Source organism: Pseudoalteromonas sp. AWH4_217, from assembly GCF_056161105.1.
Genome location: NZ_JBSWYM010000020.1, coordinates 1 through 57671 on the forward strand (window position 1 = coordinate 1; position 57671 = coordinate 57671).

General features: G+C 47.4%; 40 protein-coding genes, 1 tRNA gene and 2 pseudogenes (1 of these 43 running past the window's edge). 18 read left to right on the plus strand and 25 right to left on the minus strand.

Annotated elements, in window-relative coordinates; all coding sequences use genetic code 11:
- Window positions 1-197 precede the first annotated feature (197 nt).
- The 4 genes from ACXAH1_RS20385 (at window position 198) to ACXAH1_RS20400 (ending at window position 4459) form a co-directional block, all read left to right on the plus strand.
- A tRNA-OTHER gene (locus ACXAH1_RS20385) sits at window positions 198-283 on the plus strand.
- Between the two features lie 186 nt (window positions 284-469).
- Window positions 470-1666 carry a sugar ABC transporter substrate-binding protein gene (locus ACXAH1_RS20390; protein ID WP_475199159.1) on the plus strand — a complete coding sequence of 399 codons (1197 nt, stop codon included), beginning with the start codon at window positions 470-472 and terminating at the stop codon, window positions 1664-1666.
- Window positions 1638-3866 carry an ATP-binding protein gene (locus ACXAH1_RS20395; RefSeq protein ID WP_475199162.1) on the plus strand — a complete coding sequence of 743 codons (2229 nt, stop codon included), beginning with the start codon at window positions 1638-1640 and terminating at the stop codon, window positions 3864-3866. Before ACXAH1_RS20390 ends, ACXAH1_RS20395 begins: the two co-directional genes overlap by 29 nt.
- Window positions 3867-3889: 23 nt before the next feature.
- Window positions 3890-4459 (plus strand): GNAT family N-acetyltransferase, encoded by a 570-nt coding sequence (locus ACXAH1_RS20400; protein ID WP_475199164.1) that lies wholly within the window; start codon window positions 3890-3892, stop codon window positions 4457-4459.
- Here the strand turns inward: ACXAH1_RS20400 and ACXAH1_RS20405 are convergent.
- Window positions 4422-5165, minus strand: a complete 744-nt coding sequence (locus tag ACXAH1_RS20405; protein ID WP_475199168.1) for a type 1 glutamine amidotransferase domain-containing protein — start codon at window positions 5163-5165, stop codon at window positions 4422-4424. The two genes, ACXAH1_RS20400 and ACXAH1_RS20405, sit on opposite strands and share 38 nt — an antisense overlap.
- Window positions 5166-5458: 293 nt before the next feature.
- Between ACXAH1_RS20405 and ACXAH1_RS20410 the strand changes: the two genes are divergently transcribed.
- The 4 genes from ACXAH1_RS20410 (at window position 5459) to ACXAH1_RS20425 (ending at window position 12142) form a co-directional block, all read left to right on the plus strand.
- A complete protein-coding gene (locus ACXAH1_RS20410) occupies window positions 5459-7537 on the plus strand; it encodes a winged helix-turn-helix domain-containing protein (protein WP_475199172.1) in 2079 nt (692 codons plus the stop codon).
- Between the two features lie 197 nt (window positions 7538-7734).
- Window positions 7735-9006 carry an efflux RND transporter periplasmic adaptor subunit gene (locus ACXAH1_RS20415; protein WP_475199176.1) on the plus strand — a complete coding sequence of 424 codons (1272 nt, stop codon included), beginning with the start codon at window positions 7735-7737 and terminating at the stop codon, window positions 9004-9006.
- 12 nt (window positions 9007-9018) lie between these two features.
- Window positions 9019-9735: an ABC transporter ATP-binding protein gene (locus ACXAH1_RS20420; protein WP_475199178.1), complete on the plus strand. Its 717-nt coding sequence runs from the start codon at window positions 9019-9021 to the stop codon at window positions 9733-9735.
- Window positions 9728-12142, plus strand: a complete 2415-nt coding sequence (locus ACXAH1_RS20425; protein ID WP_475199180.1) for an ABC transporter permease — start codon at window positions 9728-9730, stop codon at window positions 12140-12142. Before ACXAH1_RS20420 ends, ACXAH1_RS20425 begins: the two co-directional genes overlap by 8 nt.
- Window positions 12143-12192: 50 nt before the next feature.
- Here ACXAH1_RS20425 and ACXAH1_RS20430 read toward each other — a convergent pair whose 3' ends face one another.
- The 4 genes from ACXAH1_RS20430 to ACXAH1_RS20445 form a co-directional block, all read right to left on the minus strand.
- The gene (locus ACXAH1_RS20430) at window positions 12193-13749 is read right to left on the minus strand and encodes a SulP family inorganic anion transporter (protein WP_054017654.1); all 1557 of its coding nucleotides are present in this window, start codon (window positions 13747-13749) and stop codon (window positions 12193-12195) included.
- 112 nt (window positions 13750-13861) lie between these two features.
- The gene (locus ACXAH1_RS20435) at window positions 13862-14320 is read right to left on the minus strand and encodes an Lrp/AsnC family transcriptional regulator (protein ID WP_046004338.1); all 459 of its coding nucleotides are present in this window, start codon (window positions 14318-14320) and stop codon (window positions 13862-13864) included.
- A 54-nt stretch (window positions 14321-14374) separates the two neighbouring features.
- Complete coding sequence (locus ACXAH1_RS20440) at window positions 14375-15016, minus strand: MBL fold metallo-hydrolase (RefSeq protein ID WP_475199182.1); 642 nt, start codon at window positions 15014-15016, stop codon at window positions 14375-14377.
- Window positions 15017-16807: a M14 family metallopeptidase gene (locus tag ACXAH1_RS20445; protein ID WP_475199183.1), complete on the minus strand. Its 1791-nt coding sequence runs from the start codon at window positions 16805-16807 to the stop codon at window positions 15017-15019.
- 141 nt (window positions 16808-16948) lie between these two features.
- Between ACXAH1_RS20445 and ACXAH1_RS20450 the strand changes: the two genes are divergently transcribed.
- Window positions 16949-17779 carry an SDR family oxidoreductase gene (locus tag ACXAH1_RS20450; protein WP_475199185.1) on the plus strand — a complete coding sequence of 277 codons (831 nt, stop codon included), beginning with the start codon at window positions 16949-16951 and terminating at the stop codon, window positions 17777-17779.
- Between the two features lie 80 nt (window positions 17780-17859).
- On the opposite strand, the gene rplT is transcribed toward ACXAH1_RS20450, so the two are convergent.
- The 4 genes from rplT to thrS form a co-directional block, all read right to left on the minus strand.
- Window positions 17860-18219, minus strand: coding sequence for a 50S ribosomal protein L20 (rplT, locus tag ACXAH1_RS20455; protein WP_010387194.1), 360 nt, complete (start codon window positions 18217-18219; stop codon window positions 17860-17862).
- A 15-nt stretch (window positions 18220-18234) separates the two neighbouring features.
- Window positions 18235-18435, minus strand: coding sequence for a 50S ribosomal protein L35 (gene rpmI / locus ACXAH1_RS20460; RefSeq protein ID WP_010387195.1), 201 nt, complete (start codon window positions 18433-18435; stop codon window positions 18235-18237).
- 204 nt (window positions 18436-18639) lie between these two features.
- Window positions 18640-19203 (minus strand): translation initiation factor IF-3, encoded by a 564-nt coding sequence (infC, locus tag ACXAH1_RS20465; RefSeq protein ID WP_239397356.1) that lies wholly within the window; start codon window positions 19201-19203, stop codon window positions 18640-18642.
- 70 nt (window positions 19204-19273) lie between these two features.
- Window positions 19274-21184 carry a threonine--tRNA ligase gene (gene thrS / locus ACXAH1_RS20470; RefSeq protein WP_475199187.1) on the minus strand — a complete coding sequence of 637 codons (1911 nt, stop codon included), beginning with the start codon at window positions 21182-21184 and terminating at the stop codon, window positions 19274-19276.
- A gap of 235 nt (window positions 21185-21419) precedes the next feature.
- On the opposite strand from thrS, the gene ACXAH1_RS20475 reads away from it, so the two are divergent.
- From ACXAH1_RS20475 to ACXAH1_RS20485, 3 genes are all read left to right on the plus strand, one after another.
- Complete coding sequence (locus tag ACXAH1_RS20475) at window positions 21420-22424, plus strand: endonuclease/exonuclease/phosphatase family protein (RefSeq protein ID WP_475199189.1); 1005 nt, start codon at window positions 21420-21422, stop codon at window positions 22422-22424.
- A 75-nt stretch (window positions 22425-22499) separates the two neighbouring features.
- Complete coding sequence (locus ACXAH1_RS20480; protein ID WP_475199191.1) at window positions 22500-22961, plus strand: DUF3010 family protein; 462 nt, start codon at window positions 22500-22502, stop codon at window positions 22959-22961.
- Between the two features lie 215 nt (window positions 22962-23176).
- Window positions 23177-25021, plus strand: coding sequence for an ABC transporter ATP-binding protein (locus ACXAH1_RS20485; protein ID WP_475199195.1), 1845 nt, complete (start codon window positions 23177-23179; stop codon window positions 25019-25021).
- Between the two features lie 15 nt (window positions 25022-25036).
- Here ACXAH1_RS20485 and ACXAH1_RS20490 read toward each other — a convergent pair whose 3' ends face one another.
- Entirely contained in the window at window positions 25037-25651 is a 615-nt protein-coding gene (locus tag ACXAH1_RS20490) for a TetR/AcrR family transcriptional regulator (protein ID WP_475199197.1), read from the minus strand.
- A 461-nt stretch (window positions 25652-26112) separates the two neighbouring features.
- Here ACXAH1_RS20490 and ACXAH1_RS20495 point away from each other — a divergent pair, with 461 nt between their 5' ends.
- Together ACXAH1_RS20495 and ACXAH1_RS20500 are read left to right on the plus strand one after the other, a co-directional pair.
- Window positions 26113-27288 (plus strand): efflux RND transporter periplasmic adaptor subunit, encoded by a 1176-nt coding sequence (locus ACXAH1_RS20495; protein ID WP_475199200.1) that lies wholly within the window; start codon window positions 26113-26115, stop codon window positions 27286-27288.
- 4 nt (window positions 27289-27292) lie between these two features.
- Window positions 27293-30466 (plus strand): efflux RND transporter permease subunit, encoded by a 3174-nt coding sequence (locus ACXAH1_RS20500; protein ID WP_475199202.1) that lies wholly within the window; start codon window positions 27293-27295, stop codon window positions 30464-30466.
- 70 nt (window positions 30467-30536) lie between these two features.
- Here ACXAH1_RS20500 and ACXAH1_RS20505 read toward each other — a convergent pair whose 3' ends face one another.
- Genes ACXAH1_RS20505 through ACXAH1_RS20515 form a run of 3 tightly spaced genes read right to left on the minus strand, consistent with a single transcriptional unit; the run spans window position 30537 to window position 35262 of the window.
- Window positions 30537-31451 carry a DUF4340 domain-containing protein gene (locus tag ACXAH1_RS20505; protein WP_475199204.1) on the minus strand — a complete coding sequence of 305 codons (915 nt, stop codon included), beginning with the start codon at window positions 31449-31451 and terminating at the stop codon, window positions 30537-30539.
- Window positions 31452-34331: a Gldg family protein gene (locus ACXAH1_RS20510; protein WP_475199205.1), complete on the minus strand. Its 2880-nt coding sequence runs from the start codon at window positions 34329-34331 to the stop codon at window positions 31452-31454.
- A complete protein-coding gene (locus ACXAH1_RS20515; protein WP_475199207.1) occupies window positions 34321-35262 on the minus strand; it encodes an ABC transporter ATP-binding protein in 942 nt (313 codons plus the stop codon). Before ACXAH1_RS20515 ends, ACXAH1_RS20510 begins: the two co-directional genes overlap by 11 nt.
- 327 nt (window positions 35263-35589) lie before the next feature.
- Between ACXAH1_RS20515 and ACXAH1_RS20520 the strand changes: the two genes are divergently transcribed.
- On the plus strand, window positions 35590-37293 hold the full coding sequence (locus ACXAH1_RS20520; RefSeq protein ID WP_475199209.1) for an AMP-binding protein: 1704 nt from the start codon (window positions 35590-35592) through the stop codon (window positions 37291-37293).
- A gap of 280 nt (window positions 37294-37573) precedes the next feature.
- The gene (locus ACXAH1_RS20525) at window positions 37574-41668 is read left to right on the plus strand and encodes a two-component regulator propeller domain-containing protein (protein ID WP_475199210.1); all 4095 of its coding nucleotides are present in this window, start codon (window positions 37574-37576) and stop codon (window positions 41666-41668) included.
- Between the two features lie 163 nt (window positions 41669-41831).
- Here the strand turns inward: ACXAH1_RS20525 and ACXAH1_RS20530 are convergent, their stop codons facing one another.
- The 3 genes and pseudogenes from ACXAH1_RS20530 to ACXAH1_RS20540 all read right to left on the minus strand — a co-directional run.
- Window positions 41832-42359 carry a tellurite resistance TerB family protein gene (locus tag ACXAH1_RS20530; RefSeq protein ID WP_054017669.1) on the minus strand — a complete coding sequence of 176 codons (528 nt, stop codon included), beginning with the start codon at window positions 42357-42359 and terminating at the stop codon, window positions 41832-41834.
- Between the two features lie 350 nt (window positions 42360-42709).
- Window positions 42710-43327: a hypothetical protein gene (locus tag ACXAH1_RS20535; protein ID WP_475199211.1), complete on the minus strand. Its 618-nt coding sequence runs from the start codon at window positions 43325-43327 to the stop codon at window positions 42710-42712.
- A 300-nt stretch (window positions 43328-43627) separates the two neighbouring features.
- Window positions 43628-43885 (minus strand): annotated as a pseudogene (locus ACXAH1_RS20540) (hypothetical protein); the annotation flags it as partial.
- Window positions 43886-43945: 60 nt separating this feature from the next.
- On the opposite strand from ACXAH1_RS20540, the pseudogene ACXAH1_RS20545 reads away from it, so the two are divergent.
- Window positions 43946-44716 (plus strand): annotated as a pseudogene (locus ACXAH1_RS20545) (IS110 family RNA-guided transposase); the annotation flags it as partial.
- Between the two features lie 28 nt (window positions 44717-44744).
- On the opposite strand, the gene ACXAH1_RS20550 reads toward ACXAH1_RS20545, so the two are convergent.
- The 5 genes from ACXAH1_RS20550 to ACXAH1_RS20570 form a co-directional block, all read right to left on the minus strand.
- The gene (locus ACXAH1_RS20550; RefSeq protein ID WP_475199212.1) at window positions 44745-45242 is read right to left on the minus strand and encodes a hypothetical protein; all 498 of its coding nucleotides are present in this window, start codon (window positions 45240-45242) and stop codon (window positions 44745-44747) included.
- A gap of 345 nt (window positions 45243-45587) precedes the next feature.
- On the minus strand, window positions 45588-48398 hold the full coding sequence (locus ACXAH1_RS20555; RefSeq protein WP_475199214.1) for a bifunctional aconitate hydratase 2/2-methylisocitrate dehydratase: 2811 nt from the start codon (window positions 48396-48398) through the stop codon (window positions 45588-45590).
- A gap of 314 nt (window positions 48399-48712) precedes the next feature.
- Window positions 48713-49768, minus strand: a complete 1056-nt coding sequence (locus tag ACXAH1_RS20560) for a succinylglutamate desuccinylase/aspartoacylase family protein (RefSeq protein WP_054017605.1) — start codon at window positions 49766-49768, stop codon at window positions 48713-48715.
- The gene (gene rimK / locus ACXAH1_RS20565; RefSeq protein ID WP_125717642.1) at window positions 49755-50660 is read right to left on the minus strand and encodes a 30S ribosomal protein S6--L-glutamate ligase; all 906 of its coding nucleotides are present in this window, start codon (window positions 50658-50660) and stop codon (window positions 49755-49757) included. The genes ACXAH1_RS20560 and rimK overlap by 14 nt, the downstream gene beginning before the upstream one ends.
- Before the next feature lies 1 nt (window position 50661).
- Entirely contained in the window at window positions 50662-51108 is a 447-nt protein-coding gene (locus ACXAH1_RS20570) for an ATP-dependent zinc protease family protein (RefSeq protein ID WP_125717643.1), read from the minus strand.
- A gap of 343 nt (window positions 51109-51451) precedes the next feature.
- On the opposite strand from ACXAH1_RS20570, the gene ACXAH1_RS20575 reads away from it, so the two are divergent.
- The gene (locus tag ACXAH1_RS20575) at window positions 51452-53971 is read left to right on the plus strand and encodes a TonB-dependent receptor plug domain-containing protein (protein WP_475199218.1); all 2520 of its coding nucleotides are present in this window, start codon (window positions 51452-51454) and stop codon (window positions 53969-53971) included.
- A gap of 48 nt (window positions 53972-54019) precedes the next feature.
- Here ACXAH1_RS20575 and ACXAH1_RS20580 read toward each other — a convergent pair whose 3' ends face one another.
- The 4 genes from ACXAH1_RS20580 to ACXAH1_RS20595 all read right to left on the minus strand — a co-directional run.
- The gene (locus ACXAH1_RS20580; protein ID WP_475199219.1) at window positions 54020-55372 is read right to left on the minus strand and encodes a M24 family metallopeptidase; all 1353 of its coding nucleotides are present in this window, start codon (window positions 55370-55372) and stop codon (window positions 54020-54022) included.
- Between the two features lie 243 nt (window positions 55373-55615).
- Window positions 55616-56323, minus strand: coding sequence for a hypothetical protein (locus tag ACXAH1_RS20585; protein ID WP_475199221.1), 708 nt, complete (start codon window positions 56321-56323; stop codon window positions 55616-55618).
- 278 nt (window positions 56324-56601) lie between these two features.
- Entirely contained in the window at window positions 56602-57096 is a 495-nt protein-coding gene (locus ACXAH1_RS20590) for a hypothetical protein (protein WP_475199222.1), read from the minus strand.
- 197 nt (window positions 57097-57293) lie between these two features.
- A protein-coding gene (locus ACXAH1_RS20595; protein ID WP_475199224.1) for an FHA domain-containing protein crosses the window boundary here: on the minus strand, window positions 57294-57671 show its final stretch. Its footprint extends 624 nt past the window's final position; only the last 378 of its 1002 coding nucleotides appear in the window; its start codon lies off the right edge, out of view — the gene reads right to left on this strand; the stop codon is at window positions 57294-57296.

A 57671-nucleotide genomic window follows, 5' to 3' on the forward strand; every position in this document is an offset into this window, starting at 1 on the left:
AGCTCAGTTGGTTAGAGCACCACCTTGACATGGTGGGGGTCGGTGGTTCGAATCCACTCGGTCGTACCAACTTATTTGATAAGTCACAATGAATACCTCTGTACACCACCGCTCTCTATGACCCGGGCCAATGGTCGGTGGTTCGGATCCACTCGGTCGTACCAACTTATTTGATAAGTCACAATACACACCTCTGTACGACCGTAGCTCAGTTGGTTAGAGCACCACCACTCTCTATGACCCGGTCCAATGGTCGGTGGTTCGGATCCACTCGGTCGTACCAGCTCCCGTTATTAACCTCCCATCGCGACTCTTAAATACCTCTTATTGTTTACACCTCAACAGCCTGTAAAAATTCGCATTTCGCCTTTAGTAAGAGTCATGTTTATGCGAGAGTTTATTGCACGGGTTTGCTCTGACCTGATAATTTGCTATAAATTAGTTAGCAAATCCCATTCTAAGGAAGGTCATGCCTGGCAGGTTATCTATCACGTTCTTGTTCATGTTGATAACAAGCCTGTGCAGCTGTATAGCACATGCTAAGCCGCCACCACCTCATTCTTTGACCATTGCCATTGGTTTGGAAAATTATGACTTCAATCCTCTGTTTACAGAATTCACCAGAAAAACCGGTATTCGGGTTAAAGTCGTTGAATTCGAGAACAACTCCTTAAAATCTGAGCTACTTTTAAGGGCCAGTAATAACGCCTTACCTGACGGTATCATAGTACCCGCAGACTATATGGGGCTGACAGCGCTCAACTTGTCCGAAGTGCCAGATCACTGGCTGTCAACGCATTTGATTGATCAGGTCCGTTTGAACATCAAAGCCAATGGCACCACGCTTGGGGTACCGATCGTATTTGGTAACCAGCTGATGCTGTACTACAACCGTGCAGTTGTCAGCGATCCCGCAAAGAGCTGGCAGCAACTTCGCGCACAACAAAAGAAGCAGGCGCTTAAAATCAATTGGAACTATTATGAAATGTACTGGTATAGAGCGTTTTTAGGTACTTTCGGAACATCACTGATTGTAAATGGCAACGCTAACTTAGATACACCCGCCATGGTAAGCGCACTGCGTTGGTATAAGTCTCTTAAAAACGAGGCGTGGCTGGATGTAGAATGTGACTACGATTGCACCGTGGAACAATTTTTAACCGGTGAAGTAGCCTACACCATCAATGGTTCCTGGATGTTTCAACGTTTCTCAGAACATTTTGGTGATAAGCTCGGTGTTGCACAGTTACCGAGCCTCCATGGTGAACCTATGCGCTCATACTTTTCGTCTCATGTAATTGCGTTTCCTGACAACGCCTTAACTGGAACCAAAAGAGCCGAGCTCAGAACACTATCCGAATTTTTGCAATCTCTGCCAGTACAAACTAATTTATGGTCTTCAATAAATGCGCTACCAGTCGACAAACGCGCATTAGAAATGCTCAAGATACAAGGAATTGCGCAAGTAGAAGCACTCATATCGACGCTGGAGTACGCTCAGCCTATGCCTAACGAAGCGCAAATGGCCTTTGTCTGGGAGGCGATGTTAAAGGGCCTGACACGTCATCTGGCAGGTGTGCTGGACGAACATCAAGCCGCCCATTTTATGCAACACATTGTTGAAAAGTCGATTAGCTATGAGCAAGAAAAAAAGCCTGGTCAGTGAATTACAGCTTAAAGTCGGTGCAATGGTTCTGGCCCTGCTGACCATTGCCCTCGCTCACTTTGCTTACAGTGCCTGGACACAAGCCAATAAAATTGCCGCAGACACGGTGGCACAACGCGCTACCAGTTTGTCGTTAGATATCAAAAACAGGCTCGCCGAGTTTACTTTTCAGGTCGCTCATTATAGTGACCACCGGATCCTGGCGGAACTCCCACTCAACCTTTTGTATACGCAATACGCGCTCAAGGAAATGCGCGATCTGGTCTACACATCCCCTTTGGTTAAAAGTGTGATGATCAGCGACGGCTCCCCTTATATTGTCGAAGGCTATCCGCTTTATACCCTGCACTGGGCCACCCCTTCCATCATCGAGCATGCAAATGCTGTGATTAATGCCAATGCACGAGAACTAATGGTGCGCAAGCTGCTGATCAGCAACCAGGAACTGGGAATTACCGACACAAATGGCGGGACATTATTTATTGCCGTGCCACTGCGCCAAACACTGCCTTCTCTTATCGACCCTTTTCGCTACACCAGCGTGTTATTTTTCGAACTGGATGTGAGCCAGCTCGCCATTGAGCTGGCTGATTATGAATCTTTGCGTATCTTTTCAGATCAACAACTTTGGTTTGATGAGGGAAACGTATTTGAGGGAGGTCTTAATGCAACCTACCCGATTTACGAGCGCGGTGACGAAGGCTTGAGCTTGTCTCTCTCGCTTTCTCACCAGCACAGCGCTTATACGCAAGAGATCTTGTATGCCATTATCAGAAGCGCACTACTTGCACTGGGTGTATTAATCATACTCTTTTGGTATCTGGCCTATGTGAGCCGTAAGGTAACAAGCCCGATGAAGCAGCTTGAAAAATACTGCACATCGCTGACTTCAGGTAATTATCAACAAAATAATGCTAACCTGGAATACGAAGAGCTCAAAACACTACAAAAGACGCTTAACGAACTGGTGAGTACCGTCAATACTCAAGTGACACAGCTAAAACAAGAGAAAGTACGCGCAGAGCAATCAGAGCTGGCTAAAGCGCAGTTTCTAGCCACTATGAGCCATGAGATCCGCACACCCATGAACGCGATTCTGGGGGTGTTCCAGCTACTAAGACAACACAATCATGATCAAGAAGAACACTCGCTCGTCGAGCAAGGCTACACCTCCTCACAGACCCTGCTTGCTCTGGTTAATGACATACTCGACTTTTCGAAAATGGAGGCTGGTAAACTTAACCTTGAAGTGCTTGCGGTAGACATATTAAAACTGTGCCGGGAAGTGGTTCAGGAATACCAACATCTGGCACGTGATAAACAAGTCGTGCTAGAACTCACTTCAGAACTAAAGCCACACCTGTCTGTCAGGCTTGCCGATCCGCTGCGACTTAAACAAATATTGCGTAACTTGTTGTCAAATGCGATTAAATTTACCGAACAAGGTCAGGTGAGGTTGAACGTGCAGGGAAACAAAGAGCGGCTGGTCATTGAGGTCTGTGATACTGGGATCGGCATGACGCCAACTCAGGTCGCCAGCCTGTTCAAACACTTTCACCAAGCTGACAGCTCAACCACACGTAAATACGGGGGGTCAGGGCTCGGACTGGCAATAGTCAAACAACTGGTCGAACTTATGCAGGGTGAAGTTATAGTTAGCAGTGTGGCGGGTGAAGGTAGCCAGTTTAGAGTTAACCTGCCTCTGTTAAGTGCCAAGCCGACATCGCAACGCTTATCCACTGAAGCGAAACCGGAAACCCCGGATTTGCGCGGCGTAAATGTCTTACTTGCCGAGGATAACCTGATTAATCAGCAAATATTTGCAGCAATGATGAAAAAGACCCACGCTAATCTTACCCTGGCCAACAACGGTCAGCTGGCCATGGATTGTTTTTATGACACACAGCCCGACTTGTTCTTTGTTGACATTCAAATGCCGGTAATGGATGGCATAGAAGTTTGCCAACAGGTAAAAAATACCGACTACAGCAAGCCTCTCATCGCTATCACAGCCAATGTACTTCCGGAGGATGTCAGCCGGTATCTGTCACTCGGATTTGACGATTTTGTCGCCAAACCAATTGATATGCAGGCACTGTTTGATACTGTTACTCGAGTTATGGATAAGCAAGCACAAAAAAATGCCACTAAGTCAGATGCGTCAACACTAGATAGCAATGACCAACTAATACGGCGCTAAGCCATCAGGGAGCGTTTATAAACATGGTATGCGGTGACGACACTCTATTCCTTCGACCTTTTGAAGAGTCAGATCTCAAGGACTTTGTCCGATACAGAGCTAATCCAGAGGTTGCACGATTTCAAAGCTGGGATGAAAACTATACGCTAAAAGATGCCAGTGCACTTTTCCAGGCGATGGACTATAGCCGTTTCGCAGAGCCTGGATTGTGGTTTCAGGTTGCTATCGTTCGGCGCGTTTCAGCAGAGCTGCTTGGCGATCTGGCATTGCACTTTTTACCACAACAGCAGGTTGAGATTGGTTTTACGCTGGCGCCTGAATCACAGCGTAAAGGAGTAGCTAGACATGCACTTCGGTTATTACTACCCCATTTGTTTTCGAAATACGACATTCACCGCGTGAGCGCACTCACTGATACCCGAAACTTACCTGCTCAAAAGTTGTTGGAGGCACTATATTTTCGATGTGAAGGCCATTATATAAAAAGCCTCTATTTCAAGGGAAGCTGGGTAGATGAATACAGCTATGCACTGCTACGCGAAGAGTACCATCAGCTCACCTCTTCAATGCAACCAATAGTGCCTCAGCCATAGGTATTGCCGACACCGGATTCTGTCCTGTGACAAACTGGCCATCTACAACAACATTCACCTGACCTTTTTTTGCAGCAACAAATATTGCGCCAAGCCTTGTTGCCTCATCTTCAATCAAAAATGGATAATGTGTGCGAGCAAACCATCCTTCTTCGCTGTTCGCTTTGCCGGTAATACGCTTGTTTAAGATCAGCCGGTGACCACTTTCATCCTGTAAGTTCAATAAGGCGACAGTGCCGTGACAATCCGCAGCAATAATACCGCCCGCTTTATATATGGCTTCTGTAAGCTTCTTTGCTGAGGCATGTGCCGTCAGATCAAACATTGGTCCAGCCCCGCCTGCGTAGTAAATAGCTAGATAGTCACGACTATCGCGTGTTTCTAAATCATTTGGTTCACTAAGCTGTTGCTTAAGAGGCGAATTATCCAGCCAACGTCTTTGTGCCTCTGCCAGTCGCCCTCTAGGGTATCCTGGCTTACCGGTACTGCTGACAAGCTCGATCTCGAACCCAGCGTCGTACAACACCCGGTATGGACCCACAACTTCAGGTAGCCAAAAGCCATGCTTATCCCCTGAGATAACAAAAAGAATTTTACCTTTGCGCGCGTCAGCAGATAAGGCGGGCATTGAAGAAGTCATAATCAAGGCAAAGAAAACAAGCATTTTAACTAATACCTGAAAATGAGCACGATGGAATCTATACATAATAAAAGTCCTTATTTGGGTTTAATGTCTGCTCACCTTATCGGCTTGTACTCAATGACACATGAAGTAACGCTGATTTATTCAGGAATTCTCAGGACGAGTCTGTGACTCCACTGTGACCAGGATTTTATTTCTTTATATTTTAAAGGGTTAAAATTACACAATTGAGGAGGATGAAAGTATCCGGATTTACGTCAACCTATAAACTAGCGTACTATCTGAATGTTCCAACTCATAGGTTGGCGTGTACAAAGATAACAATAATACCATTGTGTGCCAGGCAGGAGCCTATTTTGAGATACCTGAGATTTGAAAACCTAATCATAGATACCCATAACCAGATACTGATCCGTGATGGAGTCTCAGTGACGCTGGCACCAAAGGTATTCGATTTGCTCTACTACCTGGCGTGCAATCAACAGCGCGTGATCAGCAAAGATGAACTAATGGACACAGTGTGGCAAGGCACACTAGTAACAGACAATGCCATTAGCCGCACCCTGGTCAAGGTGCGCAAAGCACTGGGCGATGATCCCAAGTCCCCCAATTTTATTTTGACCGTGCCGCGCAAGGGATATCGAATGATCACTTCATTTCATGAAACAGATCAGGTGCCCATACAAACACAACCCTTCTCTGCCCATGCAAGCAGACATCAGCCTCTATCCAGCATAATCAGAATTAAGCGGCCCATTTTATCTTCTATTGCCTTGTGTGCTGCTGCCATTTTCGTGACAGGAATGTTCCTGTACTATCCTTATTCGTCACCTGGGCTGAGTAAAAACAAACAAGTTACACCCTATACGCGAGCACAGGGCGAAGAGTTATACCCCAGTCTGTCGCCAGATCTCAAAGCGCTCGCATATGTCAAAAAGATGAACCAGCTGAATGTGCTCATCGTCGAGAATGTCAGTACACATTCCCAGCAGCAGCTGTCAACCCCGCTTGCGCGGTTTAGTCGACCAACTTGGTCACCTGATAGTGAGCAGCTTGCATTTGTTATGCATACACCGCAAACATGTGGTATTTACCTGACTCGTGTGACGCACTTACGTACGCAATCACAATGGCAAAAACTCAGCACATGTGGCAACGAAAGTAAGCCCGACCTCGCGTTTTCAATAGATGGAACGAAACTCTACTTCAATGATCGCACATCTGAAGAGTTCGGCTATCAAGTTTTCCAGATTGATTTAACTCAGAGGCAAAAGTCGATCGTGAATCAGCCTATTACCAATGGCCGTGGAAACTACGCCTTTGACCTTTCACCTGACGGACGTTCGTTGGTGATGTTAAACAGTGAATTTGGCCCAAAAACACGTATTTACACGCTCGAGCTATCCTCGTCAAAGCTCACCCAAACCGCACAACTTGACTATCTGATGCGTTCAGTCATCTGGCATCATGACAGTCAAAGTTTGATCCACCCTGCCCCACATCCGGCTTATGAGTTATGGCAAAGTACTGTGCATGGCGATAAATTGGCAACCGTTGTGAGCAATACGGCGCGCGTAAAACATCCGGTCCGAATAAACAATGGCACAGACTTTACCTTCGTGTCTTACCTCCTGGACCGAGATATCTATTTGCAGCGCAGTACAGACAATCAAACACTACCCCTGGCAAACTCGTCGGTCATGGACTACCTTCCGACAATAGCAAATACGTCATCACATTATGCCTTTGTGTCAAAGCGCTCAACACACGCACAAGTGTATCTGGGTGATATCACGCAGCCGCTGGCGGAGCCTGTCCCATTGACCTCAGGCAAAACTCCTCATCGATTTTACCAACTCGCATTCTCTCCCGATGGACGTCAATTGCTCAGTCTGGCTGACAATCAGCTTCTCCTCACAAATATCACAACACAGGAAACGACCCCTCTGCTAGGCACCGATATGGCGGTCAGAGGCGTCAGTTGGCATTCTAACAATCAATTGCTATTTTCCACTACCAGAAACAATCGCTGGCAGCTGATACGTTTCGATCTGACAACGCATGAATCCGAGCTTATTTTCCCTGAGTTTATGGGTGGGATCTACAGCAAACACGATGACGCTTTTTACCTGATACACCGTAAAACAGGTCAGGTATTCAAGCACGCAGTATCAAGTAAAGAGACCTCTGCGTTACCACTGTATTGTACAACGCACCTGCCTAACCGGCGGCTTACTCTGCAACGTGGAATCAATGGCTTACATTGTCTGAAGGACGACCAAAGTCATACACACTTGCCTATGACATCCACGGATAAAATCACCTGGCCACAACAGATTGATAATGCAGATTATCACCTTTCGACACATGGGATAATCTATACCCGCCTGCAACGTACTACAGCAGATATCATGAGAACACTCGATGTACAGTAAAGTATTTTCTCAAGGTGATACAGTCTCTGTATCTCACTTCAATCTAAGCTGTTAATTTTATTACTTTTAGTTGTGACCACTTGTTGTGGTCATTACTTTTCCGTAAGCCATCACACCTTTTCCCTGTTTGTTCCTGAATCCTCTTTTCGATTTAGCAATACTGACCTGCGTTTTCATTCACAGGATCAGGAGACAACATGGATAAACCCATCCAACCCAAATTATTGAGTAGACGACGCGTCGTTATTACTTCGCTTGTCGTTGCTTTCACTGCGGTATCAGCCACAAGTATTCAGGTGTTCAGTAGCCACTTTCAGACGTCAGGGAAAACCTATGACATCAGTCAGAGCACACTTGAATTCAGTACCGCACATCGCGCCAACTTTACCCACTACCTGCCGTTACGCGGTGTTGTCGAGCCACGAGATACCATCTTTATAGATGCCATTGATGGCGGACGTGTAGACGCCTTATATGTCCAGGAGGGGGAGCAGGTGCGTCAAGGTCAGGCACTACTCAAGCTCAGCAATACAGATCTGCAGCTTAGGGTGTTGGCTCGCGAAGCAGAAATATCAGAGCAGATTAACGACATGCGCAACACACGCCTGGCCGTTGAGCAAAACCAACTTGCGCTGGCACGTGACATCATCGAGCTCGATTTTACCATTCTCAAACTGGAAAAAGATTTGGCGCGTCAACAAAAGCTATATGAACAAGCCTTAGTGCCACAACGAACAGTAGAGATACTCAGAGATGAGCTTAATTACCAAGTGACATACCGTGAAACGGTAAAACAAAGCCAGCAAAAAGAGGCATTATTACAACAGCAACAGCTCACCCAGCTTTCTCAAAGTATTGCTACCTTACAATCTAACCTCAAGATATCGCAATCCAGTCTGGACAAGCTTACTATCCGTGCCCCTCGCGATGGGCAACTGACATTTATGAACGCCCGGGTTGGTGAATCTAAAGCGCCTGGTGAGCGACTTGGTCAAGTCGATGTAATAGACAAATTCAAAATCAGTGCCCACATTGATGAATTCTATATAGACCAGATCTCAATGGCGCACACCGCCGCGATGAAACTTGGGCAAACAACAATTACGCTCACCATGGCCAGAATTTACCCGGGTATAGAGAATGGCCGATTTAAAGTGGACTTTCATGTCCAAACCCCCAACGGACTGCCCACATTGAGACTAGGACAGAGTTTGCCACTGGAGTTAAACCTGAGCTCCGAGACAGCTCAGCTGGTCGTTGATAATGGTGCATTTATACAGTCCACAGCTGGAGCCTGGGCGTTTGTAGTGAGTGAAGATGGGCGCAGTGCACACAAGCGCAAAGTCACCCTTGGACGCCGGAACCCCACTCAAGTGGAGGTCGTATCAGGGATCAGCGTCAATGAGCGACTGATCACGTCTTCATACAACCGCTTTGCCGACGCAGAGCACCTTTCTCTTATCCCATAAGGTAGAACAATCATGATCAAACTAAATAATGTCAGCCGCTCATTTATTGCGGAACATATCGAAACCGTCGCCCTGGACAAGCTCTCCTTGTCGGTCAGCCAAGGCGAATTTATCTCTATTTTGGGGCCGTCAGGCTGTGGTAAGTCATCTTTGCTCAATATTCTGGGCATGCTGGATGACATCGATGAAGGCAGCTTTGTGTTTAATGACACTGAGCTTGCCACTGCATCTTCATTAGCAAAGGCACAATTGAGGAAAAAACACATTGGATTTATTTTTCAGAATTTTAATCTGATAGACGAACTCAACGTAGAGCAAAATATCGCACTGCCACTGCACTATCAGCAGCTCAATAAAGCACAACGAGCCGCTCGGGTTGAAGAGGCTCTTCATCGCCTGGATATTGCTCATCGTCGCACTCACTTACCAGCAAAGCTCTCAGGAGGGCAACAACAACGGGTTGCGATTGCACGTGCGATAGTCACTCAACCAGATTTGATCCTGGCCGATGAACCGACAGGTAACCTGGACTCCCAAAACTCAACACAAGTCATGGAGATACTTCGCCAGCTCAACATGATGGGAACAACCATCATAATGGTGACGCATGCGCAGGAACAAGTTCAATACGGCACTCGGGTTATTCGACTTATGGACGGCAAAATACACCAAGACAGTCCGGTTTCTGCTCAGCGTACAGTGAACAAGCTGGAGGTATTAAGTGATTAGCCTTTTGCTCACCATGACATGGCGCAATATGTTGCGCAGCAAACGCACCGCGGTCATTCAGTTACTCAGTTTAGTCATCGGCCTGACCTGTTTTATGTTGATCCAACTGTATGTCTCCCATCAACACAACTTTAATGCGCACTTCAAAAATGCAGAGAATATCTACCGAATTAACCTGATTAGAGATGACAATCGTCCACAAACGCTCACTCCTCTTCGGCTCGCCGAGGAGCTTACCAGTAACTTCCCGGAAGTCACTGAGGCAACTCGCATTTCAGTCAGCACTATATCTATCAGGAATGCTTCTGGTGTATTTGCTGAACGTGCGCTATTCGTTGACGAGAACTTTTTCTCATTCTTTGACTACACCCTGATTGAGGGAGATGTTCACACGGCACTGCAGGCTCCTGATAAAGTGGTCATGCACGAAGCACAAGCGCTGAAGTACTTTTCGCGCAGTACTCAGGTAATTGGCGAACAGCTTAACATTAACGGTAAACCCTACCAGGTATCCGCTGTAATAAGATACTCAGGTGCCCCATCCACCATCCCGAATGAGATAATTCTGCCGATCCAGAACTATTTTCAGCAGTTGCCAAATGAACGCTGGCAAACATTGTGGAATTTCAACGCGACCATCACATTTGCAAAAATCACGCAAGCAACCGCAATACCGTCACTGACTGCAAATATCAGTGACTATTACCAGCAACGCGTTGAAGGGTTATCGTCTTATAAGCGCTACCGAGTCATGTTCGAACCTTTATTGGATGTCTATCTAAATGCTACAGCAACCCGTAGCTTGATCCCACCCGGCAGCAAAGAAATGGTAAACACCTTTGTGCTGGTATCTTTTATGTTATTAGCTCTGGCCTGTATCAATTTCACCAATTTGGCCACTGCCGCTTCTTTGCGACGAGCAAGAGAAGTAGGAGTTAAAAAAGCACTAGGGGCAAGTCCAAACCAGCTAGCTTTACATTATCTGATTGAGTCTTTATTTATAACGCTGTTGGCTCTGGGAGCTGCACTCGCTTTAACGGCTCTGCTATTGGGCGCATTTAATCAATTGATGGGGGCACAAATCACGCTTTCCCTTACCTTCGAGCATGCTTTTACGCTGATACTCACCTTGCTTTGCGTTACCCTTCTTGCGGGAGGCTACCCAGCTTTGTTTCTTAGTCGCATGAACGCTGCACTTGTATTGAAGGGAGTAGTAGATACAGGTCACGGAGCAACATTCTTTCGCCGTATACTCATGGTCATTCAGTTTATCATAGCAACATTGCTACTGATCGCCAGCACAGTGGTGAGTCAACAGATGGATCATCTTAGTACAATGGCGCAAGGCTATGACAGAGAAAATGTCCTCATCATCAACCGCGGTGCTACCGTTTATCAGGATTTCAAGCGTCAGGTATCTAAGTATGACGATGTCGTTTCCCTGAGTATGTCACACACGATCCCTACCAAAGCGACGCGTACATCAGCGATTGTGCGAACTCATGAAGCGCCTGGTAATGAGATATGGGTTGGCAATAACCCGGTTAGCTATGACTATTTCAGGACTATGGGTATAGCGCTTCTGAGCGGTCGGGCTTTTACGCGCCAGTCTCCCGGAGATCCATACTTTGAAGATGAACAGAATACCGCGAATACTCGCGGGAATCTGATAATCAATGCAACATTGGCGGCCAGATTGAATGCTGACCCCAATGACGTAATAGGTCGCTATTTGACACTCGGCAGTGTTAGCGAAGGATTGCATCGTCATCAGATTATCGGTGTGGTCGAAGATACACATCACGTTGATGCGAGTCAGCATGTTCCGCCTATGGTTTATGTTTTGTCTGAGAAACCCGAAGATCTGGCACTTAGGTGGATGGCAATCAGACTGAAAGCAGGGTTTAATCCAGATGTGCTGCAACAGCTAGAGCAGACCTGGCTTGAATTAGACAGCAGCAAAGCATTTAAGTATGAGTGGCTGGCAAGTTTATTCGACGCACAATACCACAACCAGACACAGCACCTGCAATTGCTAAAGCTATTTACACTCATCGCAATGGTCATGTCTGTTACCGGATTGTACGCAGTGGCTTCGTTTACCCTGTTACAAAGCCTGAAGGAAATAGCAATACGCCAGATTATGGGCGCAAAAAACTGGCAAATTTATGGGTTGTTTCAATTACGCTTTGGCGTTCTAGTGCTGCTTGCAACTCTTATCGCTTTGCCCATAGCGTTTATTTTGCTCACCGACTGGCTCAATCAATATGTCTATCGAATTGAGCTACCTGTTAGTGTATTTGCAGTCAGTTCGTTTGCCTGTTTGGCGCTGGCGGGTATAACAGTTCAGATGGTTGCTTTCAATGCAGTGCGAAGCCGTCCTGTTGAGATACTAAAGCGTGACTAGCTCAATTAAAGAAATGAGAAGCCCCTTGTAAGGGGCTTCTTTCAATCAGGTTACGCTAATTTGTCTGACGCAACTTTATACTTTGGATCTTCTATCACATTCACTTCCACCAGATCTGCCGCTTTTGCCAGCAACTGCTGGCAATCCTGACTTAAGTGACGTAAGTGTAACTTTTTACCCGCCTTAGTGTATTTTTCTGCAAGTGCATCTATCGCTTCAATTGCACTGTGGTCAGCAACGCGGCTATGCTTAAACTCGATGATCACATCCGCAGGGTCATTCGCGACATCAAACAATTCAGCAAAGTTTTTAACGGAGCCAAAGAACAGTGGGCCATGCAACTCGTAGACTTTTGAGCCCTGCTCATCAATGTAGTTGCTGGTATAGATGTGCTTTGCATGTTCCCAGGCGAACACGAGTGCCGACACAATCACACCAACACATACTGCAATAGCAAGGTCGGTCACCACTGTGACACCAGAAACAAGGACAATTACAAACGCATCACTCTTTGGAATGCGCTTCATCAGGCGGAAGCTTGACCATTCAAACGTCCCCAGTACAACCATAAACATCACACCGACTAACGCAGCCAGTGGGATCATTTCAATTAAACTTGCCGCAAACAGAATAAAGGCAAGCAATAAGACAGCAGCAGTAATACCAGAAAGACGACTGCGACCACCTGAGTTAATGTTGATCATGGACTGACCAATCATCGCACATCCGCCCATAGCACCAAACACACCACAGGTCATATTTGCAGCGCCCTGACCTATACACTCCTTATTAGAGTGGCCACGCGTTTCCGTGATCTCATCAATCAGGGTCAGTGTTAAGAGTGATTCAATCAGACCAATTGCCGCAAGGATAAGCGCATACGGGAAAATAATCGTAAACGTTTCCCAGGTCCAGGGAACCTGAGGAATATGAAACTCAGGGAAGCCACCAGCAATGGTTGCATTCACGTTACCGCTCATATCTTTAAGATAATCTAGTACGTTTCGTGTATCCAGATCAAGGCCAATCACCAAGCCTGTCACCACCAAAATTGCCGCCAGGCTTGAAGGCACTGCGGTTGTTAGTTTTGGCAGAAAATGGATGATTGCCATAGTCAGTGCAACCAGGCCAGCCATAATGTAAAGCTGCTGCCCTTGCATCCATTGCAATGTGCCAGACTCATCCATAATCTTAAACTGGCCGAGCTGAGCCAAAAAGATGACGATGGCCAGACCGTTCACAAAACCCAGCATTACGGGGTGCGGTACCATGCGAATAAACTTACCGAGCTTAAACACACCCGCAAGGATCTGTAAAACCCCCATAAGCAGTACGGTTGCAAACAGGTATTCGACACCATGTTCAATCACCAGGCTAACCATAACCACAGCAAGCGCACCGGTTGCACCAGATATCATGCCCGGACGACCACCAAAAATAGAGGTGATTAAACCCACGATGAATGCAGCGTATAAGCCAACTAATGGGTCGACATGCGCGACAAACGCAAATGCGACAGCTTCAGGTACCAACGCCAGAGCGACGGTCAATCCTGACAGTATGTCGTTCTTAGCAGAGCTGGGCGCTTTGCCTATTAGATTAAACATTTAAATCCCCAAGATTATTACTACGACAGAAAAGCGCTGGATCCTAGCAAAATCCAGCGCTTTTAACAAATGTGATACATTATAGTTGAGTTTCAGGTCTGATGTATGACAATCAGATTGGCAGGGCTGTGGTCCGCTTGACACACGTCATCGTGACGTTTGAATGTACTTCCTGAACATATTCAAGATTAAGCAGGTTATCTCTGACAAATTGCTCATAGCCTTCTATACCACGAGAAATAATACGCAGCATAAAGTCCATAGTACCAGCCATGGTATAGCACTCAGTGACTTCATCGTAACTCATGATCAGTTTTTCAAACTCAGAAAGGTTATTTCGGCCATGATTGGACAATTTTACGTGAGCATAAACAAGCATATCAAAACCGAGCTGTTTCTCATCGAGTAAAGCAACTTTACCTTTGATGTATCCATCTTGCTCCAGTTTGGCAATTCGGCGCCAGCAAGGTGATTGCGATAACCCGACTTTATCGGCAATCTCTGCCGTAGATAAACTTGCATCTTGCTGTAGCAACGCTAGTATTTGACGATCAACCTGATTTAATGACATATTTTTCTTAATTTTTAATTAGTTAAATGAATACAGTGCTGATAGCCTCAGTTATCAGCCAAACCGCCCGCTCATAAAAGGATTATGGCGCTGTTCATAGCCTACCGAGGTGTCTTCCCCGTGACCGCTCATTACCCGCGTCGCCTCTGGCAAAGTGAATAACTGAGTTTCTATTGACTGTTTTAATAGCGCGGCATCTCCTTTCGGAAAATCCGTTCTACCTACAGATCCTTTAAATAATACATCCCCAACCAGCACAGAAGCGCTTTGGGGCTCATAAAACACCACATGGCCAGGTGTATGTCCCGGGCAATGGCGAACTTCCAGTTTTAGCTGGCCGAGCTCAACACATTCACCATGTTCAAGCCAACGCGCAGGAAAAAACGTCGCGTGTGGTGCAAAACCAAACATCTGAGCTTGCATAGGTAATGCGTCAAACCAAAACTTATCATCGCGCTGTGGTCCAACAATTTCAACCCCCAATGCATTTGATAATGTTTCGCTCGCACCAACATGATCCAAATGGCCATGAGTAAGCAAAATCATTTCAACATTGAGTTTGCGTTCCTCTATAGCAGACAATATTTTATCAACATCGCCTCCCGGGTCAACCACTGCACACATACCTGTGTCAGGGCAACAAATGATACGGCAATTTTGCATAAATGGTGTGACGGGTATCGTAATTACCTGCATCTACTTTTCCTTAAAGGACATGAGGATCGGGTACTTTAGGTATGCCTGATCATAATAAGGTGTGCGCTTGTAGAGCCACTCCATTCTGGCTTTAGGATCACCTGCAAAGGCTTTATCCTCGCTGATTTTTTTATCAAACGCCAGCGCCATAGCTGGGTTGTCTTTTAACATTTTCCGAGCAAATGGTTCAAGTGCATAATTTTCAACGTACTCAGTACGCTGGAATACCCCTGGAAAGTCGCCCCAGACGAACAATGAATCTGGCGCTTCTGGGTGCAATAAATGCGTTGCCAACTCTCCACTGTCCTGCTGTGTAGACACTTTGTACCAACCAGACAGACTCAGAGACGATGATACGGCTTGCTGTTCAAACTGGGCGCTGACACGAAAACGGCCTTCAAATGGTGACTTAGCAAATTCATATGACGTAATGGAGAATTGGACCAGCTCGTCTGCCAGTACATCTGTATTCAACTGCTCAACAGCAATACCATGCAGTTTGAGTTTGTCGACTGTACCGGTATACGCTGGTGGGATATAAAATGCACTTGGCACTTTTACTTTGCGCTTTTCTACTTTCTGCCAGTATACGGGTAACTGCTCATAAAACTCAGGCTTCCCGAGATACTTTGCCTCCATTTGACCGGACAGCGCACTTTCAAAGCGTTTATAGCTGATACCTTTAAAGGTGATCAAATCCGGCTTTTCGCTATAACCTCGCTCTACTACCAACTCATCAGGCACAAAATGTTTCTCTGTCTCGACAGCCTTAGCCAATGCTTGTTGATGTTCTGTCAAAGCATCAATCACGCCATCAACAAATACATAGGTGCCCAGCACACGCTGTTTGTAAGGTTTGAGGGAGTGATTCTCTAGTAAAATGCTGGGTAAAGCCTTAATGTCTGCCCATCCATTAGAAAAACGGGGGCTGGCAACCCAGCCAGCCAGCCCTTGTTTGAAGTCCCGCTTATCCATCACAAACACCAACGGTCCGGGCTCGTGGCCTTGCTGACGTAACTTTTCATCAATCATCGGCGTAAAGTGCTGCTCCAACACTTTTGCAACTGCTGGAGATTCACTGGCGAAACTCGGATTAAAGCCATAGGTAATGTCATACTGATAATCAGCGCCGTCCGTTACATGCAAATCTAAATACATTGCGGGTTGATACTGATTAATGACATTCATGACAGCCCGTACGCCTGGCGTGTCGAGCTTGGTATAGTCACGATTTAAGTTTAAGTTCAGCCCATTCGTACGGTATCCCATCTCTTTTGGCCCGCGCTGATTAATGCGGTTGTAGGCATTGCGTCGTTCATGTCCGTCCACGTTAAGGATAGGAATAAACAGAATATTGACTTTGTTCAAAATATCGCGACGTTTACCTGTGGCAATATCCCGAAGCAACATAAACATGGCATCTTTGCCATCTATTTCGCCCGCATGAATCCCAGCCTGGATCAACAAAGTCGGCTTGTTATTATTTTTTAACATCGCAGGACTGAACTGATTAACCTGCGAGGCAACCAGCATTTTTATATCTCGGCCAGCATTACTTTTGCCTATCGTTACCGCTTTAAACTGGGTTGGATTAGCGGCAACCAAACGGTCTACAAATGCCATCGTTTTTGCATAATCAGGACTTTCCAAGCCCTTGCTCAGTTCAAAATCTGTGGTAAGCGGCCCCTGCTCTTGCATAAGACTAACGCTTTTTCCTTGCCAGTCTTGAAGCGGCGGTAAATGACTATTCAGATTTACTGTTGCACTTAGCAAAACAATGCCTAAATTCATAAACAATCTTTATTTCTATCTATCGATATGATGATTATATCAATATTTAAATTAACAACTTACAATGTGCGGTGATTCTACAAAAATTCACAGTTAATCGCGAACTGACTTTTGGTCAAGCGACAAAACATGGATAAACACATGACAAAATCGATTTTAATCACCGGATGCTCAACCGGGATCGGCTTTTACTGCGCCCAAGCACTCCATACAGCTGGGTTTCGTGTCGTCGCATCGGTGCGTAATCCTCAACACTTGGAGCGCTTTCGGGAAAGCGGGATCCCCTGTGTCATTTTAGACCTGGCTGATGAATCCTCTATCAAAACAGGATTTGATGAAGCCGTGGCATTATGCGACGGTCAGTTAGACGCGCTATTCAACAATGGGGCATATGGTCAGCCCGGTGCCGTTGAAGATTTACCTACCGATGTATTGCGCGCTCAGTTTGAAACTAATTTATTTGGCTGGCACACACTGACACGCTTGGCTGTTGCCCATATGAGACAGCACGGAGGTGACAGTCGAGTAATTCAGAACTCTTCAGTTCTGGGGCTGGTAGCCTTACCTTACCGCGGTGCTTACAATGCAAGTAAATTCGCACTGGAGGGGTTAACCGATACACTCCGTATGGAACTAAGCGGGTCAAATATTCAGGTCAGTCTGATTGAGCCTGGTCCAATTCTGTCCGAGTTTCGTCGTAATGCGCGCATTGCATTTGAGCAACACATTGAAATAGGTAACAGCGCGCACAAGGCCGAATATGACGCTCAGTTAACTCGTCTGAATGCACAATCTGCACCTCAAAAATTCACGCTGGGGCCAGAGGCTGTCTATGACAAATTACTGCATGCCCTTAGCGCTAAACGCGCCAAGCCAAGATACTATGTGACCTTCCCGACTTATCTGATGGGGTATCTAAAACGTCTGCTCAGCTCAGCCTGGCTGGATAAAATTTTGCTGAAAAATAGATAATATCACTGCATACAGTAGTGACTGGATCAAAAAAAGGAGCCATTGGCTCCTTTTCTTTTCAATCGCTTAGCTTAAGAGAATTAAGCTGCAAGACCTTCTTTTGCTTTAGCAACTAGTGCTGCGAAAGCTACTTGGTCGTATACTGCGATATCAGCTAGGATCTTACGATCGATTTCAACAGATGACTTTTTAAGGCCATTGATGAAACGGCTGTAAGAAAGGCCGTTTTGACGTGCAGCAGCGTTGATACGTGCAATCCATAGTTGACGGAAAGTACGTTTCTTAGCGCGACGGTCACGGTAAGCGTATTGACCTGCTTTAGTTACTGCCTGGAAAGCTACGCGATAAACACGTGAACGTGCTCCGTAGTAACCTTTAGCTTGCTTTAATACTTTTTTGTGACGTGCACGTGCGATAACACCGCGTTTAACTCTTGCCATTTCTGATATCCTCTATTAAGCGAATGGTAACATACGATTGATAAGACCCAGGTCATTCTTATGAACCATAGTCTTATTACGTAGGTGAAGCTTACGCTTAGAAGATTTCTTAGTCAGAATGTGACGAAGATGCGACTGTTTACGCTTGAAACCGCCAGAAGCAGTCTTTTTGAAGCGCTTAGCAGCACCTCTGTGTGTCTTTAGTTTGTAAGACATTGCAATAACTCCAAATGATATTGCGTTAACATTATGCAAGCAGGCGGATGATAAACATCACTTTATTGGCCTGGTATGCACCCTAATTCCGGTGAAAAGCCACACGTGACCTTTACTTAGGTACCGGTTAACTCAGGTGGCTTACGCACTTGAAACCTGAGTTAAATTCTGTCGATCGTTAAATCGGCGCGTATTATGCCTTGATTAAGACTTTTTCGCAATAGGTGCCATCATCATAATCATTTGACGGCCTTCCACCCGGTTCGGGAATGACTCAACCTGAGCCACCTCTTCCAGGTCCGCTTTCAAACGATTAAGCATTTCAATGGCAATTTCCTGGTGGGCCATTTCACGGCCTCGGAAACGAATGGTAATTTTCGCTTTGTCGCCCGCTTCAAGGAATTTGCGAAGGTTACGCAGTTTGACCTGATAATCGCCTTCGTCCGTGCCAGGACGGAATTTGATTTCTTTAACCTGGATCTGTTTTTGCTTTTTCTTTTGTTCTTTTTGTAGTTTTGCTTTTTCAAAAAGGAACTTACCGTAGTCCATTACTTTACAGACTGGTGGCTCTGCATTCGGACTGATCTCAACCAGGTCCAGGCCGGCTTCTTCCGCAAGCGTTCTTGCTTCTCTAATTGAAACTACGCCTGCCTGTTCGCCTTCAGCGTCAATTAAGCGAACTTCTTTCGCTGTGATTTCTTCATTGATACGATTTTTCTGAGCAGTAGTTTGCCCTTTTTTGCCGCCTCTAATGGTACGTTCCTCCAAAAAGTCAAAAATATATTGTGCGAAAAGCGTTTTATGTTAGTTGATAAGCCCTTCGCACAGGTTTGTTAAATTAACGTCTGTCTTTAATTTCTTCGCTGATCTTAGCAATGAAGTCATCAACAGAGAACTTGCCCAAGTCTTCACCTTTGCGTGTTCTTACCGCAACTTCTTGTTGTTCTACTTCTTTGTCACCAACAACAAGCAGATACGGGATACGTTTTAAAGTATGCTCGCGGATTTTAAAGCCAATCTTTTCATTTCTCAAGTCAGCACCGGCTCTTATTCCAAGTTTATTCAGTTTTTGTACAACTTCGTGCACATAGTCCGCCTGTTTGTCGGTGATATTCATAATCACCACTTGCTTAGGTGCAAGCCAGGTCGGGAATAAACCCGCATACTCTTCTGTCAGGATGCCAATGAAACGCTCCAGTGAGCCAAGAACAGCACGGTGGATCATCACTGGTGTTTTACGTTCATTGTTTTCCGCCACATATGTCGCGCCTAAGCGGCCCGGTAAAGCAAAGTCTAGCTGTACTGTGCCACATTGCCAAGCACGCTCAAGACAGTCGTACAAGGTAAACTCGATCTTAGGGCCGTAAAACGCGCCCTCGCCCGGCAGGTAGTCGAACTCAATGTCATTCGCTTTAAGTGCATCAGCCAGCGCTTCTTCTGCTTTGTCCCACATTTCGTCGTCGCCGATGCGCTTTTCAGGGCGCGTAGACAGTTTTACGACAATTTTTTCAAAGCCGAACGTTGAATATGTATCATAGATCATATTAATACAAGCTGATACTTCATCCATGATCTGTTCTTCAGTACAGAAGATATGCGCATCATCCTGAGTAAAACCACGAACACGCATCAGACCGTGCAGTGCGCCCGAAGGCTCATTACGGTGACAACAGCCAAATTCGGCCATACGCAGTGGTAAGTCACGGTACGACTTCAAGCCCTGGTTGAAGATTTGCACGTGACCCGGACAGTTCATCGGCTTGATGGCATATTCACGCTTTTCAGACTCTGTGGTGAACATCGCATCAGCGTACTTGTCCCAGTGGCCTGATTTTTCCCACAGACCACGGTCCATCATCAGCGGGCCTTTAACTTCTTCGTAAGCATACTCACGCAGCTTCTCACGCACGAAGTCTTCAAGCTCACGGTAGATGCTCCAACCGTCGTTATGCCAGAAAACCATGCCCGGCGCTTCTTCCTGCCAGTGCCACAGATCCAGTGCTTTACCAATTTTACGGTGATCGCGTTTCTCAGCTTCTTCCAGACGCTTCAGGTAAGCCTTAAGCTGCTTCTTATCTGCCCACGCAGTACCATAGATACGCTGAAGCATTTTATTTTCTGCATTACCACGCCAGTATGCACCAGCCACTTTCATAATTTTGAAGTGTTGGCAGAATTTCATGTTTGGCACGTGCGGACCACGACACATGTCCACATACTCTTCGTGGTGGTAAAGGCCTGGACGGTCATCTTTGTCGATGTTTTCATCCAGGATCTCCATCTTGTAGGTTTCGCCACGCGCTTCAAATGCGTCGCGTGCCTCTTGCCAGCTTACTTTCTTCTTAATAACGTCATAGTTAGTTTTAGCAAGTTCAAGCATGCGCTTTTCGATGGCATCGAGGTCTTCCTGAGTCAGCGAGTGCTCCATGTCGATGTCGTAGTAGAAACCATTGTCAATGGTCGGACCGATTGCCATTTTGGCTTCAGGGAAAAGCTGCTTAACCGCGTGGCCAATCAGGTGCGCACACGAGTGACGGATGATCTCTAAACCATCTTCATCTTTTGCGGTGATGATCTCAAGCTGCGCGTCCTGTTCAATCAGGTCGCATGCATCAACACGCACACCGTTAACACGACCTGCGATGGTGGCTTTCGCCAGGCCTGGGCCGATGTCTTGAGCGACTTCTAAAGTAGTGACCGGGTTTTCGAAAATACGCTGACTGCCGTCAGGGAGAGTAATTACTGGCATGATAATTCCTATTTACAGTGGTGACACCTACAACGCATCACATGTATTAGTTAAGTTAATTCTTTTAAATTTGATGCCCATCAACGCTTTTACGAATAAGCATTGATTGAACAGTGATATACTGTCAGTGTCTGGGGGCTTTCAAACGCGGCGACCATTGTGACCGCTCACGTGACGAGTTGCAAGGAAAAGACTAAGATTAAGCAGGGATTTGGGTAAAATGACGAGGAAAACCATGGCACAGAAACACATATACAAGTTTGCATCCTTTAATTTGCTGAACTTTGCTGCGCCCCCTTATTCTTTTTACCAGCTCGATGAATCCTACAATGACACTCAGTGGCTCACCAAAACCCAGTTTATCACGGGTCTAATCCAACATATGGACCCAAGCGTCATTGTGTTTCAGGAAGTGTTTAGCCCCGAAACGCTGGCTACCTTATGTGAAGATTTAGGTCTACCGTATTTTGCAACCGTAGACACGCCTAAACCGGATTTAGTCTATCCCAATGTGCTGTTTAATCCCATTGTCGCCATTGCCAGCAAATTCCCCTTCAAAAGTTTTACCCCGCTGGAGCCTTGCCCCGAGTTACTGGAGTACCTCAATAACCAGCACCAATTTAAGTTCAACCGAACGCCTATCAAGTGCAGTTTTGAACTGCCGGACTTTGGCCTGACAACCGTCTATGCGGTTCATTTTAAATCCCAACGCGTCCATTCGATGGCCCACATGCTGGGCAATGCTTCAGTTGAAGATCCCCTGCTCACGTTGTTACATCAGACCGTGGGCACCATGCAATCACAAATCTCCCGTTCACTGGAGGCCTCTATTGTTTACTACGATGCCCTCAAAACACAGCGCGAGAAAGGCGCCGCAACACTCGTCATGGGTGATTTCAACGACCATATTGCCAGTCCGGCCCTGTCTTTTATGACTCAGCAGTTTCCGACCAGTGCTATCCATCAGGACTTTAACAGCGTCGGACTATTTGATAGTTTTTGCCTGGCGGACAATCAACTCAGCTTTGGTCAGAAGCCACCTACTCACTATTATCAGGGTACAGGTAACACGCTCGACTATATTTTAGCCTCTAAAGAGTTCAACCCGAACCATCAACACAGCAAGGTCAGGCGCCTCACCTATCACAATTATGCGTCGCACCTGGACCCCAAACGGGATGAAGAAGACATTCGCTATTCCGATCATGCCGCCATTGCCATAGAAATGATGCTGCAATAAGTTCTCGGCTTTCGCGAGCTGTGGTATGATCTTTATCTGTAACGATTTATTTGACCAGTTAATGGGAAACCAACAATGAGAACACTCGGTGTAGAGATTACCGGCAGCGAGGCCCTGCTGTGCCTGTTGAGCAAAGAAGAAGACGTTTTTGATATCCGCGACATTCGCCAGACGCGCTTCACACTTGGTAATATTGGCCAGGACACAGATGCGATGCGCAAATTCCACTTCGATTTTGCCAAGCTGGTAGAAGATTACAAAATTGACTCGATTGCCATTCGTCAGCGTGCCCATAAAGGCAAGTTCGCGGGCAGCGCGGCCGGCTTTAAAATGGAAACAGCGATGCAGCTTATCGAAGGCACAGACGTTAGGTTATTGTCTTCTACCGAAGTCAAAGAGCAGCTGAAGCGTAATCCGGTGCCGGTCGATTTCGCCGATACCGGCTTAAAAAAATATCAGGAACAAGCGTTTCACAACGCCTACGTATACATCATGCGTAAAACCTATGGTCATGAAGAAGCCGAACAGGCAGAATAGCCATCTCGCCCGGCTCACATGCCGGGCTTTTTGATCCCACTACACACAGCTAACACTTTCTCTTATTTCACTTTTTTCAATTTGTCACTTGGTTTTCATCCGTGTTCTGCGTTATAAGTACGCTAGGCGTGTGCGCTTTTTCTGAGCAAACTGACGAACACACCCCACATCAACGTGCAGGGTCGATTCGGCACTGTTATCATGCAGGAGGCAATATGCTTAAGTTTTTCGAACGATTCACCAACCCATTCCCAGCGCGACCAGCGACACAGCCACCACAAGGCTTACTGGCATTTTGCCGGTTTTATACCAAAGGGATGGAGTTGCCACTGCTGCTAATGTCACTGACAGCCGCCATCCTTGCCACGCTTGAGGTGATGTTGTTCGGCTTTATGGGCACGCTGGTTGACTGGATGCAGGCGTACACGCCTGCTGAGTTGTTCGAAGTTAAGCGCCAGGAGCTCACCATGATGGCCTTGATCACTTTGGTCGGCCTACCCTGTTTGGTATTTTTCCATAGTGCCGTTTTACATCAGAGCTTGCTGGGTAATTACCCCATGGCTATCCGATGGCTGGCACATCGTTATTTGCTTAAACAAAGTATCTCTTTTTATCAGGATGAATTTGCCGGGCGAATTGCCACCAAAGTGATGCAAACAGCATTGGCCATCCGAGAAGCGGTAATGAAACTGCTGGATGTGCTGGTTTATGTCATTGTGTACTTTGGCGCTATGCTAGCTCTGGTGAGTGACAGTGACAAGAGACTGATGATCCCTTTGCTGATTTGGCTGGCCTTGTATATAGGAATGCAGTTCTATTTTGTTCCCCGACTCAAAGAGGTCGCCAGCAAACAAGCCGATGCCCGCTCTCAGATGACAGGTCGCGTAGTTGACAGCTATACCAATATCACCACGGTCAAGCTGTTCTCGTATAATAAGCGAGAGGAAATCTACGCTCGGGAAAGTATGGATCTGTTTATCCAACCCGTCTATGCGCAGATGCGGCTGGCAACCCAGTTGAATGTCAGTATTCAGACACTGAATTTCCTGCTGGTGTTCAGTGTCGCGGCTGGTTCACTTTACCTTTGGTCACTCAGCGCCATCACCAGTGGTGCGATTGCAATCACGATTGCTCTGGCTTTGCGCCTTAACGGCATGTCGCAGTGGATCATGTGGGAAGTGTCCAGCCTGTTTGAAAACATCGGCACGGCCATTGACGGTAAAAATACCTTAGCCAGGCCGTTAGACGTGCAGGATCTGCCCAATGCGCCGGCATTAAAAGTCACCAAAGGCGAAATAAAATTTACCGACCTGCATTTTGCCTACAAACGGCAAAAACACGCCGATCAGCAAGCTGTCATTCAGGGGCTTAACCTGACAATCGCCCCAGGCGAAAAAATCGGTATTGTCGGTCGCTCCGGCGCGGGAAAATCGACCCTGGTCAATCTGCTGCTGCGTTTTTACGATGTTCAGCAAGGCAGCATTGTAATTGATGGGCAAAACATTGCTCAGGTTGACCAGGAAAGCTTACGCGCAAATATCGCCATGGTGACACAAGATACTGCACTGCTTCACCGCAGTGTTCGTGATAATGTGCTGTACGGCAGGCCCGACGCAAGTGAAACAGAGCTGCTGGATGCCATTAATAAGGCCGAAGCGAGTCAGTTTATCGAAGGACTTGAAGACAGTCAGGGGAATACCGGACTGGATGCCCAGGTGGGTGAGCGCGGTGTTAAGCTTTCAGGCGGACAACGCCAGCGTATTGCCATAGCACGGGTATTACTAAAGAATGCCCCTATTCTGATTTTGGATGAAGCAACCGCGGCTCTGGACTCTGAAGTAGAAGCGGCGATTCAGGATAGTTTAGACAGTCTGATGACAGGTAAAACCGTGATTGCGATTGCACACCGCTTATCGACCATTGCACAAATGGACCGGCTGATAGTGATGGATCAGGGTCAGATTGTCGAACAAGGCACACACGATGCCCTGCTGAAACAAGATGGTATTTATGCGAAATTGTGGACACATCAAACGGGCGGTTTTATTGGTGTTGAATAGTCGCAGCCATGTGGCTCAGGTCGGTTGTTGCGTTGCGTATTTTATGCCCCCACAAAACAACTGGCAGGCCTGATCCACAAAAGCATCCAGGTCCGCTTCAGTAAGAGGGGCCTGCCAGCGGATAGCCTGATCCCAAAACGTCAGCCTTTTCAACGCCCCCCAAAAAAACGCTGCAGCAAATGGCGCAGAGAAAGTTCCCAGACATCCAGCTCTGTAAGCCTCTTCAAACCACAGGCTCATTGCAGCTTCGCACTGGCTAAACTTACTATTAAGCCTGTCAGCCTGGGCCTGACAGCGCATGGACTCGATCATAACGATGCGTGACAGCTTGATGTAGTCTTCATCCGCCAGCAGGGAAACAGCGCTGTCGGCAAGGTGACGCAGCTGAATTTCAAAATCGTAGTTTGGGATAAACTGAATGGTCGTAATTGGTTGTATTCTTTCAATTAACGAAACAACTACTGCATCAAACAAAGCTTCTTTTGTTGCGTAATGCTTGTACAATGTACGTTTGGATACCCCTGCTGCACTACAAATTGCCTCCATAGTGGTGGCCTGCAGCCCCCGCTGAGCAAACTCTTCTACCGCTGCGCTTAATATTGCTTGTTGTTTTTCAGTAAGCTGGGTCATCGACTCGAACATCTGTGTGAAATTAACAGTAGTTTAACTTAAAAAGGCCCAATGTGAAAGTAAACGCTTTCGTATACTAATTTATCAAAAAAGTACACTACACCGTTTACCCAATAAAAAATTAGGTATACACTTGCGTATACTTGCAACATTGTCGACTCATCCAAGCACATTACAACTGACTAAAAACCCCTTTGGGTAAGCAGCAGTCGGTTGCTTTAATGCTGACGCGGTTTGCGCTGTTTTGGTGTAGGCAGCGCGCCGCAAGACAATCTGTTCACTGGTTTCAGGACCAGATCTACAGTAATTAAATCGGCACACGCAATTACAAAAGCAGTGCTACACTTACTTGATTGGTTTGTGAACACGTCAGCGAATAATTGCAAAAGTAAACCCAAGAATTAAGAGTCCAGTTCGTCTCTTTCAGGAATAAAAAATTTTAATCAGGATTTGGAGTATACATGTATCCAGCCAACAAAAGCAGTCGTGTAGTACACCTGGCAACAGCGGTATTGTCTGCACTCGTAATTTCCGCCTGCTCCGAGGCGCCACAAGGCCAGGGTGGTCCGTCTATGCCACCCGCACAGGTTAGTATCAACAAAGTCACGACCCAAAGTGTACCATTCAATATCGAGCTGCCAGCGACATTGGCTGGCGATAAAGAGGTGGAGATCCGGGCCCGCGTGTCGGGGCTTATTGAGTCCCGAAACTTTGAAGAAGGCCAATATGTTAAAGCCGGACGTTCTTTGTTTACCATTGAGCTTCGTCCATTGCAGCTGGAGCTTGAAAAAGCCGAAGCGGAACTCAATGCAGCCAAAGCCAATGTGGCGCAGGCAAAGCGCGAAAGAGACCGGCTTGAGCGCCTGAAAGACGAACGTTCAGTGTCGAAGCGGGATTTCGATAATGCCGTATCAGCCTACGAAGTGGCCATTGCAAATCTGGACTCTGCCAAAGTAGCGCTCAGTGAAGCACAGCTTGATCTTGAGTATGCTCAGGTAAAAGCGCCTGTTTCAGGCATCATGGGCCGGGAATTTGTCTCGCAGGGGAGCTATGTCTCTGGCCCGACCGTACTACTGAGTGAATTAACCGACACTGGCATGATGCGCGCCCGCTTTGGCTTTTCTGAGCGAGAGCAACTGGCCATGCGTAAGGACGTCGAAAACGGCACGCTCAGCCTGCCCAAAAATAACGAGTTCAATGCCACCCTGATACTGCAGGACGGCTCTGTCTATGCGCACTCCGGCAAAGTTGACTTCTCGGATGTGCGAGTCAACCGTTTTACAGGTACCAGTGAGCTCCAAGCCCGCATCAATAACCCCGACGGTGAACTACGCCCGGGTCAGTTTGTCCGCGTTCGCCTGTCAGGCGCGGTACGCAATAACGCTATCGTATTGCCACAGCGTGCGGTATTGGATAACGGCACAGGTAAGTTTGTCTATATTGCAACAGAGAACGAGCAAGGTATGACGGTAGCTTTGCCCGCCCCTGTCGAGGTGGGTGAATGGGTGAATTTAGATGGTAAAAATATGTGGGTGATACGACAAGGCCTGACACCCGGCCAGCCCGTGATCGTTGAAGGCATGGCGCGGATCTTCTTCCCGGGAATGCCAGTCTCCGTGAGCGGTGAAGGAGAATAATTGTATGTTCTCTAAGTATTTTATCGATCGCCCGATATTTGCATTTGTGATCTCCATTGTCATTGTACTGGCAGGTCTGGCAGCAATGCGCACCCTGCCTATTGCACAGTACCCAGAGATTGCCCCTCCTCAGGTTCAGGTAACCGCCTTTTACCCGGGCGCGTCTGCCGATGTCTTGGAACAAACGGTTGCAGCACCGATAGAAAATGCCATCACCGGGGTTGAAGGCATGATGTATATGGAGTCAACCAGTACCAGCTCCGGCACAACCACTATCACTGTCACCTTCGAAATTGGCACCGATATTGATCAGGCCGCGGTCGACGTCAACAATCGGGTCAAACAGGTTGAAGCGCGTTTGCCTGAAGAGACACGCCGCCAGGGCGTTGTGGTTGCTAAGGGCTCATCCAGTTTCTTACAGGTTCATGCGTTTTATTCGCCTGACGGTACGCGTTCCAGTCTGTGGACGTCAAACTACGTGACTATGAATATTCTTGACCGCATCAAGCGTATTCCCGGTACTACCAGTGTACAAATTTTCGGTGCCAAAGATTACGCCATGCGTGTGTGGATCCGCCCTGACTTAATGAGTCAGCTGGGTGTAACCGTCGAGGAGATCACAGCAGCTATCCGTGAGCAAAACTCACAGTATGCAGCGGGAACTATCGGTGCCACGCCAACCGGCAGCCAGCCGCAGGAACTGGTGTACAGTGTGACAGCCAAAGGTCGTTTGTCTACACCTGAAGAATTTGAGGCGATTATCATCCGCGCCAACCCGGATGGCTCAACCCTGCGCCTTAAAGATGTTGCGCGTGTCGAGCTGGGCTCAAAAGATTACAACTTTGCCGGTACTTTTAACGGTAAAGAAGCGGTATTACTGGGTGTTTTCCTGCAACCAGGTGCCAATGCACTGGATGTAGCGAACGAAGTAGAATCAGTGATTGCTGAGCTACGTCAGCAATTTCCAGTTGGACTCGACCACGGTATTCCATACGATACAACCCGCTTTGTTGAGGTTTCTATTCGTGAAGTACTGATCACCCTAGTTGAAGCCATGGTGCTGGTATTTTTAGTGGTATACCTGTTCTTGCAAAACTGGCGTGCGACTTTAATCCCGACTCTGGCCGTCCCCGTTTCTTTACTGGGTACTTTTGCCGGCCTGTACATGCTTGGTTACTCCATCAACACCCTGACACTCTTTGGTATGGTGCTGTCTATTGGTATCGTGGTCGATGATGCCATCGTTGTTTTAGAGAACGTTGAACGGATCATGCACGAGCAACACCTGAATGCCCGTGAAGCAGCTATTAAAGCAATGCAGGAAGTAAGCGGCCCGGTGGTCGCAATTGTATTGGTATTGTGCTCGGTGTTCGTCCCCATCGCATTCCTGGGTGGATTAACCGGTGAGTTATTCCGACAATTCGCCATCACCATCTCGATTTCGGTGAGCCTGTCGGGTGTAGTCGCACTGACCATGACACCAGCGCTGTGCGTAATGATCCTCAAACATGAACACAAGCAGACCGCAGGGTTCTTCTTGTGGTTCAATAACTGGTTCCAGCGCGTCACCGGCCGTTATGTTGGCTCTGTCAGCTTTATGATCCGCCGCGGCCTGCTTGGCCTGGTACTCATGGCCTCCATGGTTGGCGCAACTGTGTTTATCTGGCAAAAAACCCCGGGATCTTTGGTTCCGGATGAAGATCAGGGCTTTTACATTGCCGCAGTGTTCCTGCCAGATGGCTCTTCACTGGAGCGTACCGCTGCAGTCGTGGAAGAAGTAGTTGCAGCGGCGCAGTCTAACCCGGCTAATGAAAACGTGGTGGCCTTTACCGGCTTTGACTTTATCGGTGGCGGTTACAAAAACAGTGCAGCGACCCTGTTCATTACTCAGAAACACTGGGATGAGCGCGAAATTGATACTAAATCTCTGGTTGGTGAGCTGTTTATGAAGACCGCTGGGATCAACGAAGCGCTGGTACTGGCCTTCAACCCCCCTGCCATCTTTGGCCTGGGTACCACCGGTGGTTTCGAGGTATACCTGCAAAATAAGGCAGGTACCGATCCTGAGCGACTCAAACAAGGCATGCAAATGCTGATGGGCGAAGCGCAAAAGAGCCCAGTTCTGGCTGGTATTCAGACGCTTTGGCGACCAGATGCGCCGCAGCTGAAAGTCCATATGGACAGAGAGCAGGCGCGTGCCATGGGCGTGAACATCAACTCGGCGTTCAACGCACTTGCCGCCAACCTGGGTAATTACTACGTCAATGACTTCAATAAGTTTGGTCGTGCCTGGCAGGTGCTGTTGTCAGCCGAAGCTGAGTTCCGTATGTCACCTGAAGACGTTGGCCGCATTTATGTGAAAAACAACCGGGGTGAGATGGTCCCTATTTCGGCGTTCACTGACATTGAGTACAGCCGGGGTCCGGAAACTCTGCAAAGGTACAATAACTTGTCGGCCGTTAAGCTGATGGGTAATGCCGCGCCCGGTTACAGCTCCGGCCAGGCCATTGCTGAGTTCGAGCGTATCGCTAAGCAGGTTCTGCCACCGGACATGACCTTTGAGTGGACGGCATCCGCCTACCAGGAAAAGCGTAGCTCAGGCACAACCGGTCTGGCACTGGGGCTGGCCGTTGTCATGGTATTTTTGATCCTGGCGGCGCTGTATGAACGCTGGTCATTGCCTATTTCTGTGTTGCTGGCACTGCCCTTTGGTACTTTTGGTGCGCTTATCTCAATCTGGGTTGCGGGTCTGACCAACGACGTTTACTTCCAGATTGGTTTGGTTACTTTGCTTGGCCTGGCCAGTAAAAATGCCATTCTGATCGTTGAATACGCGCTGATGAAGACACAACAAGGCTGGAGCCCGGCTGCGGCCGCACTGGAAGCCGCAAGGTTGAGATTCCGCCCCATTATTATGACTTCACTGGCCTTTATCCTGGGCGTAGTGCCGCTGGTACTGAGCTCAGGTGCAGGTGCAGGTGCACGACATAGTGTCGGCACCGGGGTCATGGGGGGCATGCTTGCCGCAACCTTCCTGGCCGTATTCTTCCTGCCCTTATTCTTCTACTGGTTAACCGCAAGACGTGTGGCTGAAAAACGCTCCAAACACGAGCTGTGCGAAGAAATTGCGCAGCAACATAAAGCTGAGCACGTAGATACGAAAGAAGATTTGGCATAAGCTGCCACAAAGCATAAAAGCGCCGGTGACTCAAAGAGCACCGGCGCTTTTGTTTATGCAGACAAAAAGGTTAGTCTGACGTTTGCTCTGAAGCGTTTTGTTGAGGATTATCAGAAACCAACAGTTGCTCAGGATCGCTTAAAGGTTGCAGCGCCGCAAAGTCGCTTTGAGGTAATTTGAACCAGTAGCCCTCAATGCCCGCTTTGCGAACCCAATACTGGTCATTCTTCCGGGCCAGCTCATAACGAGACAACATGTCGTCATCACCGGCTTCAAAGCTGGCCACAACCTCCAAACTTGCCTGACTCACAGCACCAACACGCAAAGTCTCGAGCGTCCTTAATGCCGCCTTCAGGCTGTCGGTATCCAGTGAGTCGCTCAGCTCTTCACCCGCTTTGCGCAGAGCCCAGCGTTCCTCTTGTTTAACGAGCTGCGAATCGCCAACACGGATCCGACTAACCTCGTCCAGAGACAGTAAGTCAGCTTCCAGCCAGCTTTCAAGCTCAGTGCTCAGGTCATAGCGGTTTAACTCAACCCGGTAGACCTCATTTCCCTCTCCCGGGCGAACATATACTTGCTTAAATGCTGGAGTATTACCAACATAGAGCTGCCCTGCATCACCCAGGTCCAGCCTGAGTGCATAGTCGTCCTGCGCTACTTTGAAGCGCGTATGGCTTGCCTGGCTGGTAGTCTCAGGAAAACGCATCGACAAACGACTAAGCTGAGTTAGCACACGCTGGACTTTACTCTGATCAACCGCTAACCCCGGATGCGACTCCAGCGTCCAGTTATCGCCTGACTTGATCAGGGCAACACTTTGCTCAGCCTCCTCAGATTGAGTACTGAGCGCCAACCGGGTAATATCATTTTGTTGAACCTGCCAGGCGCTGGTAACGGCGCTATCACCGCCATCATTCATCCATAGCAACGCTGCCACACCACACTGCAACAACAGGCCAATGCCTAACCACGTTATCACTTTCATTTAATGTGCCTCCTCTGGCGCAAAAGCAGACTGGTGACGTGCCAGGCGTCTGGTGCGACGCACTTTAGCCACCAATGCAATGATCAGGATAAGACTTGCAACCACACCATAGTTAAACAATTCGATGTGCATTGCGGTTTTCTCAGTGAGCGGAGGTAAGGTCCGGTTAAAATGACCCCGAGCCCGGATCCCTAGTAAGCCATCGTCTTCCAGCGCCCAGTCGAGGGTATTTTGTAACAGCGCCAGGTTATTGAGCGAGGCCGACTGATTGGTGCTGCCAATCAAGCCGAGTACCTGATCGCTAAACATCGCATTACTACTGAACACGATTAATCGGGTTTTTTCTGGCGAATGCCGGAGCATTTGCTTACTCTGCAACTCAGTTTGTTCTGCTTCACTGCTTTGGGTTTGCTCTTCGCCCTCATCAGCACGTTTTGTGAAGGGTTTATCGGCAAAATAGGAAGTAAAACGCCCCTCTATGACGGCAGCTATATCGAATTGTGTGCGCTGAGAGCCTTGCGGATAACTCGCCTCTCCCTGTGTATTGATACTCGGCATCACATCCAGTTGTGTTGTCTGCCAGGCCTGTTCAGAACTACGTAACAGAGGTTCAAAGTTGTTTTCGCCCTGATAGTCAATACCCGAAGACCAGGGCACTGTAACCTGGGCAAGCCCACGGGTGATCAGGCTTTGTTTGTTCAGCCCCGCTGCGCGGACATCCACAAAGTAAGGATATTCCAGCATCTGGATTTCCTGAAACTGCAAGCCACCAACGCTGCGCGTCACTGGCACCGGGAATGCGCCATGTTGCTCATCCAGGATCACCTGCTTTGGTATACTCACACCATGATGTGCCAGCCACGCTTGCAGGCCGCTGTTGTGCTCAATAAGGTTCAGGCTGCGGCCACTAAGATTAATCTGATAAGGTGAGGTTGCAGCTACAACCGTCCCGCCACGCATCATAAACTGGTCCACTGCAAACAGAGCTTGCTCATCCAGAGACTCTGGCGCCAGCAACAACAGCAGATCGGTACTGTCATCAACATGGCCATCCGACAAATCTTCTCGTTTCACATTGGCCTGTTGGGCCAGCAAACGCTCAACCTGACTAAAGGCACTTTGCCCGTATCGACCGGATGATGACATGGCATCCGGCATCACCAGCGCAATGTGTTTATTAAGACCCTGTGCAAACTTTTCCACCGCAGCGTCAAAGCTACGCTCAAAGGCCTCAATACTGAAGTTTTCCAACGCCAGTTGTACTACCTGCTCGTCATTTTCGAGTGTCAGATAAAAGTAAAATTCATCGCTGGATAACAAACCCGCTCGCATTGGCATCATCCCCAGCTCTTCAGCCAGACGCTGTGTAAGCGCGCTGTCTTCAGCCGGATCCAGATAGTTCACACTGAGCTTGCCATTCGCGTCAGCCTCATGCCTCGTCATCATCTGCCTGATATCCTCAAGCAAAGTATTAAGCTGCTCGGGTAGCGCTTGTGGCGCAGATACGTAGGCATTAAATGTTAATGGTTTATCCACCATGTCGAATATCTGGCCTTCAGCCCGGTAATCTTCAAGCACGGATTTAATGGTGCGGGTCAGATCATACTCCGGGTTTCTCAGTACCACATCCAGATCACTCTCACCACGGGCATTAACTTCAATTAAGTCTCTAAAACCAAGTACCTGGTACTGATCCCCATATTTGACCAGAATATCAAAATAGGAACTCACGATTGCAGACTGATAACGGTCTTCAACCTGGAATGGCATTGCCCGGATCCCGTATTCACGATTGGCCTGCTCTTCCAGCTGCGGATTTTGCTGAGGGTCAATAAACTCTACCCGCACTTTGCCTGCACCTGCCACCTCGTACTCAGCGATCAGATCTCGCATCTGTGGTACCAGCGGCGCCAGCAAAGGATGGGTTTTAGCTGAGAAATAACCGCGGATCAGCAAAGGCTCCTGTAGCTGCTTTAAATAGCGTTTTGTCTGAGTGGAAATGGAATATTGCTGGCCCTGGGTAGTATCAACGCGCAAATAAGGCAACTTGTACAACCAGAGGTTTGCAAAGAGCAAATTGGCGATGGCAAAGGTAACCCCCAGATGCCAGTGTTTGTGATGTGCCTTGACGGGTTTATCTACCCAGCGGGCGCGCTCCAGAGCAAACACATTGAGCAATAAAAAGACTAAAATCAGCGACAAATAATAATACAGATCTCTTAAATCCAGAACGCCCCGAGCGATGGATTCAAAGCGACTCCCCGTTCCCACTAAGCGCATAATTTCTGCAGCCTGGTGACCAAAAAAACCGGTCAGCCCCTCACTACCCACTAGATATAAAAGTACACAGATACACGTGGCGAGCATAAAACTGATGATCGGGTTATCCGTTCTGGCGGAGACAAACAAGCCAATACTGAGATACACACTGCCCAGCAATAAGGTTGCCAGATAGCCGGACCAGACCGGACCCCAGTCCAGTTCAGCCAAAAAAGAGACACTCAATGGCACGACCAAAGTGATGGCCAAAGCCAGTAGCAGCAACAGCACACAGGCAATAAATTTGCCCAATACAAATTGCCACAACCCAAGTGGCTGGGTGTACACAAATTCCAGCGTACCTGAGCGACGCTCATCACTCCAAAGGCGCATGGTAAAGGCTGATGACAAAAAGATCATCAGTATCGGTAACCACTCAAACAATGGTCGAATATCCGCAATATTGCGGGCAAAAAAAGCCTCAGCCCAGAAGAAAGTAAACAGGGCTACACCACCAAAAATAAGTAAGAACAGATATGCCAGTGGTGACGAAAATACCAGCCCCAATTCTTTAGCGGCAATTGTCCAGCACAGCCTCAAAGGCGTTGTATTATGCTGCATGGCTTGCCTCCTTCTGACCATATTCGCTAAATAGGGTTTCCAGGTCCCGATTTACCTGCCCAACTTCGAAAACTCGGAGTCCACAATGTACCAACTTTTGAACCAGTTCAGCACACACGTTTGAGTGCTCCGCCTCAGGCATAAGATCGAGATGATACGTATGATAATCGCCAGTGTGTGAGACCAGATTGAAACGCTGCACGCCACTTAGACGGGAAATAAACCCAAGCTGTGCTGGAGCTGCATCGCAACACAACGCCACCTGAGCACAATTTTTTATCTCGCTTAGTGGTTTATCGAGCTGAATTTCTCCTTTGCTCAGCAATATCACACGGTCACACAAGGCCTCGACTTCCTGCATGATATGGGTCGACAATATGACCGTTGCCCGTTTAGCTACTTCCTTAATCAGGTGCCTCATCTGCTGTGTTTGTTGCGGATCCAGACCATTGGTTGGTTCGTCCAGGATCAGCAGGCGTGGCTCACCAAGCAGGGCCTGCGCCACCCCGACCCTTTGTTTGTAACCACGTGACAAAGATGAGATAGAGGAAAATAAACGGGTTTCAAGCGCGGTTGCGCCGACGGCTTGTTTTACCTGTTGGTTCTTGTGCCTGCCCTGTAACCCTTTTAGACTGGCTGCAAAATCCAGATAATCAGCCACTAGCATATCCGGATAGACTGGCAAGCTTTCGGGCAGGTAACCCAGTTTTGCCTGAAACGCCTTAGAGTTTTTGGCCAGGTTGATGCCATCTAACACCACCTCCCCGTCATCCGGCTCCAGATAACCTGAGAGCATTTTCATAATGGTGGTTTTACCTGCGCCATTGTGGCCAAGCAAGCCCACTATCTGACCAGGTTCAATGTCAAAGCTGACATTGTTGACAGCAATAAAATTCCCGTAACGACGGGATAAATCACGCACCGTAAGCATTTGGCCTCCTAATACAAAGCTATTGAGATGAAAGTGATTTGTTGTATTTGTTGGCGCATCTGAGCACAGTCTGAAGAGGCTGGTTCGTCAAGACGCCAAATTTGCATATAGGGTCATTGAAGCAGCAATTCAAGTTGTATTTGCCCCTTTTTCGGTGACGTATAATGTTCTGTTAGCCTTTAGTCTAATTTCATGTCATTTCGTCGGCTCTGGCTTGCAATGGGGTAAACTTTACTATTTCTTTGGGTTATAGCTTATTACGGTTTAAGCACCTTTAGTGATTTCATGGGTGTGCCCGCAGGCAATGACAACAACAAGGAAAAGATCATGACAACATCAGCAATCAAGCCAACTCTCAGCTATCATCGTGGCGCCTCTGACACACCTTTACTTGAGCAAACCATTGGCGGCTATCTGGAGCGCATTGTCGAGCAGTTTGGGGACCGTGAAGCGATTGTTGTGTGCCACCAGCAACAGCGTCTTAACTATCGTGAGTACCTGGCTCGTATTGACGAGCTGGCTGCTGCGCTATTGCATTGTGGGATCCAGCCAGGCGACAGAGTTGGGCTCTGGTCACCCAATAATCTTGAATGGTCGCTGGTGCAATTTGCCACCGCGCGGATTGGTGCCATTATGGTGTGCCTGAACCCCGCTTACCGCCCAGCCGAACTAGAGTTTGCGCTCAATAATGCCGGCTGCAAAATGCTCATCATGGCCTCCCAATTCAAACATAGTAACTATGTCGATATGCTCAAAGAACTTGCCCCGGGTCTGGAAGACTGCTCTTTTGGAGATCTGTACGCTCCCAGACTACCAGATCTGACCCATGTTGTGGTTATTCCACAACCTGGAGAATCGGCCCCGCCAGGACTGTTTGATTTCAACCAGTTGCTTACACTCGCCTCAGAACAAGATTATGACGCCCTGCGCACTATCGGACCCAGACTAAACCCTACCGACGCCATCAATATCCAGTTTACCTCAGGAACAACCGGCAACCCCAAAGGCGCAACGTTAACTCACCGAAATATTCTCAACAATGCTAACCTGGTCGCGCAGACTATGCAGCTGACAGAACAAGATAAACTTTGCATCCCGGTGCCCCTATATCACTGCTTTGGCATGGTGCTGGGCAATTTAGTATGTCTTAGTCAGGGGGCCTGTGCGGTGTTCCCAAATGACGCTTTTGATCCGCTTCTGACACTACAAACCGTTGAGGCAGAGCAATGTACTGCGCTGCATGGCGTACCTACCATGTTTATCGCACAGCTGGAACATGAGCAGTTTAATCAGTTTGACCTGAGTTCACTCAGAACCGGAGTTATGGCCGGTGCCACCTGTCCGGAAAAGGTCATGCGAGATGTTCAGACCAAAATGCACATGACCGACATCTTAATTGGCTACGGCCAGACTGAATGCAGCCCTATTAACCATATTACTGACGTGTCGGCCCCTTTGATAAAACGGGTCACAACAGTCGGTCGGGCCATTGCCCATACAGAGGTGAAAATCGTTGATGAAAGTGGCGAACTTACCCCCAAAGGAGTACCAGGCGAAGTCTGTGCTCGCGGATACAGTGTCATGCTGGGCTATTGGCAGGATAACGCAAAAACTCAGGCAACCATAGACGCTGACGGCTGGTTACACTCGGGTGATTTGGGCGTGATGGATGACGAAGGTTATGTTGCCATCGTCGGGCGCATCAAAGACATGATCATCCGTGGTGGCGAAAACATCTACCCAAGAGAGATAGAGGAAGTATTGTATCATCATCCCGACATTCAGGATGCCGCAGTATTTGGGATCCACGATGAAAAATACGGTGAGGAAGTGTGTGCCTGGCTACAACTCAAACCCGGGCATTACATAGATGAAGAAACAGTACGAGATTACCTAAAAGACAAACTCTCCTACTTTAAAGTCCCCAAACACATACGTATTGTCGACACTTATCCTATGACAGTCACCGGAAAACTACAAAAATTTAAAATGCGCGAAGCGATGGAAAAATCTCTCAGTGAACTTGCATAAGTAAGGGCGACTCGTCGCCCTTTACCTACGAGTAATACACGCCTGAGAACTGCAGCTCAGCCATTTGCATTCGCCTCATTGGTTAAAGCAAAATGCTTTTTGAATAAAAAGACTTGCTTACGCAATAAAATTTTAACTGCATAAACAGCTAAATACGTAGAAATCGCTCACAAATTCAACTAGCCTATTAACACGAGCTCCATTTTTAAAGTCTTTTTCATGGTTGCCAATCATGCATTTGGGTAGACAGTCAATTGTAATACACACACTCCTGGTCTTGATGGCTGTCATACCTGTGCTTTGCTTTGGCAATATTCCCTTACTCGCCAATCAATACTCACTGAAAAAGCTGACCGCTGAAGATGGGTTTGTCTCGTCAGAAATTTACTCCATTATTCAAGACCAACAAGGGCTACTCTGGTTTGGTACGGCCGAAAATGGGGTCATGCGCTACGATGGTCGCAAAGTCACCCTGTTTGAGTTTGATGGCAAAAATGCAGGGGGCCTGTCCCATAATGACGCCGGAAACCTGATGCTGGACAGGAATGGAAACATTTGGATCGGGACCTGGGGTGGCGGCGCGAATCGCTATGATCCAAGAACAGGAAAATTTGAGAATTTTCTCCATGACCCCAAACAAGCCGATTCAATTTCCGCCAACAGGATCCAGTCTTTATATCACGATCTGGACGGTACTATCTGGCTTGGATCTTATGATAGTGGCCTCAACCGATACTTAGGGCAAGGTCAGTTTGAACACATCAAGAAAACTTCTGAGTCGGCCACTGGCCTTTCCCATAATCGGATCTGGGACATAGAAAATGACGGCAAGGACCGTATCTGGATTGCTACCAGCTATGGGCTAAATTTATACGATAAAACCACCAAAAGTTTCCATTACTTTTTTCCCGACTCAGCCAATATCACCCCAACCGGCACAAATGAAATCCGCCATATTTTAAAGGCGTCTGACAACCAGCTTTATGTAGGCACACAGCAAGGTCCATTCACATTTGACCCAGAAAGTGCTGATTTTACCGAAATCGGACCACAAGATGGCAGTCATCTTGGCCAGGTAAATTCTATGATTGAAGATCAGGAGGGTTACATCTGGTTTGTTACCAGTAAAGGGGTATTCAGAAAAACCCCTTCAACTGATGAATTAGTACAGCTAGACCTTGAACATAGTCATGGCATGAGAATTATCTTTGAAGACAGTGCCAGAACGCTCTGGATAACCAACGAAGTGCATGGCATTTTCAAACTGGTACCTCATCGCAAATTTAAGTCAATTAACAGCTCAAAACTACAGGCACCCAATGGCATTACCGCAGACAGTAACGGTGATCTGCTCATAGTAAACTCAAGGTCACACCTGTTAAAATGGGACGTGTCTTCGCAAACCTTGAGCACCCTGTCTGGCCCAATTTTTAACGAGTCAAATGGGTTTGATGAAAACAGACTATTAGAGCGCCCTGTCTTGCATCTCGACACACGGGGTAACTTATGGGTTGCACAAGATGAAGGACTGGCGAAGTTTCATTTAGACTCGCTCGAGGCAGAGCTCATTCGTTATCCCAAGGATGACCCTAACCACCGAGAATTTAGGGAAATCAGAGCACTCGCCCTCGATAAGCAAGGCGATCTGTGGATAGGCACATATAAAAATGGCGTTTATATTTACAGCCCAGATAAAGGCACCTTCAGACATCTTGACCCTTCCTATGGCTTATCTCACCCAGAAGTTCTGACAATCTATAAAGATAATTCACAGAATATGTGGGTTGGCACCGGCAATGGCGTTAATCTTTGGCTGGAAAAAGAACAAATATTTCAGCCGTTTACAAACAATATTTACCGGGAAGACAGCCTGCTTGGTAGTATCGTTCAGGATATTCATCAAACTCAGGACGGGCAAATCTGGATTGCCACTCAGCAGGGACTTAACCTCTATCAGGCTCAGACCAATAACTTTGCGCATTTTAGTATGCAAAATGGCCTGCCCAGCAACCTGATCCGTGCGATTTCGGATGACATGCGGGGGAATTTATGGCTCACCACCAACAGAGGCATCACCAAGTTTTCTCCAGCAGATGGTAAAGTCACTAATTTTGACAGCCACAATGGGCTGCTCGGGCTAAACTATTATCCGGATAGCCTGGTAAAAGGTAGGCACGATCTCTTATTTACCAGCAGTCAGCGTGGCATTGAATATTTCAGTACACGCCCTTTGCAGGCTAACCAAAAAGATCCTGCGCTGATCCTGACCGGCTTTAACAAAATGGGGCAGCCCGTTAAATTGGACAGACCCTACTCCTATGTGACTGATATTTACCTTACATATCTCGATTATATATTCTCTCTGGAATTTTCAGTACTGGACTTTGTCTCGCCCAATAAGAATCTGTATGCCTATAAGCTTGAAGGTTACGATGACAACTGGATAGAAATAGGCAACCGCAATAGCGCCACTTTCACTAACTTAGATGGCGGGCATTATACCTTTCAGGTAAAAGCAACCAACAGCCGTGGCGAATGGGGCTCAAGCATTCTGTCTGTTAACCTGCACGTGTCTCCGCCTCCATGGAAAACTTGGTGGGCATACACTTTGTATGCATTGGCGTGTGCTCTGGTTATTTTTAGCGTGATCTACTTGCGTACCCGACTACAAAAAGCGGAGATAGACCGCCAGAAGCAGTTTGTAATACAGCTTGAGGAGCAGGTCTCTGAGAAAACCGCCTCATTAAAATCACAAGCCACTGCGCTTGAGGCAGCACTGAAAAAAGCGGAAGAAGCCACCCGGCTTAAATCTGAGTTTTTGGCCAATATGAGTCACGAGATCAGGACACCCATGAATGGCGTTTTGGGCATGTTGGAGCTACTCAAACACAGCGAGTTAACACCCGAACAAGAACACTCGGTGGGGATTGCCAGCAACAGTGCGCACTCCTTACTCAGCCTCATTAACGACATTCTTGATTTTTCAAAAATTGAGGCCGATAAACTGGAGCTGGAATTCATTGACTTTGATGTCAGGCAGCTGTTTGAACAGCTTGCAGAATCCATGGCTCTTGCAGCACAAACAAAGGGGATCGGCCTTGTTTTGGATCTGACCGGCATAGACGCACACATTATTAATTCCGACCCAGGCAGGATCAGGCAAATTGCAGCCAATATCCTCAGTAACGCCATTAAATTTACAGAAGAAGGCGAAATTATCATTTCCGCCTCGCTAAACCCGTCAGCTAGTGATGGCCAGTACACTCTCAGCTGTCAGATCCAGGACACCGGGATAGGCATTCCAGAAGACATGCTATCGAGTCTGTTTGATTCCTTCACCCAGGTTGATGCATCAACCACCAGAAAATACGGCGGTACCGGGCTTGGGCTGAGCATAACGAGAAGACTGTGCCAGCTGTTAGGGGGAGATGTTTACGTTTCTAGTAAAGTGGGTATTGGTAGCTGCTTTGAATTTACTTGCCTGGTATCCAAAAGCGATCAGCCTCAGCAAAATTTACCGACATTTGATTCTATGAATATTCGTGCGCTATTAGTTGACCCGGACACATCCAGTAATCAAGCCATCAAAAAGCAACTTGAACTTTGGCAGGTTAAGGTGAGTGTGGCAACGAACGCAGAAATAGCACTGCAAATACTGGCTGACAACACCATAGATATTGTCTTTTTTAACCGCTCACTTCCAACCATGAGTAGCGAGCTGATGGCCTGTGAGATACGGAGCAACGCTGAACATAGTCGGTTAAAATTGATCATGATGACACTGCTGGATGAACAGTTCGAAGCCATTGAGTCCAGCTCAGAACAGCTGGACGGATACTTCACCAAACCAGCAACACAAAGCGACCTCATCAAGGCATTGTCTACCGTAAAGGCCAATACTGAGGCTGATCCTGACACTTCAGCCATTCAAAATACCCTTACTGATAGCGATATCTCAGCCCCTTGCTGGGCAAAACACACCCGCGTTTTACTCGTTGAAGACAACAAAGTTAATCAAATTGTAGCTGTACGTATCTTAGAGCATTTAGGGGTATCAACTGACATTGCCGAAAACGGGTATGAAGCATTAGATAAATTGCGCGATGCTGATGACTCAACTCCATACACTATTGTACTGATGGACTGCCAGATGCCGAAAATGGATGGCTATGAGGCAACCCGCTGTATACGTTCGGCACAGGCTGGGAGTCACCAGGCAGATATTCCCATCATCGCCATGACCGCCAATGCCATGCAAGGCGACAAACAAAAATGCCTGGATGCAGGTATGGATGATTACATAACCAAGCCCATAGAATCTGCCAAAGTTGCCGAAAAGCTTGAATACTGGATCACTAAAACAACGATAACCTGATTAACGCACTGGCTTTGCTAATCTACGAATGAGCAGTATTGGGTTGAGTGGAGTTGCTCATTAATGTCAGAACAAAACATTCAAAACGGACGTACCAAGCATTCGGAATGCTAAAATGAGGAAAAGAGCACACGAGATAGCGAAAAGCCGCTATCTCGCAGCCCTACCATTTTGATGGACGCACAGTAGGTAATCCCTTCAGAACTTTTTTCATGTACTCAGCTTGCTTACCAGATGGCGAACCGTCAATATCAGCAACCCTCTGTAAAAGATCTTTTATAGAATCTACCTGATTTGGTTTGAATTGGTCATAAGCTCTCTCCAAACTTCTTGCTGGGTTTGAGAAAAACTCCTGACCATTACCTATAAGATACACACTGGAGGTGAGCATATCTTTTGCTTCCCCAGGGCTAAGGTGAAACTCTTGCTCAAACACCTCAAGGATTGCCGACTTTTGAGTAGCGGTGATATCTCCATCCACTTTTGCAACCCCTGTTACCAGCAAACCCGCAACATCCAACGGAGAGTCCAGTTTGAAAACAGGGTTAAGATCGTGGTTTTTGCGAAAAGTCCTGCGGCGGTGCCATGAAAAAGGATTAAGCCAGCCCAAATCAATTCCAGAATCGTTGAGTCGATTAGCCAAAATTAAAATTGTAATGATTGCTCCGAGCAAACCTAAGATAATGTGCATTGTTAAAAATTCTCCTTTTTTGGCTAACAGATAATTCGACTCCCTTCTTCCTGCTATGCATTACTGGTCAGCTTTTATGATTGGAGTCAGACAGTTATGAACAATAATACAGTGAACGGTATTGATTTGGCAAAAGTTGTTTTGCAGGTTGGCGTGTACGCAAACATTTAGGTGGGTTCGAATGCAGAGGTAATACCGCAAGCATTTACATCAGGGTTGTAACTCAGTAGCAAAATAAAAACTGGCAGACCCCTACTCCTGAGGTACTAACATTATGTGTTCATGTCTTTCTTTTTGGGGTTTTGAGGTGTTACCGGAATTGAGTGTAAAGTTAATTGCAGTAGGTAAAGTTAATTACAGTAGGTAAAGTGAGAAGTTCCTCTTGCTCCCGACTGACTGTAAGTTTTACACACCCCAGATGCCGCATTAGCCTGAGGCATAGCCATTAACACCAAAAGAAACGAGGCATCTTCATTGTTCACAACTTCTGATGGGATATTCGCCCGTATAAAAAAATTGTGAAAGCTATTATGATGGAGCAGGTATACCTTATCACGATTTATTTCATCCAAAATGTCAGCAATTTCCATTCCACAGTCTCCCACTTTCAACCCCTTGCTCTTAGCTCGATTAACCAGCTCCATGCGCAAAGTTTCTAAGAAGTAAACGCGCGCAGACTCAATCAAGTCAATAGACACATCTCGCCTAAGGTATTTATCATAAGACCTGTCGGCGACCTCACTAACAAGTGAAAACGCCCACATTGGTAATTTGAGCTTCAAAAAAGCTTCAACTCCCTCTATCGATTCGAGAACGGTATGATGGCTCTGAAGGCTGCCACGAAAGTCACTGTCACCACATTCATATATCAAGTCAAAGGCATCGGGAAGAACATTAGCTTCCTCTGCACAAGACTGTGAGGCTGTGAGACCCAATAGCACAAATGATAGAAACGTTTTCGCTACCATCTACCCTAACTCCTTTAATCAGTTTACCCCTGGATTTTGCAACCATAACCGTGATTTCTTTTTTGACATGCTTGAATGTCATCTCAGGTAAAATTCCTTCACAGGTTGATACTGATGCAACATATTTCTTTAACTTCAGAGACTTTACCACGGATTTAGGACATTCGTGAGACACTCGTTTGGGAAGGAGCGTTCGAGAGAAGGAGCGTTCGAGAGACACCCAATCCTGACGTTTGGGAGACACTCATTCCTAAAGTCAGCTTCCGAATGCAGGCAGGTGCACTTTCAATTGAACCTGCCCTCATCAACAATGTTATATGTAGGTGGCGCAACAACCAGTGGTGCTTTGAACTCGATTGAACCGTTTTGCTTCTCAAGGTTGCGTAGCATCTGTGCGATGATCTGCATGTCACCCTTGTGAACCATACAAGAACCAACGAAGCCCAGGTCAACTGGCTTGCCATCGTAGAAAGAAACAGGACGGATCACGTCGTGCGTGTAGCGTCTTGATACGTCTTCGTTGTTTACATCCGGGTCGGCATTCATTGGTTCAAGAATTGACAGAATTGACAGACATCCACTCCAAAACTTATCTGCCACTGGGTGTCTGCGTATTTTCTCGAGATGCCATTCATTCTTGCATGCTCCAAAGCAAGTTTACCGTTCGTTATTGCCAACCCCATTCATGTGAAACGCTTCGCCGGTGCAATCGGCCAACGAGCCAAAACCGATAAACTAGACGCCAAGCTGATTGCACACTACGGCGCAGCAATCAAGCCGCCTCTATCTAAGCTAAAGCCAGAATCTATGCGGCTTATGAGCGATTTGGTCGCAAGAAGAAACCAACTGCTTGTCATGCAGACCATGGAGAAAAACAGGCTACATATTTTGCCCAAAGAACTGGCGATGACAATAAAACCGATCCTAACCGCCTTCAAAAATCAGATCCAAAAAATTGAAAATAAAATCATCAAACTGATCGAATCATGCCCTGAGTATCAGGCAAAGAACTCTCTATTACAAAGTATGAAAGGGATCGGGAAAATCGCCGCAGCCTCTATCATCAGTAACTTGCCTGAACTCGGTTACATGACCAACAAACAAGCCTCTGCATTGGTTGGTGTCGCGCCAGTTAATCGCGAAAGCGGCCGCTTCAAAGGGATGCGAAAAATACAAGGTGGCCGCCACCAGGTTAGGACTGTTTTATATATGGCTATGATGTCAGCCATCCAATCCAACCCTGTTTTCAAAGCGCAATATCAAAAGCTGGTCACATCAGGAAAACCGAAAAAAGTGGCCTTAATTGCCTGTGTTAGAAAGATGGTCGTTACCTTGAACTCGATGCTCAGAGACGGAACAATGTGGGAAGCGCCAATTGCTGAAATTTAGTTATTGACGCCATAGTCTCTTGTTAGTTTTATTTTTCTAATTCTTTCAGTCTTTGCTTATCATCAACTCGTTGAATCATAAAATACCAAAGAATAAAGCCTAATAAAGAAATAAACACCCCACCAAATACTCCATAACTTTGGATCGCGTCTAACTTTATTAGTTTAGAATAATAATATTTAATTTCTTCAGTTTTAGCCTCATGTTTTATGCGAGCAATTTGAAGATCTTTTGTGAACTTGATAATATCAGTAAGTTTGGCTTCAAGATGATCCGTTTTAGCCTTTTCATTATTATTCATTTTATTTTCTTCGGCGGCTATCAAGTCTTTAAGAGCTCTTTGCTGTTCTTCAATTTCCTCTAATTCAAGAAATATAATAGATGACTCAATTTTAATCTCCCTCACTTTTTCATATGTTATATGTAGAAGATATTGAGGGATGAACAAGAAGATTAAAAATATCCAAATGCCTGAGATAGATAAAAACTTATATAAATTATCTGTTGGTATACTAGGAAGTTGCATAAATACTCGATATAAAACTGACAGGTTATTAGCGTGAACACCGCTTAAACCCAGTTCCAAAAACCGTACAGATCCACAACTAAATTAATTTATTCATAAATAGAACAATAACCTACCACCTTTATTCCCATCGTTCAAGCCAAAACGGCTCTGTTAAGGGCTAAAGCCGAGCCTCGTTCATAGCGAAACTTAAAAACGCAAACAAAACAAGAAACTTAACCTAATAAACAACCACATTCACCTATACCTGTACAAGCGAACAATACTTAGAAACGGTCACCCAATCTCCACCCAACAAAAAAGCGCGTAAAAACGCGCTTTTTTCAGTCTTTTAATCTGTGAAGATTAAAGTACTTTAACAGGTACCGCTTGCTCTGAACCGAACTTAGTTGTCAGTTCTTCTTCAAGTGGGGTGAACGCAGTAAGGTCGATGCCTTCAACAGCGGCCTGGTACTCGTCCATAGTTGGGAAACGACCCAGAACAGTGGCAAGTACTACCAGTGGCGTAGAGCCAAGTAGTGATTCACCTTTCTTCTCGGCTGAATCCGCTACAACACGGCCCTGGAACAGGCGCGTAGAAGTTGCGATTACAGTGTCACCTGGTTCTGCTTTTTCCTGGTTACCCATACACAGGTTACATCCAGGGCGCTCAAGGTACAGGATGTTTTCGTACTTAGTACGTGCAGCTGTTTTCGGATTTTCATCGTCAAACTCAAAGCCTGCGTACTTAGCCAGTACTTCCCAGTCGCCTTCTGCTTTTAGCTCATCAACAATATTGTATGTTGGTGGCGCAACAACCAGTGGTGCTTTGAACTCGATTGAACCGTTTTGCTTCTCAAGGTTGCGTAGCATCTGTGCGATGATCTGCATGTCGCCTTTGTGCACCATACAAGAACCAACAAAGCCCAGGTCAACTGGCTTACCATCGTAGAAAGACACAGGACGGATCACGTCGTGCGTGTAACGTCTTGATACGTCTTCGTTGTTTACGTCCGGGTCGGCAATCATTGGCTCAACGATTTCGTCCAGGTTCACCACAACTTCAGCGTAGTACTTAGCGTTGTCATCTGGTGCCAGTGCTGGTTGCTCACCAGACTTGATACCCGCGATACGCTCGTCCGCAAGATCAATCAGACCCTGAAGCGTTTTCGCTTCGTTGTCCATGCCCTTGTTGATCATGATCTGGATACGGCTCTTAGCCAGCTCGATAGACTTGATCAGCGTTTCGTCGTTAGAGATACAGATTGACGCTTTCGCTTTCATCTCTGCAGTCCAGTCAGTGAAAGTGAACGCCTGGTCAGCCATCAGCGTACCAATGTGTACTTCGATGATACGGCCCTGGAATACGTTTTCACCGCCAAATTGCTTCAGCATTTGTGCCTGAGTAGCGTGTACCACATCACGGAAGTCCATGTGCTTCGCCATTGCGCCTTTGAAGGTTACCTTCACAGACTCTGGAATTGGCATTGCAGATTCACCGGTCGCCAGTGCCAGCGCCACAGTACCTGAGTCGGCACCGAATGCGACACCTTTAGACATACGCGTGTGCGAGTCACCACCGATGATGATTGCGCGGTCGTCCACAGTAATGTCATTCAGTACTTTGTGGATTACGTCGGTCATTGAGTGGTAAATGCCTTTCGGATCACGAGCTGTGATCAGGCCGAACTTGTTCATGAACGCCATCAGCTTAGGAATGTTTGCCTGTGCTTTTGCATCCCATACAGACGCAGTGTGACAGCCAGACTGATACGCACCATCAACCAGCGGAGAAATCGTAGAAGCAGCCATGGCTTCCAGTTCCTGCGCAGTCATTGGGCCCGTTGTATCCTGAGAACCAACGATGTTTACTTTAACACGTACGTTTGAACCTGCGTGCAGCGGCGTCTCAGACGCAACACCGATTGCGTTACGGTTAAAGATTTTCTCAACCGCAGTCAGGCCCTGGCCTTCATGCGATACTTCTTTAGAAGGCGCATATACTTCTGGTGCTTCAACACCTAAAGTTTCAGCTGCAAACGTCTGAAGTTTCTTACCGAATACTACCGCGTAAGAACCACCCGCCTTCATGAACTCCACTTTTTGTGGTGTGAATGAAGATGATACGTCAACCAGCTCTTTGTCGCCGTTGTATAGTTTCTTCGCTTTGGTGTCGATTGTCAGCAGTGTGCCAGTCGCAACAGAGTATGCTTCTTCCAGTACCGGGTCGCCATTTGCATCGGTAACCACTTTGCCGTTTTCGTCGGTTTTCTTCACCCAGTTTTTCAGGTCAAGACCAATACCACCGGTTACATCAACGGTTGTCAGGAAGATAGGCGCGATACCGTTAGTACCCGCTACAACCGGTGCAATGTTGATGAAAGGAACGTAAGGGCTTGCCTGGGTACCAGCCCAAAGTGCCACGTTGTTCACACCAGACATACGAGATGAACCTACACCCATAGTGCCTTTTTCAGCAATCAGCATCACTTTTGCATTTGGGTGCTTCTTCTGTAGCTCAACAATCTCTTGCTGTGCTTCTGGGGTGATCATGCATTTGCCGTGTAGTTCACGGTCAGCACGTGAGTGCGCCTGGTTACCTGGAGAAAGCAGGTCAGTTGAAATATCACCTTCACCGGCAATATAGGTTACAACTTCGATTTTTTCTGGAATATCAGGCAGCTTAGTAAAGAATTCCGCGTTCGCGTAGCTTTCTAAGATGTCTTTTGCAACGGCATTGCCCGCTTTGAATGCTTCTTCCAGGCGTGACGTGTCTTCATCGTACAGGAAAACCTGGGTTTTCAATACGTCTGCAGCTTGCTTAGCAATGGCTTCGTCGTTGCCCAGCGCAAGGTCAAGTAGTACCGCGATAGAAGGACCGCCTTTCATGTGCGAAAGCAGTTCGAATGCAAAGTCAGCCGTGATTTCAGCTACAGACTCTTCGCCCAGGATAATTTCTTTTAGGAATTGTGCTTTCACACCAGCAGCGCTGGTTGTGCCCGGAAGCGTGTTGTAGATGAAGAAGTTCAGTGAATCTTCACGGTGCTCATGCCCTGTGTCTTTGATTTGGGCAATAATTTCAGATAGCAAATCAGCGCTATCGATTGGTTTTGGACTCAATCCAAGTTCCGTTTTACGGGTTTGGATTTCTTCCATGTACTCATTATACAAACTCATATAAACCTCGTCAGGCAGTAATACGTGTAGATAGAACCGACCCATTCTACCCTACTTTGCCCTTGCACGTAATCTTTTAACGAAAAAAGCCTGTTTTCGCTCAATTTTTACGCCAATTTAACCACATAGGACCGCGTCAGGAAGGGTGAAAATTCCGGTGTCACTCAGCCTCAGAGGAAAGGCTTTAAACTCAAGTTGAAAGTGTTAACTTTTAAGATAAAAAAGATGAACAAAATACAGGCAGCCTGCTTGCTCCAGGAAGTACAAGCAGCTGGCCCGGCGCTATGAAAGCGCTTTAGACCAGCTGCGATGGATCAGTTGTTGAGTTCAGTGTCGACCGGCTGCTCTTCTAAATCCAGTTCGTCGATGAACTCACCCAGTTGTTGCTCTACTATGGTGTTGGCATGGGCAAAGTAGGCAATATGAAACACCGCGTCACCTTCATTGACCAAAGGTAAAGACTGCTGACCGATAATAATGCCGCTGCGTGGTGCCTGGATAGCCACTTCATTGCCACCCAGCGGATTACTGATATAGCCCAGCACCTGCTCTTTATTGACCCGCTCTCCCAGACCCACCATAGCGCGGACAATACCGTCTGTATGGGCACGCACCCAGCTGGTGGAATCCGCAATCACAGGTTCTGGCAGCTTTTTCGAGCGCCGACCTTTAAGTACCTTAAGCCGTCTGAGTACGTTTTCAACACCCTTTAAGCCCGCCGCAATTGCGAGTGGATCAAAGCGCAGCGCCTCACCCGCTTCGTAGGTGATCACCGGGATCCCGAGGTTACTGGCCTCGCTGCGTAAAGAGCCGTTGCGCAGCGTTGCGTCAATCACCACAGGTGTACCAAAAGCTTTGGCAATGTCTGCGGTTGCTTCACACTCCAGATTTGCCCGGATCTGAGGTAAGTTTGAGCGATGGATAGCACCTGTATGCAAATCAATGATATGCGTACATTTGCTGGCAACCCGTTTAAAGAACACATTGGCAACTCGCGCTGCCAATGAGCCCCGCTCTGAACCCGGAAAGCAGCGGTTCAGGTCTCGCCGGTCAGGCAAATAGCGTGACTTATGAATAAAACCAAATACATTCACTACCGGTACAGCAATCAGGGTGCCCCGCAACGCCTTTGGATCAACTTTCGCTAAAAGCTGGCGCACTATCTCTACGCCGTTAAGCTCATCACCATGAATGGCGGCGCAAACCATCACCACAGGGCCCGCCTCTGCGCCATTAACCACTTCAATGGGAATGGTTAACGGAGAATGGGTATAGAGCTTGGCCACTTCCAGCGACAGGGTTTTGCGCTCAGCCACCTCAATGGGTGTATTTAGTAGTGTAAATACCTGGTTTTTTTTAGCCTTTGCCACGCGTTGCGGTCCTCTTACTGGCTGCATTCTTTTCCATAAACTCAATGATCATACCGGCAATGTCCTTTCCGGTTGCTTTTTCTATGCCTTCAAGGCCCGGCGACGAGTTTACTTCCATCACCAGAGGCCCACGCTCTGAGCGCAGCAGGTCAACACCGGCTACATTCAGGCCCATTGCCTTAGCTGCGGCGATGGCGGTTTTGCGCTCTTCCGGGGTAATTCGGATCAGGCTGGCACTGCCGCCGCGGTGCAGGTTAGAGCGAAACTCACCTTCCTGCGCCTGACGTTTCATGGCGGCTATTACCTTATCCCCAATCACAAAGCAGCGAATATCCGCGCCGCCGGCTTCTTTAATGTACTCCTGCACCATAATATTGGCTTTCAGGCCCATAAAGGCTTCAATTACACTTTCTGCTGCTTTACGTGTTTCTGCCAGCACCACGCCAATGCCCTGAGTGCCCTCAAGCAGTTTGATCACCACAGGCGCACCGCCGACCATTTCCAGCAAGTCTTTTACATCATCGGGCTTATTGGCAAACCCGGTGATGGGCATGCCAACGCCTTTACGGGATAACAGCTGTAATGAACGCAGTTTATCGCGCGAGCGGGTAATGGCCACCGACTCGTTTAACGGATAAATGCCCATCATTTCAAACTGGCGTAACACGGCACAGCCATAAAACGTGACCGAAGCACCAATTCGCGGCACCACAGCGTCTACATCTATCACCTTTTCGCCTTTGAAATGAATTTCTGGCTCATTGGAGTTGATGTTCATATAGCAGCGCAGCACATCCAGCACCACAGGCTCATGGCCGCGCTCCTTTGCCGCTTCTATCAAACGACGGGTCGAGTAAAGGTTTTTATTCCGGGATAGAATGGCGATTTTCATGTTAATTCCTTGCTTCAATTCTTTTTTTAGTCAAATACGAGGCTGCGGGGTCTACACAGATCCGCCCCTCCATGGCTGTACGCCCCAGTAACATTCTAAATTTCATGTTATCCCGGTTGGTCAGCGTGATTTCAATGGGCCAGCTCTCGGTGCCAATGTGCAATGTCGATTGGATCACATAGCGAGATTCCTGATGGCCGCCTGAGTCTGTTACCGTGCGCACATCCAGCACCGGCGCTTCACAGACCACTTCATAGTCGGTGTCTTTTTGTTTCGGATGCATCCAAAAACGCACCCAGGATGCGCCTTCTTTTTCAAACTCTTCTACTTTGAAGGCATGCAAACAAGAGGTTCGGGCGCCGGTATCAACCTTAGCTTTGATCCTGTTTATACCCAGCTCAGGCAAAGACAGCCATTCGCGCCATCCAACCTGTATTAAAGTCGACATTTTTGTGCTCCTTAAAAAAGCGCTTTATACCTTGCTCTTAAACAATAGACTAACAAAATTTATTTATCCAAAGCAGCAAAGCAATTGATTGAACAATAAAATTTTGTTCCACAGTAACAAAGGCGTGGTGACTAAGCCAGCAAGTCTAATTCTGATTGACACTTTGTAATCTTATGACCAGCATTTAATACAATGTTACTAAATAAACATAAAAACTTGAGCTGTTATAATTTATAACGAATTCGAATTTCCCATAGAATTATCCACCTTTAGTATTGCCGTCCTTTTCGTGGGCCAGACAAACAAAGCCCGTACAGAAATCAACATACAATCAGGAATGACCATGTTAAGACCGAGTACTCTGGCAGCCAGCATCAGCTTGGTGCTGGGCGCCGCCGCTTCGTTTCACACTAGCGCAGAACAAAGCCAGGCACCTGAGGCCAGTAACACCACAGAAGTGATTGAAATCACAGGTACCCGACGCAGCCTGCGCAGCGTTGCCGAAAGCACGGTACCGGTCGATGTTATCAGCCTGGATGAAATCACCAGCTCAGGCCAGCTTGAACTCAGCCAGGTTTTGACAACGCTGGTACCAAGCTTCAACTTTCCGAACTCGCAGCTGGCCGACGGCACCGATCACGCGCGCCCGGCAGTATTACGCGGACTGGCTCCCGACCATACTTTAGTACTTATCAATGGTAAGCGCCGCCACGCCAGTGCCCTGCTGAACCTTAATGGCACAGTTGGTCGTGGCTCGACAGCCGTTGATCTGAACACCATTCCGACCGCTGCTATCAAGCGTATCGAAGTATTGCGTGACGGTGCTGCGGCACAATATGGCTCAGATGCCATTGCCGGTGTGATCAACATTGTTCTGAACGATGCCGATGAAGGCGGCAACCTGTCGGTCACTTATGGTGAGTACGACACGCAAATGGCCGGCTCTGCACAACTGCTGCGCACTTATGAAGATGCCGAGGGCAACCTGGCGTTTGACAAAGGCGCAGATCGCGAACTGAACGATGGTGGCACAACAACCATCAGCGGCAATATAGGCTTTGCATTGGGCGACAATGGCTTTATCAATGTGGCAGCTGAACTGCGAAACAAGCAGCCGACCAACCGCTCTGGCATCGATGAACGCGAGCAGTATGCCCGGGATGAAAATGGTAAGCTGGATCCACGAGAATTTTCGGCTGAGCGTTATAACCACAGGTTTGGTAAAGCCGACATCGAAGATTTCGCCCTATTCTACAATGCGGGATATGCACTTAATTCAGATCTGGACTTGTACTCCTTTGGCAGCTTCTCAAGCCGCGAGGGTAATTCCGGTGGTTTCTTCCGTCGCCCACAAGATAGCCGCAACCTGACTGACGTGTATCCTGATGGCTTTTTACCGCAAATAGACACCGAAGTGCGCGACTACAGCTTTGCTGTGGGTGCCAAAGGGGATGCCGGTGACTGGCAGTACGATGTCAGCACCAATTATGGCCTGAACGACTTTGGCTTTGGCGTATCGAACAGCCTGAATACTTCTATGGGCGCAAGCAGCCCAACCGAATTCGACAACGGCGCACTGGTGTATAGTCAGTTGCTGGTCAATGCAGAGGCCAAAACGGAACTGGATTTAGGACTGTACGACAGCGTGTTTGTCACCCTGGGCAGTGAATACCGCCGCGAGACTTACGAAATTCAGGCGGGCGAACTGGCGTCTTATCAGACGGTATTAGATGCAAACGGTCAGCCGGTTGCCGCAGGTGGCGCACAGGTGCTGGCTGGATTCTCGCCGGAAAGTGCGGTGGATGAGTCACGCCATAATATCGCGCTGTTTGCTGAGTTTGATACTTACCTGACCACCGACTGGAACCTGGTATTGGCGGCCCGCTATGAAGATTACAGCGACTTTGGTTCAACCCTGACCGGTAAGCTTGCAACCCGCTATGTAGTGAATGACCAGCTGTCGCTGCGTGGTGCGCTCAGCACAGGCTTTCGCGCGCCTTCACTGGCCCAGACTTCATATAAGTCAATTGCCACCGTATTTGAAGACGGCGTACCGAATGAAGTTGGCCTGTATCCGGTTGATACCCCTGCGGCTGCGGCGCTGGGTGCCAAGCCACTGGAAGCCGAAGAGTCTGTTAACCTGACAGCCGGATTTATTTATACACAAGACGCTTTCAGCCTGACACTGGATGCATACCGCATAGATATTGACGACCGCATTGTGATGTCTGAAAACCTCAGCGGCGACGCGGTTGAACAGATCCTGCAACAGGCAGGCGAATTTAATGTACAGCGTGTACGTTACTTTACCAATGCGATTAACTCACGCACCCAGGGTGTAGACATTGTTGCAACCTATCGCTTTGATTTGGCAAACTATGGCGACCTTAATCTCAGTGCTGCCCTGAACCTCAATGATACCGAAGTGACGAATGTCAAAGCCAACCCGGCTGAGCTGGCAGCGCTTGGCGAAAGCTACCAGTATTTTGCCCGTCGTGAAATTGAACGCTTTGAGTCAGGTACACCGGATAACAAATGGAACCTGGTGGCAAACTGGCAACGTGAACAATGGCAGGTCATGGTCAAAGCAACCCGTTACGGTGAAGTGACCGATCCTTCCAGCACTGTTGAAAAAGACGAAGTACTGGCAGCCAAATGGATCACCGACCTGGAAGTGGCTTACAAGGTGAACAAGCAATGGCGTATCGCGCTTGGCGCCAATAACCTGTTTGATCAGTATCCGCAAGATACCGTCAGCAACATTGGTTTCAGTAATTTTAACCAGATCTTCCCTTACTCAGCGTTCTCTGCTTACAGCACAGATGGCCGCTTTGTGTACGGTAAGGTGTCGTTTAACTTCTAAGCGAATAATAAAGCCCGCAAATGCGGGCTTTTTCAACTCATAAAAGTTCTATCTTATTACATGCCACTGGGTTTGCCTGCCAGCTAAGTACCAGACCTGCTTGCCATCAAATACCGCATCTTGCTCCAGCTTAATTTGGATCCACTGGTTGTCCCACTCAGGTAGCTGCGTTTTTATGTTTCCTTCAATGGCATAAACCGTGTTTGGATGCAGTTTCCAGTCTCCCTGTACCGGTGTCGCCCCCTGATTATCCCACATACCAATGGTTGGCCCAGGCGCATGACCGACAAAACCGAGTGGATGGGTATAAGTACTGCTGACAATCCCCGCCGCTTTACTTTGTTTAATGGTATTGGCCAGGATCTCATTGCCCGTTAACCCTGATTTAAAGTTACTGGTTAAAATATCCTGCCAGCGATTACCTGTCGCCATAGCCTGTTTCAGGCCCGCTGGTACATCGGTTTCATGAAGCTTGAGCACATAGCCCATTTCCTGTGTATCCGTGCACTGATTTAGGTAACAAATGCCCACATCGGTGTGGATAATGTCTCCCGGCAGAATAGTCCGGTTGTATTCACCAATAAACACATCCTCTTTGCTGGTTTTGTCGCCCTGACGTTGAATATTTACGTACGGCTGGAACCAGGGTCTGAGCTGTAATTCTTCAAAGCGTTCGCGTAAGTACCATTCAACGTCTTTGGTGGTGGTCACGCCAGGTGTGATCACCTTATTGGAGAATGCTTCTGCGATCACACGTCGAGCCAATGTTACCGCCTGCGGGTATACATTAAGCTCTTTTTGGCTGCGCGTTTCCAGCCAACGGATCACCAGCTTTTCGGCGCTCACCAGGCGCTCCTGATACTTGCCCGGCAATACATTCAACAGTTGCTTGTGTAAACCAACACTGAGGCCATCGGCCAGTGCCCAGTCTTCGCTCACATTAATCCCAATACGCTTAGGGTCGCGCTCGGCAATCACCTCAGCCAGACGCTGCCACTGCTGCGCCTTCGTGCCCCCTTCCCATACAGTCGGGTACAACTCGCCAATGGGGTAACGGCTCACACTAAAGCGCTCAACGCTGCCATCCGCTTGTTTTGAAAACACCAGTAAAGTGGTACGACGCGCTGCAAACGTGGGCTGCGGAACCAGGGTATAAAACAGCTTGTCTTCGCCATATTCACGGTTGATGACCAGCCACATATCCAGGTCCGCCTCACGCATCAGCTCAGGAAGTAAGTTATCCAAGCGATCTGTCACCATATCATTGATGGGTTGCACGCGCTCCCTGAATGACAACACATCCGGCAACGCCGATATTTGACGGCCCTGTGCATATTCCTCGGCCATAGCGGGAGTGCTTATCGTGCACAAGCTCAAAAATAATCCCAAAATTCTCTGCATAATCGTCCTGCTTGTTATTTATGTTGTTGTAAGCCGCAGCCGGTTAAAGCCGGCAACAGGCTGGGTATTCTTGCTAAACGGTTTTCAATCTTATTGCAGAGTTTGGGGGTCAGCAAACGATTCGGATGAATTGAACAGGAGGTGGTCCGGCACTATGGCTGATATAGTGCCGGAGGAAAAGGGTTAGTAGATCACAAGTCTGATCGCCTGTGAGACGATTAGCTGCTCTCCTACACTCTTAAATTACTTTGTTTCGCTTAATATTTGCAAATTATCAGTAACACCTTTGGCCATCGGGATCAGGAAAATTTGTGCCTCTTTGAGGCGCTTGGTTGGTACACCAAGAATGTATTGGTCACCAAATGTGTACATAACATCCGACTCATAACGGCTTGTCTGACGCCAAAAAAGGTCGCCTTTTTCGTTATAGCCATCAATTTGAAGGATAATTTCTGGTCTCAGTTCAATAAAGTTAGCGTTGAACTCTTGTGCACCAACCGCCAGGTCCGAGCGCTCGGTATAATAGATGGTCACAAACAAATTGAGGTAAGCGCCATCAAGCAGTGGGTAGTCATATTCAACACTGACCAGCTCGTTATTGTCGCCATACTGCATGCTCACCTCTGACTCTGTCACCGGGTTCAATGGCAACGCTGCACGCTGGCGAATTCCATCCACTAAGGTCGTCTCAAACGTATGCAATTGCTCAGTCAATGCCTGCCTCTGGGCCGGATCAAACACGTCCAGAATTTCCTGAACGCCTTTAATCGCTTTGGTTAACTCAGCATACTCACCAGACAAGTTTTGTTCCGGATCTCTGATAGGCGCAAATTCTACCTGCAACGTGCGTATATTGATTTTACCCTGATAGTCATGCGTTAGTGGTTTGCTGGCACAACCCACAACCAAAATCATGAAACCCAGTAAAAAGACATGTGCTAATGCTTTCATATTACTCTCTGTATTTTTTGACACCCTATTGCGGGCGCTTTAGCATGTTCGGCGCCTCATCAATCAGAGTCGCCTGCATTTTTTCAAGATCTTGTTCGAACCTGAAAAACCCATTTTGAGCAATAATAACCTAATAGCAACAAGCAACACTAGCGTCTCATTTAATAACCTTATGGGTAATGTATTCCGGAAACAGTAAACTATGAGTCATCAATTAGTTGACCTGCGTAGCTTGGACTAAAGGGAAACGATAGAACAAGTACTGAGTGAAATTGACATTATTGCCTCCGGGCAACAAAAATATCTCCGTAATCACTGTGCTCAACATGCATATATACCCTGCGACTGTCACCCATATGAATGATGATGTAGATATGGTGCTCTTTTTCCCCATTCTCTTGATGAAAGGTGTTTACGAGGAGAGAATTTTCACATGTCCAGGTCCCGGTTCTGCTCTCAACTTCACTGCCTCCCTCATACACCAGCTTAGTTGAAAAAGTGTTGTCAGCCTTGTACTGTGAATCCCAATAGTAGCCATCTTCATCAGCTCGGGTACGAAAATTCCCGCTCCAGTTACCCACCATTCCTTCGCACAAATCTGTGGTTCTTTCAGGCATATTTCTGATCATAGTGTTAAGCTCCAAAAGAAATTCGTCTCTTGATTCTCTTAACTTGTTTTCCTCGAGCGTGAAAACAAAATACACCATAGCAACAAAAGCAATAGCAAAGCCCACTCCAAACCCGACGCCCCAATACAGAACCTTTTTTATCATCTATGACCTCAACAAAGCTAACTAGTAATATCAGAGAAGAAAACATATCACACTCAGCGTATCTGTGTGATGTTAGATGACACATTAGGAAGGTCGCTTAATCAACACGTGCTTTTTGCTCATATAAAAACGACGAAGCCCGCATCAACGCGGGCCACGTATCGCCACTCACAAAGCTGAGTGTTTTTTAACTGCGCTTAACTGACCAGTAACTCATCATGCTGATTAAAGAGCGTTGAAGCCTCTAGTTGCTGCCCTTTGACGATACTGAAATGTCTGCCACCAAAACGCACCCGGCCTCGCTTACGTTCAATAAGCGACTCCGCCATTGACTTGTCTTTCATCCTGTCGACAAACTGTTTACGGGCACGATGGATCTGGATATTAATGTGGCTCTCGGTCAGCCCCAAATCACGGGACAGTTGTTTCACCGAGACCCACCCTTGTGATGCATCATCGACCTGATGCTGCATATCTTTTATTTTATATCTGGCCAATAGTGCGGTCAGGTAATGGTGTGTCCGGGTTTCAAAATCGACTTTTTCCTGAGCCTGTTTTACCTGTAACTCAGCATA

Bases quoted from the DNA above. Each gene is read 5' to 3' on its own strand.
- ACXAH1_RS20390 (WP_475199159.1), top strand. From the start codon at position 470: ATGCCTGGCAGGTTATCTATCACGTTCTTGTTCATGTTGATAACAAGC.
- ACXAH1_RS20395 (WP_475199162.1), top strand. From the start codon at position 1,638: ATGAGCAAGAAAAAAAGCCTGGTCAGTGAATTACAGCTTAAAGTCGGT.
- ACXAH1_RS20400 (WP_475199164.1), top strand. From the start codon at position 3,890: ATGGTATGCGGTGACGACACTCTATTCCTTCGACCTTTTGAAGAGTCA.
- ACXAH1_RS20405 (WP_475199168.1), bottom strand. From the start codon at position 5,165: ATGTATAGATTCCATCGTGCTCATTTTCAGGTATTAGTTAAAATGCTT.
- ACXAH1_RS20415 (WP_475199176.1), top strand. From the start codon at position 7,735: ATGGATAAACCCATCCAACCCAAATTATTGAGTAGACGACGCGTCGTT.
- ACXAH1_RS20420 (WP_475199178.1), top strand. From the start codon at position 9,019: ATGATCAAACTAAATAATGTCAGCCGCTCATTTATTGCGGAACATATC.
- ACXAH1_RS20430 (WP_054017654.1), bottom strand. From the start codon at position 13,749: ATGTTTAATCTAATAGGCAAAGCGCCCAGCTCTGCTAAGAACGACATA.
- ACXAH1_RS20435 (WP_046004338.1), bottom strand. From the start codon at position 14,320: ATGTCATTAAATCAGGTTGATCGTCAAATACTAGCGTTGCTACAGCAA.
- ACXAH1_RS20440 (WP_475199182.1), bottom strand. From the start codon at position 15,016: ATGCAGGTAATTACGATACCCGTCACACCATTTATGCAAAATTGCCGT.
- ACXAH1_RS20445 (WP_475199183.1), bottom strand. From the start codon at position 16,807: ATGAATTTAGGCATTGTTTTGCTAAGTGCAACAGTAAATCTGAATAGT.
- ACXAH1_RS20450 (WP_475199185.1), top strand. From the start codon at position 16,949: ATGACAAAATCGATTTTAATCACCGGATGCTCAACCGGGATCGGCTTT.
- rplT (WP_010387194.1), bottom strand. From the start codon at position 18,219: ATGGCAAGAGTTAAACGCGGTGTTATCGCACGTGCACGTCACAAAAAA.
- rpmI (WP_010387195.1), bottom strand. From the start codon at position 18,435: ATGTCTTACAAACTAAAGACACACAGAGGTGCTGCTAAGCGCTTCAAA.
- thrS (WP_475199187.1), bottom strand. From the start codon at position 21,184: ATGCCAGTAATTACTCTCCCTGACGGCAGTCAGCGTATTTTCGAAAAC.
- ACXAH1_RS20475 (WP_475199189.1), top strand. From the start codon at position 21,420: ATGGCACAGAAACACATATACAAGTTTGCATCCTTTAATTTGCTGAAC.
- ACXAH1_RS20480 (WP_475199191.1), top strand. From the start codon at position 22,500: ATGAGAACACTCGGTGTAGAGATTACCGGCAGCGAGGCCCTGCTGTGC.
- ACXAH1_RS20485 (WP_475199195.1), top strand. From the start codon at position 23,177: ATGCTTAAGTTTTTCGAACGATTCACCAACCCATTCCCAGCGCGACCA.
- ACXAH1_RS20490 (WP_475199197.1), bottom strand. From the start codon at position 25,651: ATGACCCAGCTTACTGAAAAACAACAAGCAATATTAAGCGCAGCGGTA.
- ACXAH1_RS20495 (WP_475199200.1), top strand. From the start codon at position 26,113: ATGTATCCAGCCAACAAAAGCAGTCGTGTAGTACACCTGGCAACAGCG.
- ACXAH1_RS20500 (WP_475199202.1), top strand. From the start codon at position 27,293: ATGTTCTCTAAGTATTTTATCGATCGCCCGATATTTGCATTTGTGATC.
- ACXAH1_RS20505 (WP_475199204.1), bottom strand. From the start codon at position 31,451: ATGAAAGTGATAACGTGGTTAGGCATTGGCCTGTTGTTGCAGTGTGGT.
- ACXAH1_RS20510 (WP_475199205.1), bottom strand. From the start codon at position 34,331: ATGCAGCATAATACAACGCCTTTGAGGCTGTGCTGGACAATTGCCGCT.
- ACXAH1_RS20515 (WP_475199207.1), bottom strand. From the start codon at position 35,262: ATGCTTACGGTGCGTGATTTATCCCGTCGTTACGGGAATTTTATTGCT.
- ACXAH1_RS20520 (WP_475199209.1), top strand. From the start codon at position 35,590: ATGACAACATCAGCAATCAAGCCAACTCTCAGCTATCATCGTGGCGCC.
- ACXAH1_RS20525 (WP_475199210.1), top strand. From the start codon at position 37,574: ATGGCTGTCATACCTGTGCTTTGCTTTGGCAATATTCCCTTACTCGCC.
- ACXAH1_RS20530 (WP_054017669.1), bottom strand. From the start codon at position 42,359: ATGCACATTATCTTAGGTTTGCTCGGAGCAATCATTACAATTTTAATT.
- ACXAH1_RS20535 (WP_475199211.1), bottom strand. From the start codon at position 43,327: ATGGTAGCGAAAACGTTTCTATCATTTGTGCTATTGGGTCTCACAGCC.
- ACXAH1_RS20550 (WP_475199212.1), bottom strand. From the start codon at position 45,242: ATGCAACTTCCTAGTATACCAACAGATAATTTATATAAGTTTTTATCT.
- ACXAH1_RS20555 (WP_475199214.1), bottom strand. From the start codon at position 48,398: ATGAGTTTGTATAATGAGTACATGGAAGAAATCCAAACCCGTAAAACG.
- rimK (WP_125717642.1), bottom strand. From the start codon at position 50,660: ATGAAAATCGCCATTCTATCCCGGAATAAAAACCTTTACTCGACCCGT.
- ACXAH1_RS20570 (WP_125717643.1), bottom strand. From the start codon at position 51,108: ATGTCGACTTTAATACAGGTTGGATGGCGCGAATGGCTGTCTTTGCCT.
- ACXAH1_RS20575 (WP_475199218.1), top strand. From the start codon at position 51,452: ATGTTAAGACCGAGTACTCTGGCAGCCAGCATCAGCTTGGTGCTGGGC.
- ACXAH1_RS20580 (WP_475199219.1), bottom strand. From the start codon at position 55,372: ATGCAGAGAATTTTGGGATTATTTTTGAGCTTGTGCACGATAAGCACT.
- ACXAH1_RS20585 (WP_475199221.1), bottom strand. From the start codon at position 56,323: ATGAAAGCATTAGCACATGTCTTTTTACTGGGTTTCATGATTTTGGTT.
- ACXAH1_RS20590 (WP_475199222.1), bottom strand. From the start codon at position 57,096: ATGATAAAAAAGGTTCTGTATTGGGGCGTCGGGTTTGGAGTGGGCTTT.